This window comes from Sporomusa rhizae, from assembly GCF_041428845.1.
GTDB lineage: Bacteria > Bacillota > Negativicutes > Sporomusales > Sporomusaceae > Sporomusa > Sporomusa rhizae.
Genome location: NZ_CP156925.1, coordinates 5341959 through 5399448, shown reverse-complemented (window position 1 = coordinate 5399448; position 57490 = coordinate 5341959). Strand labels below are relative to the sequence as shown.

The window sequence follows — 57490 nt, the reverse complement described above, 5'->3', positions numbered from 1 at the left end:
AAGAAACAGGCGAAACTCCGCTGCAATAGGGGGATTAATAAATGGAAAAACGACGTTTAGGCCGCTCTGAACTTATGGTAACACCCATCAGCTTTGGTGCTTTACCCATGCAACGGTGTACCATGGAAGAGGCGGGTGAGGTACTTATTGCCGCATTAGATGCAGGAATTAACTTTTTTGATACCGCGCGCGCCTATACCGACAGTGAAGAAAAGATTGGCAGATATATATCCGGCCGTCGTCAGGAATATCATTTGGCGACTAAAAGTATGGCCAGAACGAAAGCGGCTATGTTTGCTGATATAGACGGCAGTTTAGCCACAATGAAAACAAACTATATTGATTTGTATCAGATTCATAATGTCAAAACAGAAACTGAGTACGAGGCCGTAATGGCGCCGGATGGAGCACTGGCAGCGCTCAAAGCCGCTAAGGCCGCCGGCAAAATCCGGCATATAGGGATAACCGGACATAATATTGATATACTGGTTAGCGCTGTAAAAACCGGGGAATTCAGTACGGTTCAAGTACCGTTCAACTGTGTTGAACAGGGGGCGGATAAAGAACTTTTCCCGTTGGCGAAATCACTGGATGTTGGTATTATTGTCATGAAACCGTTGGGCGGCGGTCTGATTCCTAATGTTGATTTGGCGCTTAGGTTTGTTTTGCAGCATGATGGTTTAGTGGCCATTCCCGGCATGGATAGAGTTGAGCATATTCGGGAGAATTTGGCGCCAACAAAAGACTTTAAGCCGCTTAGTCCTGAAGAAACAACCAAACTGAAGGCTGAAGCCGAAGTACTAGGAGCTAACTTCTGCCGCCGGTGCGGTTATTGTTTGCCTTGTGCCGCTGGAATTGAAATTCCGACGATGTTTATTTTTCACTTACAATATACAAGATATAATATGAAAATTGCCATTCCAGGGCGGTACCAAGGTCTAAAAGCCAAAGCGTCTGATTGCATTGAATGTGGCGAGTGCGAGGCTCGCTGTCCTTACAACTTGCCCATTCGCGAACGCATGAAGCAGGTGGCCAAAGACCTCGGTTAAAAGGAGGAAAACACATGGCCGAAGATACTAAGTTTGATATTGCCGTTATCGGCGGTGGTCCGGCGGGGCTGTCGGCAGCTTTGACCGGGCGTATCCGTAACAAATCCATTGCATTGTTTGAGCATCTTGATTTTAGCCAGAAGCTGCAAAAGGCGCATTTGGTGGATAATTACTTGGGGATGCCGGAAATTACCGGCAAGGGTATGATGCAGCATTTTTCCAGCCATGCGCTGGCGCATGGTCCTAAGCTTATCAAGGAAAAGGTAGTCAACGTGTTTCCCGGCGACAAAATGTTCACTTTGCTTACACCTGGTAACACCTATGAAGCCAAAGCTGTAATTTTTGCTACCGGTGTTGTAAGTACACTGCTGTTTCAAGGCGAACGTGATCTACTTGGACGCGGGGTTAGCTACTGTGCGACCTGCGACGGACGCATGTTTCAAGGACGGGATGTTGCCGTAATTTCGTATACCGAAGAAAGCGAAAATGAAATCGAGTTTTTAGCAGAACTGTGCCGAAATGTATACTTCTTGCCACAATATAAAGGCGATTTCGGTAACATGCGCTCTCCGGTTAAGGTAGTGTCCACTAAGCCGAAAGCTATTGTTGGTGATGGCCAAGTCGAAAAACTGGTCACTGATAAGGAAGAGCTAAAGGTGCACGGCGTATTTATCATGCGGCAGTCCGACCCGGTCGAGAATCTTCTGCCTGGACTTGAACTGGAAGGTGAAGTTATCAAAGTCAACCGGGATATGTCAACAAATATTCCCGGTGTATTTGCCGCCGGCGATTGCACCGGCAAACCATGGCAAATTGCCAAAGCAACCGGTGAAGGGCTTGTTGCCGTATTGAGTGCCATTACCTATATTGACCATCTGGAGTAAATTTAAAAGCGGGCTTGCTTCCTCGGAAGTTAAGCTCGCTTTTGGTTTGTTATATATTTATTTGTTCTGGCTGCGCTGCGCGCGCCGTTCGCTGTATAAGGCCAGTAAATCAGGTGGTTCTGTGGATTTAAAGTTATATTCAGGAGCCAGCTGCTGGCATTTTTCAATAGCGGCTTTCAGATCGTAGTAGACTTCCCATTTGGCCTTAACCAATTCTTTGCCGGTAAGGCGCAGGAGGTAGGCCGGGTGATAAGTGGCAATGGCCGGAATGTCATATTTAGTAGTAAACCACTGGCCGCGATCTTTGGTGATGCGGGCGGTAGGGGCAAATAAATATTTTAGAGCAACACTACCGAGGGCAACGATTACTTTCGGCTGAACCAACGCCAACTCGTGGTCAAGCCAAGCCGCAGCACAGAACTGTCCTTCCTCAATGGTAGGTGTGCGGTTATTTTTAGGGCGGCACTTAATTACATTTGTGGTGTATACACAATCACGTGTAATCCCGACACTGGCGAGTGCTTTATCAAGTAATTGCCCCGAGGGGCCGACCAAAGGTACTCCGTATTCATCCTCGACGCCGCCGGGGCCTTCGCCGACAAGTGCCAACGGGCTTGCTAATGTGCCGTTGTAGGATGTAGGACCAATAGCATCTTTTCTGAGCGGACAGGAACTGCAGACCAAGAGATCCTGTTCTAGCTGTTCAAGTGAAGTATATGTCATTATTTCACCTCGTTATTTTAGTTCGCTTAGTAGGCAAGAACTCCTTTTTGTAAACAGTCTAAAAATATTTTGCCGTTACTATTAAGTGACAAAAAATACGGCAGTAATGGTATAAAAAGGATACAAATAAAAAAGAAATACTTTTGTGATACAAATAAATTAATTGAATTTAATAAAATTGCTGTAAATATAGCTTGACGCTTTTTATCAGGGCATTTTAGAATATAAATGCAGCATACAAATTTTACATAGAAGATCTAATTGGCGCGAGAATCAGACTGGCTCATTCCCAAGAAAGGAATTACAATTATGAGCATTGTTCAAATGTTTTGCCGGGTAATTGGAGATCGGGATAGTTATACAGCGAAACACAGTAAAAATGTGGCTCGTCTTATGGCTGATTTCGCCCAATATTCGGATTTGACTGTTGAAGATGTGTCGATGGCGTATGTTGTTGGGATAGTTCACGATGTGGGTAAAGTAAGTGTACCTGATCATATTCTAAATAAGCCTGGACGTTTAACGGAAGAAGAGTTTGCTGTGATAAAACAGCATCCTGATATTGGTGCCAATATTTTGGAAGAAGTGGTCGGCCTGGAACAGGTAGCTGAAATTGTGCGTCACCACCATGAACGGTATGATGGAGAAGGGTATGTGCAGGGATTGAGCGGGGAATCAATACCGCTGTTTAGCAGGATGCTGGCATTGTGTGACACTTTTGATGCAATGACGACTGCCCGCTGTTACCGGGAGAAACCGCTAAGTACTAATGAAGCCCTGGCGGAAATATCCAGATGTGCCGGAACACAGTTTGATCCGCAAATATGCCGGAGTTTTATTGAATTTATTAATTACCAGGGAGGCTGTAACTATTTAGCGACAGCCAATGTTTGAACAGATTGTCAACACTTTACAATTAATGTTGAATAATGTATAATTTTATAATACATAATATATGGTAACATGATATCGTTAGATGCAATGATAGGACAGTGCATAACTGTATGTTTTCAGAGAGCTGGTGGATTGGTGCGAGCCGGTAACAGCATTATGCTATCCAACCTTGAGCAGGCGGCGATGAGCCGCACGGTTCACGTCCGTTATGCGTGCCGAGCGGACTAGCAATAGTCAATCAGGGTGGCAACGCGGGAGAAAGATAACTCTCGTCCCTATAATATAGTGGGACGGGAGTTTTTTGCATTGCCAGAATAAATATCCATCTTTTGGCATTCAATAAGAGAAGGTAGGTTTCTGCCCTCGTCCGCACAGAACAGTCGATTCGTATCGTTAAGGAGGTATATATAAATGCTAGACATTAAATTTGTACGTGATAACCCGGAAAAAGTTGAGCAAGCTCTGAACAACCGGGGCGCCGCGATGAGTCTGGATGAATTCATCAACTATGAGAAAGAACGGCGCGAACTGCTGGCCGAAGTAGAAACGTTGAAAAACCAACGGAATACAGTTTCACAGGAGATCAGCAGGAAGAAGAAAGCCGGCGAAAATGCCGACGATATGATTGTGGAGATGCGCGAAGTAGGTGATCGCATCTCGGCCATTGATGCTAAGCTTAAAGAAACGGAAGCTTCTCTTAACGGTATTATTATGAGCATTCCTAATGTCCCGCACGAATCTGTGCCTGTGGGTAAAGATGAGCATGATAATAAAGAAATTCGCCGCTGGGGCACTCCGCGTGAATTTTCTTTTGAACCCAAGCCGCACTGGGAAATTGGTGAGAAGCTGGGCATCCTGGATTTTGAACGTGGTGGCAAGGTAACCGGAGCCAGATTTACTTTTTATAAAGGCCTGGGTTCCCGTTTGGAACGTTCGCTTATTAACTTCATGCTTGATTTGCATACCAAAGAGCATGGCTTTACCGAGTTTTTCCCACCGTTTATTGTCAATGAAGCGAGTATGACTGGCACCGGTCAACTGCCTAAGTTTGCTCAGGATATGTTCAAACTGGAAGGTCTTGACTACTACCTCATTCCTACTGCCGAAGTGCCTATTACTAATTTTCATCGCCAGGAAATCCTAGACGCTAAGGATTTACCTTTGTACTATACTGCCTACAGTGCTTGCTTCAGAGCGGAAGCCGGTGCAGCCGGCCGGGATACCCGCGGTCTTATCCGTCAGCATCAGTTTAACAAAGTGGAACTTGTTAAATTCAGTCTGCCGGAAGAATCTTATAATGAGTTAGAAAAGTTAACTCTTAATGCCGAAAAAGTGTTGCAACTGCTAGGTCTGCCTCACCGGACAATGCTGTTATGCTCCGGCGATATGGGTTTTTCCTCAGCCAAAACATATGACCTTGAAGTTTGGCTGCCAAGCTTCAATACGTATCGTGAGATTTCCTCCTGCTCTAACTTTGAAGACTTCCAGGCACGCCGGGCTGAAATTAAGTTCCGCCGTGAACCGAAAGCCAAACCGGAGTTTGTCCATACGCTGAACGGATCTGGTGTAGCGATTGGCAGGACAGTAGCCGCTATTCTGGAAAACTACCAGCAGGCCGACGGATCGGTTATCATACCTGAACTGTTACGGCCATACATGGGCGTAGATGTAATAAAATAGCCAACGGAATAATGCAAGACAAGGCAAAGAGAAGTATTCCTTTGCCTTGTCTTTTTTTTTCTGGATTTTTCTTGCTAATTAAATAATTTCGACTATTGACAATTTTTCTGTTCCTTTGCTAAAATTAATGTACAACCAAATAATACCAGGATGATGGTTATAGGAGAGAACGTTTTGGTACGGCGCCGAAGGAGTAAGCACTTTGTCAAACTCTCAGGCAAAAGGACTGTAACCGGACTATACTCTGGAGAGCACACTTTGCGGTAACGCGGGTGTCACCGATGGGGAGCCCTGACGGGCAAATCTCTCAGGTACAATGGACAGAGGCAAAGGGATTATTCCACTTTGCCTCTGTTTTTATTTGTCCACTTTTAACTGCTGGATAACTAAGTGGTAGTGGGATAATTGGGAAATGGGTATCCTATAGAAAAAAAGAGGAGATGATTTGCATGACAGTACGGCAGACGCCGCTCTACGAGACTCATGTCAAGTACGGCGGCAAAATCGTCGAGTTTGGCGGCTGGCTGCTTCCGGTCCAGTATGCGGGAATTCTGGAAGAGCATAAAGCCGTCAGGGAAAAGGCTGGATTATTTGATGTATCTCATATGGGTGAGGTACTTGTTAAAGGGCCGGAAGCGTTAGCTTTTTTGCAAAAACTGGTGACAAATGACGTTTCCCGGATAGCTGATACGCAAGTGCAGTACACCCCAATGTGCTATCCTGATGGCGGTACAGTGGATGACCTCTTGATTTATAAACGTAGTAACGAGGAATATTTTTTAGTTATAAACGCCGCCAATATCGAAAAAGACTGGAATTGGATGCAAGAAAATAGTGCCGGCTTTAACGTGGAATTGACCAATTTATCCGATCAGACTGCCGAACTGGCGCTGCAAGGGCCGCAGGCTGAAACCATAATAAGCAAACTGACCGATGCCCCGCTGGCTAAGCTCGGTTACTACTGGTTTATCCCGCAAACTACAGTTGCCGGAAAATCTGTCATGGTTTCACGCACCGGCTACACCGGCGAAGATGGTTTTGAAATTTACTGCCGGCCGGAAGATGCAGCTTTTCTTTGGGAAAAACTAATGGAAGCCGGCAAACCGTACGGGCTGATGCCTACCGGACTTGGTTGCCGTGATACGCTGAGGTTTGAAGCGACCCTTCCGTTATATGGGCATGAATTGTCGGCAACAATTACGCCGATTGAAGCTGGTATTGGTAAATTTGTTTCTTTGGATAAAGGCGAGTTTAACGGACGTGCCACCCTTGCCGCGCAGAAACAAAATGGGCCGCACCGTAAAATTGCCGGGTTTGTTTTAACCGGACGGGGAATTGCCCGGGCCGACTACCCGGTTGTTTTTGAGGGACGCCGGATAGGGACGGTGACAACCGGTTCCTACGCACCTACTCTGGATAAAAATATCGGGTTGGCATTAGTGGAAGCCGAATATGCCAAAGTGGGCGGCAAGTTTGACATTGAGATCCGCGGGAAAAACGTTCCTGCTGAAGTTATCGCCAAACCATTTTATATTAGGGGGAAATAACAATGAATATTCCAAAAGAGCTTAAGTATTCTAAAGATCACGAGTGGATAAAAGTGGAAGGTAATGTGGCTACTATCGGAATTACCGATTTTGCTCAATCTCAATTAGGTGATGTAGTATTTGTAGAATTGCCGGAAGTCGGAACCGAAGTTGCCGCTGAAGCAGGTTTTTCTGTAGTTGAGTCGGTAAAGGCAGTATCTGATATTTATGCACCTATTTCCGGTAAAGTAATTGAAGTAAACGAGGCCCTGTCCGATGCTCCTGAGACTGTCAACCAAGATGCATATGGACAAGGCTGGATTGCCAAGTTTGAAATTACTGATACCTCTGAACTAGGTAAGCTTCTAGACAGTGAGGCCTATGAGAAACTGGTAGCCGAGGGAGGCCATTAAAATGCCGTGGAGTTATTTGCCGCATACCGACGAAGACCGCAAGGCTATGCTTCAGGCTATCGGTGTGAATGAAGTCAGGGATTTGTTTGTAGATATCCCTGCTGAATTGCGAATGAACCGGCCGCTTGATTTACCTCAAGCCATGTCTGAACCTGAATTGGCAGAACACTTGTCGGCGATGGCCGCTAAGAGCGCTGCGGTTACTGAATATGCTTGTTTCCTTGGTGCCGGGGCGTATGACCACTACATACCCAGTGTGGTTGACCATGTACTGAGACGTTCGGAATTCTATACAGCATACACGCAGTATCAGCCGGAAATTTCGCAAGGGTATCTGCAAGTACTGTGGGAATACCAGAGCCTTATTTGTGAACTAACCGGCATGGCAGTAGCCAATGCTTCCTTATATGACGGCGGCACTGGTCTGGCTGAAGCAGCTATGATGGCAGCCAGCGCCACCAACCGCAGCGAATTACTGGTAGCCAAGAGTGTTCATCCTCACTACCGGACTATCTTAAATACCTATGCTATTGACAAGGGTTACACAATTACGGAGATTGGCTATAAAAATGGACAGCTGGACGCTGATGAACTGCAGGCTAAACTGAGTAAATCCGTCGCCGGTGTTATTCTTGAGACTCCAAATTTCTTCGGTGCTATCGAAAACGTCAAGGCCTTGGCCGATTTAGCTCACGCTCAAGGCGCGCTGCTGATTACCGCCGTTGATCCGATTTCGCTTGGTTTACTTGAGGCTCCCGGCAAGCTGGGTGCCGATATTGTGTTGGGAGAAGGCCAAAGCCTTGGTATTCCGATGTCCTTTGGCGGCCCGTACCTTGGTTTCTTTGCTACTACCGAGAAACTGATGCGTAAGATGCCCGGCAGAATTGTCGGCCAAACTACCGACAACGAAGGCACCCGCGGTTTTGTTCTGACGCTGCAAGCCCGCGAACAGCACATCCGCCGCGAGAAAGCAACTTCTAACATCTGCTCCAATGAAGCATTATGCGCATTAGCAGCAGCTGTATACTTAAATACTGTTGGTAAGGAAGGCTTTAAACAGATTGCCGCTTTGACCCTTAACAAAGCGCATTACGCTTATAAACAATTGACAGGCACAGGATGCAAAGAAGTATTCAGCGCACCGTTCTTTAAAGAATTTGTTGTACGCTTAACTAAGCCGGTTGAGGAAGTTAATAAAGAACTGTTTAACGACAAAATTATCGGCGGGCTGGACTTAGGCAAATACTATCCGGAATTAGCCGACTGCATGCTTGTTGCGGTTACAGAGAAACGTTCTAAAGAGGAAATTGACCGGCTTTCGGCCAGACTGGGGGCAATGCTATGAGTGCCAGAAAAAGTAAATCACTTATTTTTGAAATAAGCAAACCCGGACGCCGGGCCATAGATCTGCCTGCCTGTGATGTGCCTGAGACCGAAGCGCAGAGTTTGATTCCAGCCGGATTCTTACGGCAAGAAGCCGCCGATTTGCCGGAGGTCAGTCAGCTCGACTTGATGCGGCATTACACAGGTTTGTCCAATCGGAACTTTGGTGTTGATTCCGGTTTTTACCCGTTGGGTTCCTGCACCATGAAATATAATCCTAAGATTAACGAAGATGTCTGCCGCCTGCCGGGATTTGCACAAATCCATCCGCTGCAGGAGGGTGAAACCGTGCAGGGCGCAATGGAACTTCTTTATAACATGGAACAGTATTTGGCCGAGATTGCCGGCATGGATGCTGTTACCATGCAGCCCGTAGCAGGCGCTCATGGTGAGCTTACCGGTCTTAAGCTTATCCGTGCTTATCATCGTCATCGCGGCCAAAATCGCACAAAAGTAATTGTGCCTGATTCTGCTCATGGCACAAATCCGGCCAGTGCCGCGGTCTGCGGTCTGGATATTGTTGAAATAAAATCACATGACGACGGCGCAGTTGACTTAGAAGCGCTACAAGCGGCTGTAGGCGAAGATACCGCCGCACTGATGCTGACAAATCCCAGTACCTTAGGGTTGTTTGAAAAAAATATTAAAGAAATAGCCAAGATCGTCCATGACGCCGGCGGCCTGTTATATTATGACGGAGCTAACGCCAATGCCATTATGGGTATCACCCGTCCTGGCGATATGGGCTTTGACGTTGTCCACTTTAACCTGCATAAAACCTTTAGTACCCCACACGGCGGCGGCGGCCCGGGTTCAGGCCCGATTGGCGTAAAGAAAGACCTAGTTCCTTTTTTGCCCACTCCGGTTATTGTAAAAGAAGCCGACAAATTCCGTTTTGAAGAAAACCGCCCGCTTTCCATTGGTAAAGTGCATGCTTTCTACGGCAACTTTGGCGTTATTGTCAGAGCCTATGCCTACATTAGAGCCATGGGGCCTGACGGTCTTAAGACCTCCAGCGAAGATGCCGTACTGAATGCCAACTATTGCCTGAGCCAACTGAAAAAGGACTTCTATGCACCGTTCTCCCGCTACTGCATGCATGAGTGCATTATTACACCTAAGCATCAAAAAGCCCAGGGTGTCCATACTCTGGATATTGCTAAACGCCTCCTTGACTATGGCTATCATCCGCCGACAATTTACTTCCCGCTTATCGTGGAAGAAGCTATGATGATTGAACCGACCGAGAGCGAAAGCAAAGAAACTCTTGACGGGTTCATTGCGGCTATGCATCGTATTGCCGAAGAAGTCAACGAGGACGTCACCCTGGTTACCGAAGCGCCGCGAAATACTGTTGTGGGGCGGCTTGACGAAGCATCTGCCGCTCGGAAACCGATTGTAAAATGGCGCAGGTAGCACGCTTGCCAATACCGGAAGCCATCCGGTTTGTCTATCCGATGAAAACCAAATCGGTAAGTGTTACCGGCTCCAAATGCGAATTAAATTGTGCCCACTGCGGTGGGCACTATCTAAAGCACATGAAACCGCTGGAAACCATGCTTACAGCTGGCGCTGACACTAGTGCCAGCTGGCTGGTTAGTGGCGGCTGCAAGGCGGACGGTACCGTGCCGATTGCAGATCATATGGATAAACTTGCTGAGATAAAGCAAAGCAAACGCTTTAATATGCATGTCGGCCTTATTGGGCAAGCCACAATTGACAAACTGGCGGCTGTGGCCGACTGTGTTTCCTTTGATTTTGTGGCTGATAACGCCACGATCAAAGAAGTGTTTGGGCTTAGCAGTACCGCTGAGGATTATGTGGCTTGCTACCAGGCTCTCCAGCGTAAAGTGAAAGTAATGCCCCATATTTGTATTGGACTTAAAGGCGGCGAAATCTGCGGTGAGTACCGGGCTTTGGAACTTCTTAAGGAACTTGGCGCACCAGCTTTGACTTTTATTATTTTTATACCGACACGAGGCACCCGGTTTGCTGACAGACAACCGCCGGCGTTGGCGGATACGGCTAAGCTGTTAAGTTATGCCCGGTTGACTTTTCCCGATATTCCGCTGCATCTTGGCTGTATGCGCCCTGGTGGACGCTATCGCGAGGAACTTGATAAATGGGCGGTTCGCAGCGGGTTTGATGTCATTGTTAATCCAGCACCTGCTGCCGTTAGTTTAGCCGAAAACTTAGGTCTTGCCATAACCAGGGGAGAGGAGTGTTGTGTACTGTGAGTCTATGGAAACTATCAGCAGGCACAGCCTCGGCGGTCGGGAAAAAACAACTTAAAATTGATGTACTTCCCACAACTGCCTATATTATGCTGGGAGAAAAGTGCCGGAACAATTGCCGGTTCTGTGCACAGTCCCGGGAGAGCTCAGCCCGTGCCGATATGTTATCCCGGGTTACCTGGCCGGAATTTCCCGAACAGGAAGCGGCTCAGGCAGTTGGTACGGCTTATCGGGAAGGAAAACTTCAGCGGGCTTGCCTGCAAATCGTTAAAGGCAGACAAAGCTGGCAGACAAGCCTTGACGCGCTATCGGCCTTAACCCGGGAAAGCAGCGTTCCTGTCTGCATTTCTACCGATGTTGAAACCGTGGTACAAGCTAAAGAACTGCTTGCACAGGGTGCGGACCGGATTTCTCTGGCACTTGATGCGGCAACACCGGAACTATACCGGGAAGTAAAAGGCGGGGACTGGGCTAAACGCTGGCAGCTTCTGACCGAATGTGCAGCGGCACTGCCTGGCAGGATAGGCACCCATCTAATTGTTGGTTTGGGGGAAACCGAACAGCAAATGATTACAACTATAGCAACCTGCCGGGATAAAGGGATCAACGTAGGCTTGTTTGCCTTTACTCCCGTACGGGGAACGGCCTGGAGTGAAAAAATGCCTCCTGCTGTCGGCCATTATCGCCGGGTGCAGATTGCGCACTTTTTATTGAAGGAAGGCTTTAGCCAGGAGATTTTTCGTTATCAGGAGGGCCGACTCGCCGGAATCGATTTGCCCGCAGAGGAACTACAAGCCATTTTAAATAATGGCAAAGCTTTTGAAACAAGCGGCTGCAGCGGCTGTAACCGCCCCTACTATAACGAGCGTCCGGGTGGAGTCATGTACAACTATCCCAGGCCGCTTACTCCGTCAGAAACCAGACAGGCTATAGCTGAGAGTCAATTGTTGTGTCAGGGGAACGAATCTTTGATACAAAATGCGGGGTAAATGGAGGAAATGGCTTATGAAGTGGCGTGCGATTAAGAGTGGTATCAATTGTGCCGCTTATAATATGGCAGTTGATGAAGCCATACTCAAAGCTCATGCCGCAGGACAGGTGCCGCCAACCCTCAGGCTTTACGGCTGGCAGCCTGCGGCTGTAAGTATTGGCTATTTTCAAAAAGCAGCCGGCGAAGTCGACCTTGCCGAATGCCGGCGACAGGGTATTGACGTTGTGCGCAGGCTCACCGGCGGCCGGGCGGTACTGCATGCTGCTGAACTCACTTACAGTCTGGTTGTCAGTGAAGATCATCCGCTTGTACCGGCTACCATTACGGCATCCTATCGCTTTTTTAGTCAGGGCTTGCTGGACGGTCTAAACCGGCTGGGGATTAGCGCTCAGATGAGCATGCCGAAAGCTGCCTACGGACAGACTAAACGCCGGCACGCATCGGCTGCCTGCTTTGACGCGCCTTCCCATTATGAGGTTACCTTTGCCGGACGCAAGTTAGTAGGCAGCGCCCAGGTTCGCAAAGAGGGCGTTATTTTACAGCATGGTTCCATATTATTAAGCTTCGACTCCCACAAGGTAGCTTCGCTGCTCAACTTGCCCACAGCAGAAGATAAGGAAAGGGTAGCAGCCATGCTGGCGATGCGGGCCATGTCTATTTCAGAGGCCGGTCAGCGGAATATAAGCTGGGAAGAAGCCTGTGACGCAATGCTCACGGCTTTTGGTCCGGCCTTGGGCATTGAACTGGACCCAGGCAGTCTCACTGATAAGGAAGAAGCGGCTGCAAGCCAACTGAGGATTGAAAAATACACACAAGACAGCTGGAATTTGTTGCGCTAATGCAGATTATAAAAATTCAGTTCCATTGCTTTCAAGTTTAATTAACGAATGTGTGAAGAAATATAAGAGAAGTAAGGGGCTTTGCCTTTACTTCTATCAGGGGGATAGACTATGAGCTATGACGTAGCGGTCATTGGCGGCGGTCCCGGCGGCTATGTTGCTGCCATTCGGGCCGCACAACTGGGCGGCAAGGTACTCTTAGTAGAAAAAGAGAATATGGGTGGGGTCTGTCTGAACCGTGGCTGTATTCCCACCAAAACATTATTAAAAAGCGCGGAAAAGTGGGAAGACCTAAAACGTTGCGCGGAATTTGGCCTGAAAGCCGAGAATATCAGCTTTGACTTTGCTGCAATCATGGAGCGCAAAAATAAAGTGGTTGCCGGTCTGCGGGGCGGTATCGAGCAATTAGTCAAAAGCAATGATATTACCGTTATGCGCGGTGCTGCCGCATTTACCGGTGCTAATAATCTGGCAGTTACTACCGAATCCGGCCGGGAAACGGTTGAAGCTGCCAAAATAATAATTGCTACCGGGTCAGTACCTAGCGGCATCCCTGTGCCTGGACGCGATCTGCCGGCTGTTGTGACAAGCGACGACTTGCTGGAATTGGCCGAAGTGCCCAAAAGCATGGTTGTCATTGGAGCCGGTGTCGTCGGGGTGGAATTTAGCGCAGTTATGAGAGCTTTTGGCTGTGAGGTTACCATCGTTGAAATGCTGCCAACCATCCTGCCAATGGTAGACGGCGAGCTTGTAAAACGCATGGGACTCAGCCTGCGTAAACAAGGAATCAAAACTATTGCCGGGGCGAAAGTAATGGCAATCGAAGAAGCGGCCGAAGGCGTAGTTGTAAAAGTGGATACAGGCAAAGGTGTCCAGGAATTCCCGGCAGAAAAGGTGCTGATTGCCGCCGGTCGCCGTCCGGTAACAGAAGGTTTGGGATTAGAGGCGGCAGGTGTGGCTTATGACCGTAAAGGCATACCTGTTAATGAGCGGATGGAAACCAACATACCTGGAATCTATGCCATCGGTGATGTTACCGGCCAAAGCATGTTAGCCCACACGGCATCAACCGCAGGCATGGTGGCAGCCGAAAACGCTATGGGTCAAAGGTCTATCATGGATTACGGCGCTATTCCAAGCTGCATTTTCACTGCTCCGGAAATTGCCATGGTTGGACTGACGGAAGAAGAAGCGACAGCCAGACAGCTAACCTTTAAGACCAGCAAATTCAACTTTGCCGCTAATGGCAAAGCAGTAACCATGGGAGAAACTGACGGCTTAGTGAAGATTATCGCAGAAGCTGATACCGGCAAACTACTCGGAATGCATATCCTAGGGCCGCATGCCAGTGATCTGATTATGGAAGGTGCCCTGGCAATCAAAAACAGTCTAACCGCTAAAGATATTGCCCATACCGTTCATCCGCATCCCACACTGTCCGAAACAGTAATGGAGAGCGCTCACGGTATTTTCGGTGATATTATTCACCAGGCGAAAATGAAGCCGAGAAGGTAAAAAAACAACCCATAACTTTTATTAGTTATGGGTTGAATTATTCAAATTGTACCGCCTAACAATCGAATTCTACTTTTTGCAATGTCTATTATATCCGCTTGTTGAGGATCGGTATTAGCAATGAGGTTGCGATATGTTTCAATTGCTTCACTATACATCAGCTTTTTTTCTAAGGCAGTGCCTTTATTTAAATATGCTTTAGCATATTTGGGGTTGAGCTCTATTGCCTTATTGCAATCGGAAATTGCTAGGTCGTATTCGGCTTTCTGAAGATATAGATAAGCCCGGTTAGTGTACGCGTGAGTGTAGCGAGGATCTATCTCTATTGCTTTATTATAGTCGTTAAATGCAAGATCAATTTGCTTCAATTTTGAATACGCAAAACCTCGATCCAAATAAGCAGCAGCATATCTATGATTTATTTCAATAGCTTTATCAAAGTCCTTAATTGCAAGATCAAATTCTTGCCTTTTAATATATAGATTGCCTCGTTTAAAGTAAAGAACTGATTCGTTCGGATGAGATTCAATATTATTTGTTAATTCCGCTATTTGGGAGTCGAGACTAGGTGAGGTTTCGACAGCAAAGACAGGGGAAAACAAAGTGCTGGCACAACACAAAATTAGGCTTAGGGAAATAATAAGAACACTTTTTCTCATTTCGCACCTCCATTATCTTAGTATATATTTCAATAATGTTTCAATAAATCCCTTTTCCGAGCATTTGACGAAGTTATAATGCCACGACTTAAATAATGATATTACTGTAGTGTGGGTGTTAAATCAATGCCGGTGCGTGGAAGCCAGTACTACTTTGCGATAAAAGTTAAAAAAGTTTAAATATTGACAAGTTTTTCAAAAATAACTATAATTATGTTATAAGTAAGCAAAGACATGTACGAATATGATATTTTTTTATGCAAGGTGTGGTATACCGGTATTCCGTGTTTATGAGTTTGCTTAAAAAAATAGAATCTTTATTGGAGAAACGGATGAATAATTTTTTTGTAGAAAAGCCATTGAAAAAATTTGATGAAGAATCCTCTGATGCGCTCTATATGCAAATTGTAAGCCGTATTCAGCAACTTATGCGCGAAGGTCATTTAAAAGAAGGGGATAAACTGCCTTCAGAGCGAGACTTAGCGGAAATGTTTGCTGTTAGTCGTGTACCGGTAAGAGAAGCTTTAAAAGTATTAGAATTTCTCGGCGCTATTCAGCATGTACGCGGGGAAGGCGTGTTTGTAAAAAAAATTGAAATGAAACGTATTTTGCATACGATTGGTTTCCTTATGGCCAATCCCGCAGACCAGCTAATAAATCTATTTGAAGCGCGCGAGGCTTTTGAAATTAAGGCAGTCCGCCTGGCAGCAGAGAGAAGAACTGAGGCTGACATTGAAGCTATGCAACAAACCGTACTGGAAATGGAATTTTTAATTTCCCAGGGCAAACCGGTTTCTGATGTCTCTACCAAGTTTCATTCCGCTGTTATTGCGGCTGCTCATAATGATATTATAATCAAAATCAATGAATTTTTGTCTGATATGCTAACATATTCACGCCAAAAATCATTGCGTGATTCTAATAGACACTCAGTATCGCTAACATACCATAAATTAATTTTACAGCATATTATCGAGAAAAATCCTCAAGCTGCAGTTGATACTATGCAAGAGCATTTAAGTACTGCTAAAATTGTTATTCAAAATCAATCTTAGACTTGTTAAGAATTGCAGAGTCTAATCCATTTATATTCTGCCAAGGAAATTTAAATGGATTATTATTGGTATACCAGTATACCTAAAGCATAAAGATTATTTGGTGGATTCAAACACCAATGAAAATAGATGAATTTTAGGGATTTTATAGTATTTGAAAGGAGAAGCATTTCAAGGTTCAGCAAATTAAAATTTAAAATGGAGGAGAAATTATGGGTATTTTAATTACAATTTTGGTAGTTGTTTGGGTTATTTACATGATTGTCAAAAAACATTATCCACAAGCTGTTCTATTGGCTGCCGGCTCGATTTTACTATTTGCTACATATTGTATCGGCAGTAATCCGATACTTGCTGCTAAAGAATCTTCTGGTTCCGCTGTGCTCGATATTTTCCACACCATTAAGGTATTACTTAGTTCCCGCGTTGCCGGCCTTGGTCTGACTATCATGTCAATAGCGGGCTTTGCGAGATATATGGAATATATCGGGGCGAGTAAGGCTCTATTTGCTGTGGTTGCTTCTCCACTTAAACATATAAAATCGCCATATATTCTTCTTGTCCTGAGTTTTTATATGAGCCAGTTTCTGGTCTTGTTCATTCCAAGTCATGCTGGCTTAGCCTTATTGCTTATGGTGACTGTCTATCCGATTCTAATAAGAGCAGGTGTCAGTAAATTATCTGCTCTTGGCGTAATTGGGTGTGCACAATATATGGATGTTGGTCCCGGTTCAGGCAATGCCATTCTTGCCGCCAATATGTGTAAAATTGACCCGGCAGTATATTTTGTGCAGTACCAATTACCGATTTTTGCTACAACAACTTTGATACTGGGGATTGTACATTATTTTGTGCAAAAATGGTGGGATAAAAAAGAAGGTTTTACCGGTTATGATGAATCGGTTGGTCTTATTAAAGAAGATGAAAGCCGTCCACCTTTAATCTATGCAATCCTTCCGATTATTCCGATGATATTTATTTTAGGTTTTAGCCCTATTTTCAAAAGTCCAATAAAAATGGATGTTGTTACTGCAATGTTTATTAGCACTTTCATAAGTATGGTTTTTGAGTATGCAAGAACAAAAGATTTTCGAGTCACCTTGCAAAGTCTGAAATATTTATATGAAGGAATGGGTAATAGTTTTGCAACTGTAGTAAGTTTGATAGTGGCAGGTGAGGTATTTGCTGCCGGATTAATGAAGATCGGTGCTGTAGACGTTATGATTAACGGCGCTCAAAACCTTGGGGTTGGCGCTCACGCGTTAATAATTCTTTTCTGTTTGGTGATTTCGGGATGCGCTTTCTTAATGGGTTCCGGGAACGCTGCGTTTTTCTCGTTTGCTGCCCTCACTCCTAAGATTGCCGCTTCACTAAAAATCGATATTGTTACACTGTTGCTGCCGATGCAAATAATGACAAGCTTTGGGCGCGTTGTTTCACCAATTACTGCAGCCATTGTAGCAATCGCCAGCGTTGCAGAAGTCTCCCCTGTTCAAGTGGTAAAAAGAACTGCGATTCCTATGGCAGTGGCTGCGTTTGTAAATATAGCATTTGTATTAGTTAAATAAGGAGATGTTGTTCTAGATGAAATGTGCTAAATGCAAGCATAGAAAATGTTACTTGGAAGGCCAAAATTGTACCAAGAATTCTTTGGAAGATGTTAAAGAAGCTTATACGGGTGAGCAACTAGCTATTATGAAGGCTGCTGCTTGTACAGAGGCACGTTTTTATAATAATCTTACTCGTCTTGAGGAAACCGTTGAATTTTGCAAACTAATGGGATACAAAAAAATCGGAATCGCGTTTTGTATTGGTCTTAACCAAGAGGCCAAATTGATTGAAGAGTATTTCTCTAAATCCTTTGAAGTCTATTCGGTTTGCTGCAAAGTTTGCGGTATTGCCAAGAGTAATCTTGAGTTGGAACAAATTAAACCAGATGCTGCGGAAACAATGTGCAATCCAATAATGCAGGCACGAATACTTAAGGATAAAGAGGTTGAATTTTGTGTTACCGTTGGCCTGTGTGTAGGACATGATGCGTTGTTTACAGGTGCTTGCACCGCGCCTACCTCTTGTCTGGTTGCTAAAGACCGGGTGCTTGCTCATAATCCGCTAGGGGCGGTATATTCCCGCTATTGGCGCAGAAAGTTAGGCATTAATCCCAGTGATCAAGTCTAGCAATAATTTAAAATTATATAACTTTAGAGGAGGAAATTTACGATGGTAAAGCATAATTTTGATGAACTAGTTAACCGCAAGGGCACCGAATGCAAAAAGTGGGATACTTACGCCGATGACGTTATCCCTATGTGGATTGCTGATACCGACTTTAAATGTCCGCAGCCTGTTATTGATGCTTTGGTAAAAAGGGCTGAACACGGCGTTTACGGATATCCCGTAAATTGCAAAAAGTTTGAGCAATCCATTGCTAACTGGCAGAAAAAAAGATTTGGGTGGGATGTTGACATTGATTGGGTCGAATATACACCGGCAGTTATTCCTGCTGTCGTATATGCCATGCGTGCTTTTACCAATCCTGGTGACAATATTGTAATTCAAATGCCGGCATACCACCCATTCCACGATATCATTCCTAACAACGGCAGGCACATTCTGGGAAATAACCTGGTTTTACAGGAAGATGGCAGCTATGCCGTAGATTTTGAAAACCTAGAGGAATTACTCAGTAAAAAAAGAACAACCATGTTTTTGTTATGCAGTCCGCATAACCCTGTTGGTAAATGCTTTACCCGGGAAGAATTAACAAGAATGTCAGAACTTTGTTTGAAACATAATGTATTTGTTGTTTCTGATGAAATTCACTCTGATATTGTTTATAAAGGCAACAAGCATATTCCTTTTGGCAGTCTTTCCCAAGAAGCTGCTGATAATTGCGTGGTTTGCGTTAATCCTAGTAAAACCTTTAATATCGCCGGCGTAAGAACAGGTGCTGCCATTATTCCTAATCGCCATAACCATGATCTTTTCTATGCTCCGCTCGAAGATAACAAAGCATATGGCAGAACTGTATTTGGTACCTTGCCGATTGAGGTGTGCTATAACGAATGTGACTATTATGCTGATCAGTTAGTAGAGTATTTGGAGGGTAATCTTGCGTATCTTAGCAATTTTGTTGCAACTAAAATTCCTAAACTTAAAGTCACCCCAACACAAGCGACTTATCTTATCTGGCTTAACTGCAAGGAAATGAATATGGCGCCGAAGGAGCTTAGCGCCTTTTTCTTAAATGAAGCAAGAGTCGCTATGAATGAAGGATCAACCTTTGGACCTGGCGGCACCGGCTATATGAGAATGAATATTGCTTGTCCACGCTCCCAGTTGGTAGCTGCGCTGGAAAGAATGGAAGCTGCAATAAATAAATTATAAGAGGAGTAGCTATGAAACAGGTTATAAATACGGATAAGGCCCCAAAGGCCATTGGACCTTATTCTCAAGCAATTAAAGCAAATGGATTTCTATTTGTATCTGGCCAATTACCTGTAGTACCTGCTACTGGTGAGTTTGCCGAAGGCGGTGTCGCTGCGCAGACCAAACAATCTCTAGAAAATATAAAGTCTATTTTATTACAAGCCGGAGCGACGTTAGATGATGTAGTTAAAACTACCGTGTTTATCAAAGACATGAATGATTTTAGCGTTGTGAATAATGTGTACGGTGAATATTTTTCTAAAAATTTCCCCGCTCGTGCCTGCTTTGAAGTTGCACGGCTGCCTAAAGACGCGTTAGTTGAAATTGAAGTAATTGCAGTTTGCAGATAGTTAATTGAAATATAATTCGTAGCTTATGGCTTTTCAGACTGTAATCACTGGTGCTGTTTTCCCGCAGTACCAGTGATTACATGTTTTTTAAGCGGTAATTCAGTCATCAAGTTTTGTGCAATATAAGTTGTTGTGCAAGTCACATAATATGTGAATACTTGAGGAATATTTTAGTTCTACAATTTGAGACCAGTTGCGAATGAAATAAATAGAGGGGGCGTTGAACATGAAAAGAGATACACTAAAGATGCGCTTGATTATTTTGCTGGTTTTATTTTCTTCTTTATCGGCAGCGCTAATCGGCGGTGTCAGTTCGTACATAAATGTTAATACATCCAGGGAAGAAATAACGAGAAATAACCGAACGATAGCGAATCAAACGGCCTATGAAATTGAACGGTTTTTGCAAGATGATACATATTTATTAGAAATACTGGCCTTATCACCTACCGCCTATTCCATGGACGCGGCTAAGTTTAGGGAAATGATTATTATTGCTAAACAAAAGCATCCGGAATTTGAAACAATCTATGTTATGAATGCATCTGGTATGCAGATTGCTAAGACAACCAATTCAGCACTCAACAATAAAGCAGATAAAGACTACTTTAAGAGTGCCTTGCAAGGAAGCACTTTTATTACGGATTCCTATATCTCGCAGTTGACTAAGGCGCCAACCATTACTATTTCAACGCCGATAAAAGATCCAAGTGGGGCAATTGTTGGCGTGCTGGCTGGAGATGTAAGTTTAAAAACAATTGGCGAAATTGCTTCGCGTACTTCGGTTGGTAACTCGGGCTATGTGGATGTTGTAGATAATAAAGGTACATTGTTGGCCAGTATAAATTCAGACAAGGTAACAAATCAGGAAAATATCGGACAAGAAAAGTATGTTCAAGCTGTTATTGCCGGTCAGGATGGCAATATGGAAGCAGTATCGTCAACTGGAGTACAATCTTTGATTGTATTTGCGCCTGTTAAAAGTTATAGCTGGGGTATAATTACCTACTTGCCTAAAAAAGAAATCGATGATCAAACACGGCAAAGTTTGCTGGTGATGTTGGGATTGATTGCATTGGCTGTGTTCATTGCGGCAGGGACAGCGAGTTATGCCGCCAAAGGAATCACTAAGCCGATTAATGGACTGGTATGGGCAGCTGCTGAAATAGCCGGCGGAAATTTGAGTCAAAGGGTTCAAGTGAAGGGTGTGGCGGAAGTTAATGAATTGGCAGTATCGCTAGATAAAATGCGGGAGGATTTGCAAAATATTATTTCTGATATTATGTCTTCGGCTGAACAAGTTTCGGCCGCTTCTGAACAGCTTACAGCAAGTGCCGGTCAGTCGGCACAGGCCACTCAATTAGTGGCTGATACCGTTTGCCACTTGGCACAAGGGGCTAATCAACAAGCTGCTGCTAGTGACTCCGCTTTATCAGGGGTGCAAAAGATGTCCGCTGGTATTCAGGAAGTATCAGCAAATGCCAGTTCTGTGAATACCATATCCGAGCAGGCGGCAAATGCAGCGCAGCGTGGCGGAAAATCGGTTAAAGCCGTCATGCAACAAATGGATATAATAGAACGGACCGTTGTCAACTCGGCCGAGGTGGTAACCAGGTTAGGAGAACGATCACTGAAAATTGGACAGATTATCGAAACAATATCCGGTATTGCCGGACAAACTAATCTGTTAGCGCTTAATGCGGCTGTTGAAGCAGCTCGTGCCGGCGAACAAGGTCGTGGGTTTGCCGTTGTTGCAGATGAAGTACGAAAATTGGCCGAACAGTCCCAGGAGGCCACAAAGCAAATTGCCGAATTGATTATCGAAGTTCAGACGGAGACGGATAAAGCCATGGTAGCTATGAATGATGGTACACGGGAAGTTAAAGTAGGCGGGGAAGTAGTTGAGACTGCCGGTCAAGCCTTTCAAGAAATTGTGGGATTGGTTGAAGGGGTTTCCGGGCAATTTAATTGTATTTCATCAGCCATGCAGCAGATGGCGAATGAAAGCCAACAGATTGTAGGTGCGGTCAACGATATTGATAAAATAAGCAGTGAAGCAGCCGAGCATGCGCAAACGGTGTCGGCTACGACGGAAGAACATGCAGCATCGATGGAACAGATTGCGGCCGCCAGCCAATCCTTGGGTAAGATGGCTGAAAAATTGCGAAATACTGTTGGTAAATTCAAGTTGTAAAATTAAGGTGAAGTACGTCTTAAGAGGATTTACACGGTCACGGTCATCAATCGCCCGGAATGACGAAGAACCCGCGGATTTCGCGGGTTCTTTGTATTATAACATCCACTGGTACTTGTTTAAACCTGCTTTTCTTTTTGCAGTGCTTGGCGGAGTATTACCTCAAACTCATGGGACTGTCCTTCTATATAATCTGTGGGAACATCCATGATCAGCATTTGCGGGAATCGCTCGGCGAGTTCGGGCAGGAGCAGGCGAAACAAGTGGCCGTTTCTGTCAGTGAGCGAGCAAGTGGGGCTTCGGCGGATGCCTAAAAGCAGATGGACATCACAACCGGCTTGACGAAAGGTGTCCAGGTCTTTTAGGACCCGTTCAGTTGTCTCGTGGCAAACTATCGCAAATTCCGGGGTATCATATTGCTCATAAGTCTGGGGTTTACGCTCCAGTCCGGCAAAAATTAGCTCCGGGCAAGGTAGCTGGTAGATGCCTAACCCTGCTTCGCCCAATATGGATACAAGTTTTGAAAAGTTGCCGCTTGCTCTGGCTAGATTGCGGACTACACTGTTTTGATTTAAAATACAATGACTGACTATCGCCAGTTTATTTTGACGGAGCATGGTTTGTCCTTGCTGTCCTAAGTAAAGGGTTGGTGGCTTTGCCTAATATATTTGCAGGGAAATAACGTACCAATGAGGCTACCAACAGGGCGCAGGCAACTTTATCGACTATATTACCGGTTATACGTGGGATAAAGGCGGCAGTAAAAATTTTCTGTCCACTTTTCAACAGCCAGAGGAATAGCAAATCCGTCCCACCGCCGGTTAGACCGCCATATACCCATATGGCAATGGGCGTGCCTATAAGCGGGGCTACTACGGACACCAGCAGACCGGTTAACAGCGCGGTCTTCCAAGTAAAGGTGTAACGCCGGGCTATGTAACCGACAATAATACCTATAGCCAAATTTACAACAGCGAACGGGATGTTCTTGGGATTTGTGAGTATGCCCTGAATAATGTTTGTAATCAGACCGATAGCACCACCCCAAAATGGCCCGAACATGACTGCTCCTAGGATAGTTCCCAGAGTGTCCAGAAATAATAGGGGGATTTTCAGGGTTTGCACAATAGTTCCCAGTACCAGATTGACAGCAATACAAATGCCACTGAATACCAGGGGGAAGGTATTTGTTTGCACATACATCACCTCGTACATAATACTAATTTCCATAATAATTATGGGGTATAATAAAATATATATAGGAATAATAAAAATATTCTATATCTAATTCCATTCTCCTGCCTACAACCTGGCTACCCATAATATGCTTGACTTTTACTGCTTTTAATCATACAATTTAAGTAATTGTATAGGAACAGGTGCCCGATTGGGCTTAATAGGGAAGACGGTTAAAATCCGGCACGGTCCCGCCGCTGTGATGGGGAGCCTACTGCAATAAGCCACTGAAATAGTAAGACATTTTGGGAAGGCGCAGTTTGGCTATGAACCTAAGTCAGAAGAACTGCCTGTTTGACAATCACCGTTTTACCCACGAGAGATGGGGAGGGGATATGCGCAACTGTGCAATTTCTCTGTCATGCATTTGGGTGACAGGGCTTTATTTATTTTAAGGAGTTGTTTTATATATGTCAGGGATTTTTTACGGCGTTGGAGTAGGGCCTGGCGACCCCGAATTATTAACTTTAAAGGCTATTAATGCCATTAAGTCATCAGATGTGGTGATTGCTCCCCGTACCGAAAAGAAAGATGAAAGTACGGCTTTGTCAATTGCCCGGCCATATATTCAAGAAGGAACCGAGATACTGGAACTGGTATTTCCGATGAACTACAATTCTCAGGCTTTGTCTGATGCCTGGATTAGTAATAAGAATGCTATCCTGGAGCTTTTGGATAGCGGCAAAAAGGTCGCTTTTCTGACGCTGGGTGATCCCATGTTATATAGCACATATATGTATGTTTACCGGTTGCTTGAAGATTCCCATCATGAAATTATCAATATTCCCGGTGTAAACTCATTCTCAGCTATCGGCAATCGTCTAGGAGTGCCACTGGCAGAGGGGGGCGACATTTTAAGCATAGTACCTGCTACTATTGATGAAGACCGCCTGGAAAAGATATTAGCTCTTTCCGATAATGTTGTGCTTATGAAAGTATACAAAAATTACACTGATATTGTTGAAAAGCTGAATAAACACGGCATGGTTGAAAATGCTGTCATGGTATCAAAATGCGGCCTGGAGGGCGAAGAAATCGTTCATGATTTGGCCGCTGCTGCGGGAACACAAAAAGTAAATTACCTTTCAACCATTCTGACCAAACGCTCAAAAGTGAGTAAACACGCATTGGCATGAGCGGTACGTTAACAGCGCTTCTGAACCGCCAGCGAGCCAAAACCCGCTTGGCGGGTTTTGCGCTCTTGGCGGTTTTGGTGTTGTTTACTTTACTGGCAGTCGGTTTTGGCCGGGCTGATATCGGCATGGGGGATGTGACTGCCGTTATTTACGGCAAAGTCAGTGGTAATACGGAGGCTTATAGTTACCTTAATGCTGCCAAAACAGCGATAATCTGGGATATTCGCTTGCCGCGTATTCTGGCAGCAATTGCCGTCGGCGGCGGTTTAGCCGTAGCCGGTGTCGTTTTTCAGGCCTTATTAATGAACCCGCTGGCTGATTCCTATACCATGGGAGTATCAACAGGAGCTGCCTTTGGCGCCAGTGTGGCTATTTATTTCAACATCTTTGCTCAGGGCGGCCTGCCTGTTACGGTATTTGCTTTTGGCGGTGCGGTAGCAACCCTGCTTGTCGTAATGTCCATGGCTCGCGTGGGTGGCTATGTATCTTCGGCCAATTTGGTTATCGCCGGGATTATTGTCAGCAGCATTTTATCTGCTGCTATCAGTATGGTTAAGAGTTTGGCCGGAGAACAGGTTTCGGCCATTGTGGCTTGGCTAATTGGCAGTCTGGCGGCTAAGACCTGGGAACATGTGCTGTATGGCTGGCCATTAATTCTGGCTGCCTGCGTATTGTGCTATTACTATGCTGAAGACCTTAACATTGTCTCTTTGGGAGACCGCGAAGCCCGCAGCTTGGGTATAAACGCTTCCCGTCTCCGGACAACCTTGCTAGCTGCCGGGGCTTTGATTACGGCAGTATGTGTGGCAATTGGCGGTATTATCGGCTTTGTCGGCCTCATTGTACCGCACATGGTTAGAATGCTGACAGGCTCAGATAATAAGGCACTTATTCCGCTGTGCGGGTTAACAGGCGGGATACTGCTCTTAACAGCCGATACCTTCGGGCGTTCCGTCGGCAATATTGAAATTCCTGTCGGGGTATTAACAACACTTCTGGGCGGTCCCTTCTTTGTTTATATTTTTCGTATGCGCAATAAAACGCTTGGGTAGGAGCGTTAATGATGATAAAAATAGCAAACGTACAATTTGGCTATGCAGCTAAACAAGTGTTAAACGATATTAGTTTGTCAATTGAGCGTGGTAGTTTTTGCGGTATCGTCGGCCCCAATGGCTCAGGCAAGACTACCTTGCTAAATGCCATAACCGGGCAACTTAAGTTTGCGTCAGGCAGTATCAAGATCAAAGGGCGGGATATCAGTTCTTACCGTATCGAAGAACTGGCCCGCCATATTGCTATTGTGCCGCAAAACATGGATATCAGGTTTCCGTATACCTGTCTGGAAATTGTCAGCATGGGTCGCACTCCGTTTAAATCGCGGCTGCAAGGTCTGACAAGTGAGGATTTGGATGTTGTTGAAAATGCTATGAAGCTTACCGATACACTGGACTTTGCCGGACGCTTGGTTACTGAACTAAGTGGCGGAGAACGCCAGCGGGTAATTTTTGCTAAGGCTTTGGCACAACAACCGGAGCTGCTGTTTCTGGACGAGTCGTTTTCCAACATGGATATTTACTATAGCATTAAATGTTTAAACTTGCTTAAAAAACTATGCGCCAGTCAGGGTCTGACCGTTGTATCTATTATCCATGATCTTAACCTGGCAAGCACTTTCTGTTCAGAGGTTGCCGTCCTTAAACAAGGAAAGCTCGTTAAATATGGTCAGGCGCCGGCTGTACTAGCGCCGGAGCTTATTCAGGAAGTATTTAATATCAAAGTTGTTCGTGCCGGTGAAACGGGTCTTGCAGTATTGTCGGAGCTGTAGAATTGGCGGGGTTTCAAGCTGATAAAGGAAAGGTGAGTTATGAAAACCAGATTACTAAGCCTGCTTATTATTATGATCCTGATGGTATTTGCAACCGGCTGCGGCACTTCCAAACCTACTGCCGCTACTGGTGAAGGCGATATAAAAATTATCGATGATTTAAAGCAAACCATTGTGCTTAAACAACCGGCGAAGCGGATAATTTCATTATATTCCGCTCATACTGAAAATCTTTTGGCACTTGGTCTTGATGCGGAAATAATCGGAGTTAGTACCACCGAGACTGAGCCTGCGGCTAAAAATAAGCAAGTATTTGATTACCGCGCCGACCCGGAAAAGGTATTGGCTGCCCAACCTGACTTAGTCATTATCCGGCCGTTTATCAAACAAAGCCATCCCGATTTTGTTAAAACCTTGGAACAAGCGAACATCAAGGTGGTTTGTCTCTATCCGGAAAAGTTCGAGGAGTTTGGTGATTATATTAAGAAGTTAGCTATATTAACAGGAAGGGAACAACAAGCGGCCGAGAAACTGGCGGCTTTTGATGCCAAGCTTAAGGCGGTAGCCGAACGCACGGCAAAAGCTCCGGTTAAAAAGCGGGTTTACTTTGAGGCTACTGCCACCGAATACCGGACTATTACCGCGGAAAGTATGCCGGGAAAGGTGCTTACACTGGCAGGGGGAATCAATGCTGCCGCCGATGCGCAGCCGTTAAAAGCAGCCAGCAGTATTGCCGCTTATGGCAGTGAACGCCTATTGATGAAGGCTGGAGAAATTGATGTATTTCTGGCCCAACGTGGGCCTATGAATCCCGGTGTGACACCGGAGGCTATCAAACAACGGCCCGGATTTGATAAAATAAAAGCTATCCGCGAAGGCCAAGTATATATTGTTGATGAGAAACTGGTATCCAGTCCGACCTTTAGCTTAAGCGAAGGTGTAGAAAAGTTGGCAAAAACTATTTATCCGGAAGTTTTTGAGGGGCAGTAAAAAAATAAGTGTCTCGATTTAATTCCTACTTGACAGGTCGTATTTAAATAAATATAATGTAAGTGAGAATAAATTTCATTTAAGCCGCCAATTGAATTTGGCGAAATTTTTTACTTAGCCGTTGATAATGATTATCATTACAGGAGGAAATATCATGACACTTTCACAAGCTAAACGTGGTCAGAGGCTATTAATTGCATCCATTCCTAATCCTACAATTCGGGCTCAAGCTATTCGCTTTGGGATTGCTGAAGGCGCGGAAGTTGAATGTTTTGAAAAGCTGCCTGCCGGTCCGGTTGTTGTCGGCAGAGGTAAACAGGAAATTGCTATCGGACGCCGTTTGGCCGAGAATATAGAAGTTCAACCAGCCTAGAAAAATAGTAGATAAAAGCTGTAAGTCATTTGGAGGAGAAAATGAGTCATTGTCATAACAATAATTTAACTCATATAGATATTCCTGAGGGTGCTAAGAAAATAGTACTTGTCGGTAATCCCAATGTCGGCAAGTCGGTATTCTTTAACACGTTAACAGGTATGTATGTGGATGTGTCTAACTTCCCGGGAACAACCGTTGATATATCCCATGGACGTTATAATAAAGATGTAGTCATTGATACGCCGGGCGTATATGGCATATCCTCATTTAATGATGAGGAAACCGTTGCCAGAGATGTCATTTTATCGGCAGACCTTATATTAAATGTAGTCGATGCCGTGCACCTGGAGCGGGATTTGTTTTTGACACTGCAGGTGATTGACACAGGCATCCCTACTATTGTTGCCATTAATATGATGGATGAGGCGAAAGACCAAGGACTTAAGGTAGATGTTGATTTACTGGAACATCTCTTGGGTGTGCCGGTTATTCCGACGGTAGCCGTAAAGGGAATAGGAATCGAAGAAGTCAAGAGCCGGCTATACGAAGCCCGTACCGGTATAATACCGCATGACTTAAAAGGTCAACTGCAAGGTATGCTTAACCGAATTGGTTCTTGGGGTGAAGCGCTCCTGGTACTTGAAGGTGATCCCCACGTAGCCGAACGACATGGCGTACCGGCCGGCGATAAGCGCGAGGAAATTTATCACCAGCGCCGCCACCGGGTCAATGATATTGTTAACCACGTTGTATCTCAGACACAAGAAGGAGCAAATTTCAGCACTAAATTAGGCCGGTATATGTTGCGGCCCTGGACTGGTATTCCGATTTTCGCGCTGGTATTATATGCGATGTATTATTTGATAGGGGTTCTTGTTGCACAAGATATTGTCGGTTTTACCGAAGAAACGGTAATGCAAGGAATGTATGAGCCAACGGTGAGGGCGTTTGTCGGTCAGTTTATCAGTGAAGGGTCTGTGCTTGGCACAATATTAATTGGGGAATTCGGACTCCTGACTATGACCGTAACTTATATTTTAGGTTTGCTGCTGCCGCTGGTTGTTGGTTTTTACTTCGCACTTTCCATCATGGAAGACTCGGGTTATCTGCCCCGATTGGCTACTCTTGTTGACAGGGTTATGACCAGCATTGGTTTAAACGGCAGAGCTATTATCCCACTTATTTTAGGTTTTGGATGTGTAACTATGGCGACCATTACGACCCGGATTCTCGGAACAAAACGGGAACGGACAATTGCCACTGCCGTATTAGGTCTGGCCATTCCCTGCTCGGCTCAGCTTGGTGTAATTGCCGGTATGCTGGCGGGTATTGGCACCAAATTCATCGCTATATATATTGTAGTTATCTTATTAGTATTAGGAGTAACCGGGAAAATCCTTAATAAAATATTACCAGGCCAATCTTCCGACCTGTTAATCGATTTACCGCCTATCCGGCTGCCGCGCGGCCAAAACGTGTTGAAAAAAACAATTACCAAATCCTATGCGTTTCTGTTGGAAGCCACGCCACTGTTTATGTTGGGGGCACTGATTATCTCCGTCTTACAAGTAAGCGGATTGCTTGAGAATATTCAGATAGCGCTGGCGCCTATAACCGAAGGTATGCTAAAACTGCCGAGAGAATCAGCTACTGCCTTTATTATGGGACTTATCCGCCGCGACTTTGGTGCAGCCGGTTTAAGTGATATGGATCTAACTCCGGCTCAGACACTAGTGTCGCTGGTAACCATTACGCTGTTTGTTCCCTGTGTTGCTTCGGTCATAGTAATGTTTAAGGAACGGGGCAATAAAGAAGGTGCCTTGATTTGGTTTAGTTCATGGTTCTTTGCCTTTGTAATCGGTGCCATTGTTGCCGCTTTTGTAATGTAATATTGAATTGAGGTGATTGTCATGCACCAGCGAATTTGTCCACAGTGTAAAATGACCTGCGAACCGGAAGAAATACGCTGCCCCCGTTGCCATAAGCTGCTGTTAACCCAGTGCAATGGCAACTGCAGCAAGTGTAAAGAAAAGAATAAATGTTCTTGAATAAAAATGAAGCTAGCGATTATCCGCTAGCTTCTCTTTTATTTGTCAGTGCTCCATATCAGCCGGGTCAATAATGGCAATATCGCCTTCTTCGCCGGTGCGAATTCGCACCGCATTACTTACAGGATAAACAAAGATTTTACCATCACCAATTTTACCTGTGCGGCAAGCACTCTTGGCGGCTTCTAATACTCTGTCTACCGGGACTTCGCAAACAACGATTTCGATTTTAACTTTAGGGACTAAATTAATGCTGTATTCCTGGCCGCGGTATACTTCGGTGTGGCCCTTGGTTAGGCCACACCCATATACTTGAGTCACCGTCATACCAGTAACACCGATTTTTCTCATAGCTTCTTTAAGCTCTTCCAGCTTTTCCGGACGGGTAATAATGTCAATTTTCGTTATTGGTCTCATGGCTTATTCCTCCCTGTCTCAAAATAGGCTGTAACAGTTTACGCCAGTGTTGTTTTTTTAACGACTATTTCCTGAGGGGCAACATTTACTGAAGAGGCAAACCCGATGGGTGAACCGGTCATGAAGTCTTGATAAGCGTAGCCGCGTTCCCCGTGTTCGGTAATATCCAGGCCTTGTATTTCTTGGTCAGTAGTTGCCCGTACTTTCATAAATACGCCAATCGCTTTGATGATAATAAAGGTCATTACAGCAGCAACGATCCAACTGGTGCCAACACCAAGAAGCTGGGTGGTAAGCTGGCTGGCATTGCCGTAGAACAACCCGTCGGCGCCTGCGGGGTTAACGGCTTTGGAAGCAAAAAGGCCGGTCGCAATAGCACCCCAGGTGCCGCCAATACCATGTACACCAAAAGCGTCAAGAGAATCATCATAGCCGAGCTTGGGTTTGAGCACAGCAACTGCCAGGAAGCAGATAATGCCGGCACAGAGGCCAATAATAACTGCAGGGATTACACTTACAAATCCGGCAGCCGGGGTAATAGCAACCAGGCCGGCAACACAACCAGACGCAGCACCCAAAATGGTAGGTTTGCCATGATGCAACCATTCAGTTAATACCCAGGATATAGTAGCGGCAGCAGCGGCTACATGAGTAACAATAAAGGCACTGGCAGCAAGGCCATTGGCGGATAGTGCACTGCCGGCATTAAAGCCAAACCAGCCGAACCAGAGCAACGAAGCACCAATTACCGTCATAGGCAGATGATGCGGCATTATAACTTCTGAGCCATAGCCTTTGCGTTTGCCGATCATTAAGGCGATAACCAAACCGGAAACACCTGAAATAATATGAACAACAGTACCGCCGGCGAAATCAAGTACACCAAGTTCACGCATCCAGCCGCCTACACCCCATACCCAGTGAGCAACCGGGTCATAGACTAGTGTGGTCCAAAGTAAGGCAAAGACTACAAAAGCACTAAATTTCATACGCTCCGCAAATGCGCCGGTAATTAAACCTACAGTGATGACCGCAAACATGGCTTGGAAGATCATGAATGCCTGATGGGGGATGGTAGGGGCATAATCGGCATTAGGTAACTGCCCGACATCGTTTAAACTAATCCAATCCAGAGAACCGATGAAATGGTTGACGTCAGGTCCAAATGCTAATGAGTACCCAAACAAAACCCATTGTACGGAAATTAAACCAATCACAAAAAAACTTTGCATAATAGTGCTTAAGGCGTTCTTAGTTCTTACCATACCACCATAGAATAAAGCCAAACCGGGAGTCATAAACATTACAAGTGCGGCACTTATTAAAACGAAAGTTGTGTCACCTGAATCAATTTTAGCAGGTGTGGCGGCAGTTTCACCATCGGCGAAGGCTGCTGGTGCTAAAGTGAACATTACTAATAGGCACAGGGTAAAAATAATAAACAGTTTCCTCATCTTACATACCTTCCTTCAAATTTAATTTTTAGTTAAAAGCAACCATGGGATATTACATCCCAATTCTGCTAATCCGGAAAAACACAAGGCGCCCTAAAGGTATAAACCTTCAGGACGCCTTTGTCCGGAAAAGTAGACATAAAAAGCCTTCGCACAATATGCGAAGGCTTCATTGCCTAAAAGCTATTTAATTGATGTAGTCAATATACCAAATAGATGTGTAAATAGTCAAGTAAAATTTTTTACTTCGAGTTAAAATTTAAAAATTGTTTTGATTGTAAAAAGAATTGATTAGGCCATAGGAGGAATAAAAGCGAGTAGATCAAAATTTACAAAAGAGAAATACAATAAAAGTTTTATTTTTTACAAAATTTTCCTTGCATTCCAGAGAAAAATTTGTTATATTAATAATAGTTATTAACGACAAGTAATTATTATAATAAAAAGGGAGAGATTCTAATGAAAAAATTTGTATGTATGATTTGCGGTTATATCCATGAAGGCGACTCTGCACCGGATGCATGTCCAGTATGTAGTGCTCCGGCTTCCAAGTTTGTTGAGCAAGAAACCGGATTAGCTTGGGCCGATGAGCATCGGATCGGTGTTGCAGCAGGAATTGATGCTGAAATTTATGAGGGCTTGAAAATGAATTTTACCGGCGAATGTACTGAAGTAGGCATGTACTTAGCTATGAGCCGTCAAGCCGATAGAGAAGGATATCCGGAAATAGCGGAAGCCTATAAACGTATTGCGTTTGAGGAAGCTGAACATGCTGCAAAATTTGCTGAATTACTTGGAGAAGTTGTATTTCCATCAACCAAAAAGAACCTGGAGTTGCGCGTAGCTGCCGAACATGGTGCTTGCCAAGGTAAACTTGACATTGCGAAAAAGGCCAAACAACTCAATTTAGATGCCATCCATGACACTGTTCATGAAATGTGCAAGGATGAAGCCCGCCATGGCGCTGCATTTAAAGGCCTTCTCGAAAGATATTTCGGTAAATAAAAACTGGTAAATTTCGCGGACAACCGCTGTTATACCTGGTCTATACAATAACTGTAAAAGAATAGGTGTTTTGAGAACCCCCGGCATTTTAAAATTAGTTAAATGCACGGGGGTTCTTGTGTCTCAAGCATAGTTTTTTCCTAATCATACTTTGTTGACAAACATCGGAGTAACCCTCCTATAAACAAGGAATATATTATACCAGAAGAATTTGAATGAGGGATTATTATGAGAAGTGAAGACACCAGTAAAGTAGTTATTTTAGTGTTATTGGTAAGCATAGTTACAAGTATTGTGGCTCTTGATGTCGAATTAACGAACCAAAGGTGCGAGAAGAAGGATGAGCGGGAAAAAAGGAAAAAGGAAAGAGAACTACATGCTGAACTTGATGAGTTGCGTAGGCGGGTCAAATTACTGGAAAAACGTTTAATCCAAGCCTGAGCTTCCGTATTTTTGAAACTGATTGCGAAACGGGAATAAAGTGTCACTCCACTTCCAGCTCGGCAAAATGCCAGGCAGTGTGGCAGTAATTATATATGCATGAGTAATATTTGCCAGCGGCACCGATTATAAGGAAAAGCCATAGAATCACAAAAAAATGAAAAATAATAAGTAAAAGCAAAGTCGCTCATTATGAGCGGCTTTTGCATTGACGGTTAGAATTTAATAAAAAGGGAATAGTCCCAACTAACCAAAGTGACCCTGATCTGACGTGGTTTTAATACCATTCTTGACGACAAATTAATGTATCCTTTAAGTTATAGATCGGGACTGTTTTCTGTATCGTGATTTCTATTCCGTTTCGTGAGGTGATCCCAAGTAGTCACATCTGGTGAGCTGCTTCTTGTAGGGTTTTCCTTGCCTAGAACGAACTTCTATTTCTCGGCAGTTTCATGAACGTAGTCATTTTATTAGTCATACTAGTATAGAACCACCGTCCACGACAATTATCTGTCCGGTGGAATATTTTTCACGCATTAAATATAGAAATGCTTCAGCCGCGTCTTCCGGTTCTCCTACTCGGCCAACCGGAAGGGCTTTCCCGGCAGCTTCATACATAGCGATTCGGTCATTTTCGGGAATACTGTTCCACAGCTCGGTACGCATTAGCCCAAAACAAACGGTGTTCACGCGAAGCGGACTGAGTTCGACGGCTAACGATCTGGTCAGAGCCTCAATAGCACCGCATATGCTGGCTGCTACCGTCAAGCCTTTCTGTGGTCGAACTCCTGCAACGCCGGAAGTCAAAATAATTGAACCACCTTGTCGAATGTTTTCACTTCCGAATCTAGCAGCCATAAACGCCCCCCAGTATCGCAGGTTAAAGAATCGGCGTGCTATATCCATATCAATTGTGCTGAGGTTTTCGATAAGTAATGATTCGCCCGCCGTGAAAACCAAGTGATCAAATTCACCGAGATGGCTGAAAAATACACGAACCTGCTCCTCACATGAAAGATCAACCACATATCCTTCCGTGCTTTGGGGTAGGCGAGAGAGAGCATCGTCAACTTTCTCTTTTTGACTAGAAGCTACAACTACGGATGCCCCTTCCCAAGCGGCAGCTTCGGCTGTCGCAAATCCAACTCCAGACGTTCCTCCAAGTAGAACAATACGTTTGCCTCTTAAAGTACCCTTACGTTCGCTTTGTTTTGTATTTATCACAAAATTTCCTCCGTTTCGATTATTTGTGATGACATGGTAATACAACTTTTTCAACTGAAAGCCATAACCTAATGGCTATTTAAACGCCGACTCCTCCTTTACTACCGATGATAAGATAATTATAATTATTCTTATAAGTTACAAATAGGCCTGTATTTATAGTACTACTCCAAATAATACTCGTATGGATACTGGTATAAATTCTATCATGATACGGAGGTGTATTATCGGTATGAATGATGAAAGAAGACGAAAAGAATTATCTGATTTTCTTAGGACCCGCCGCTCGCGTTTATCGCCGCATGAGGTGGGATTATGTGTTGAAACCTCACGGCGTCGTACGCCTGGTCTAAGGCGAGAAGAGGTGGCAAGTCTATCAGGCATTTCCTTACCATGGTACACCGCATTGGAGCAAGGGCGAGATATTCAAGTGTCAGAACAAGTACTTGAGAGTTTGGTGCGAACACTCCGACTCAGTAACGATGAACAAAACCATCTATTCGTATTGGCAAACTCTTCTGTGCTTCCAAAGGCGACAGAGGATGAATCTATTTCTCCAACCCTTCAAAAGATTCTCGATAGGATGGGGACATACCCAGCCTATATCGTCGATAGGCGCTGGAATGTTACAGCATGGAACAAAATGACGAGTACTTTATGTGGAGACTTTAATCAAACGGCAGAGATCGAGAGAAATATTCTTTGGCGCGTTTTCATGAAAAAGAATAATATTGCTCACATCGTTAATTGGGAAAATGTAGCCACTGTACTGTTAGCCAATTTTAGAAGCCGATATGCCTTGTACGTCAATGATACGTGGTATCAGGAATTAGTTAATATGTTATACGATAGGAGCAAGGAGTTTCGGACGTTGTGGGAACGACACGATGTTTCTCGGAATTTGGAAGGCGAACAAGTGGTAAATCATCCACAAATAGGTCTGTTGACATTTCGTTACAATAATTTTACAGTCCCTGAAAGCGGTGACTTCATGATGAGGGTATATACGCCTATCCAAAACACTGGAACTGACGAACTCTTAGAAGATTTATTGAGGCGTAATTAATAATACAAAGTGGTAGCATAAAAACGGATCGTCAAAAAAAGCTGTCGACATATGCCGACAGCTTAAAGGTATTGTTCTTAGCCGGGAACTTAATTAAATTTATTCTCCTAAGTCTTGTTTTATTTTATCAAGTCCCAAGCGATCAATCATGTTACCTAATCGCTCATAACTTTTTGCATTGTTTTTGTAGTAGCTGATAATTTTATCTACCCAGGGAATTACTTCTTCCTGCGGAACATTTTCAGCTAATATGTCGGCAAGTCGCGGTTTAATGCCGGCGTTACCGCCGATCATGATGGTGTACCCTTTCGGAGTACCCATAATTCCTATATCCCGTACCGCCGGTTCACTGCACGAATTAGCACAGCCGGCAACACTCATTTTAAATTTAGATGGTAAATCCATACCATGATATTTTTTGTCCAGTTCAAGTCCTAAGGTTACAGCATCTTGCTGCCCGCGTTTACAAAAATGAGTGGCCGGGCATATCTTTATACTTCGTACGCACAAACCAATGGCGTGCCCCTTTTCCATACCAAGCTCGTCCCATACCTGATCAATTTTGTCTTCTTCAATACCAACAATGGCAATTCGTTGAGCACTTGTCAATTTTAGTGCCTTAGCACCGTATTTTTCTGCGGTATCTACTATCTTCCGCAGAAAATTAAAATCCAGAATAATACCACCGGGAATGTGCGGTGCTATAGCGTAGGTTTGTTTATCCCGCTGCAGTACAGCGCCTTTATTCAGTATATCGCGCTTTGTTTCCTGTTTTGTCTCCATTATGTAGCCTCCTTAGCAAAGTTACTCGCATTATCCTATTCATATCCGCTTCTAGCTTTTTAATATGATACAAGCCGGCTCTAATTATGCTAATGACTTTCTAAATATGTATTATCCAGGTTAATGATGAGTAATCAATTTTAATATTGTAAGGAATGGCTCTTCTAGATAACAACCATGGGAAATATAAACGCACGAAGTCACCCACCAGGTAAACAATCGTGCTAATTAAGAATGCTAAAGCAGAACATAACTTATCAATTCGACAAATATAGTTAACGTGGTAAAACCATTAGCATCCAATTGTATGTAATCGGTTCTTCGGGTTTAGGAAAAAAGAGAGGTGCAAATCGGCTGCAACCTCATCTTTCTTAACTACGGATTCAAATTTATACCTATGGAAAATAGTTGCCTCACATAGATATTGTCAAAAACCCCGATTAGCCTCTAAAAAACAATCAAAACAAAGTTCACTGTCTCCAACTGGCTGGTACAAATTTCCGCATTTTTTACATTGGGGTAAGGTACGGGTTGCAATGTGTGTCATTTCTAAGCTTTCTGCCAGCGTTACAATTATTGCCTGACGGGGACAATTAATGGCACATACACCGCAGCTGGTACATTTATACGCAAGCTGATAAAATTCAAGCACACTCTGCTGTTTTTTAACCACAATTGCCTGATTCGGACAAAGCTGTCCGCACAGACCGCAGGCATGACAGCTGTCGCTAATAGTAATAGCAGAAAACAACCTTGTTGGTGCCATTCCGGTAAACGCAGAGTTCTCTACATAATTTGCAAAAATTTGGCGGCGTGGCAGTGGCATAAGGTGCTCATTGCTCTGGACGGCTTCCGCGATCACTTTCTTTGCTTCACCAAACAAACATTTTATAAGATCACGTCGGGAAATAACCTGTTCTTTACGCTTATACTCACCAGCAGCTTTTCCCTTAAGTAGCGGCTTTTTTTCCACATACTTGAGGACTGGTTCCAAGGAGTTGCAAAGTTCCTGCAAATATCTGGCCACTTTCGGCTTGCATGTAAAACAGTGGCGATTATCCACGATAACTTGCCGATTACTGTTGCTCCCACTATAGACAAAAGCCAGCAGCAAGTAGGTATCAATGAACCCTAAACAGGGCCAGTCGCTTTGTCTATCCTGCCGCGTGCAGGTTAAATAAAGCATGGAATCTGTTGAAGATAACGAAGCATTAATAGATAGGGGAGAATAACTAACTCCTGCAATGGCTTCTGCAGGACAAACCGCCAGACACAATCCGCATTCATCACACTTAGCTAAATCTAATCCCTGTATCTGGTCGCTGCACCCCTGCGGACAAATTTGACGGCACCGGTGGCAATCCATTTTTTTGTAACGATTATTTAGGCAAACTGCTTCATTTCGTACTATCATCCCAGTCATAAATTCATCAACTCTCTTGTTTCATTACATGTATGCAGCGTATACCTAAAACCACGGTTGCTGACTCATCACAGCATAGTAGAACAGTGCTCGTCCACTCATTTCCCCCAAAACGGCGAAGATCATTATTGTCATCATAAATCGACTGGAGAGATTAAGCGGACGACTAATAAGGGACAGAGCAACTACCGCCGGCAGAAGCATACTCGCGAACAGATGAAACCCAAATAGGCTAGAAGTAATAGTATTTGCAATTGCGCGAGTTTGTTCAAATGTGTTGCCATATCCCTTAACAAAAGCGATCAGAGTAATAGCTATAACTCCCAAGGCTAGCAACAACCAAAATCCAAAATTTTTATTTAATTTTCTCCATTCCTTCAACTCCCGGCTGCTATAGCTAAGAGCGGTTATAATGGTCAGCGGGCCTAGAAGGGCCGCGCTGGTTACAAATGCAGATATGGTTTGCCATGAATTCCAAGTCTGATGCGCCGGCAAAAGATATACACTGGCAGAGGCCAAAATGGCGCCAAACCCAATAATTGTGGCAACTATACCAATAAGTTTCCGGGCAGCAAGCTGCTCGGGCATTTTCCACCAGAGACCGCTATAAATCAAGCTTAAGCCGGAAAACATTCCAAATGATAATATTTCCAAACTTAAACTTGATGTACCGATATTAAGCATTGCATTGTAAGCCCCGAGGGGATTGCCTAGATGAAATAAGGATACTATCTGGGCCAGTGCCATCAGTGGAAATACTGAGCAACCAGCGATTCTTAAGCCTTTTATGCTATCTCCTTGCAGCAAATACGGGCAACTATATTCTAAAACAGCAATGGTAACCACGATGCCAACAGCCCACTGGCCAAATACTGTAAATAATACTAATGGAAACTCCCAATAATTCATATCGATCCTCCTCGTATAATAACAATATACATTCTTATAAATTACATAGAAAAAGAGCTCTTTAATTCTATAGTTTTAATTAACGGATTCATCATTTTACCGCTTTCGTCGGAATAATAACGATGGATGGGTTACTAATATGTGGTGTTGGTGCGCCGGCGATTGTCTGAGCGTTACCTTGCTTACGCAGCGCCTCCAAGTCCCCCGCTTCCATGGCGTTTCCCGGACAGGCTTCCACACAACGAGGTTTAAGCCCTTTGTCTATCCGACTAGCACAATAATTACATTTGCTGACTTTCCCTTCTTTTTCATCGTAACTTGGAGCGCTATAAGGACAGGCTATAATACACATTCTGCAGCCAAGACAGCGCGCGTGATCTTGAACAACAACCCCGTCAGGCCTTTTTGAGTAAGCTTTTGCTGGGCAAACCCTCATGCATTCTGGTTTTTCGCAATGATTGCAGGACATTGATAGCGTACTGATTGATGAGGGATTCTCAATCTCTAGTTTTCGCACTCGCCGCCAACGCACACCTCGGGCGAGGTTATTTTCTGATTTGCACGCAATCTCGCAGGTCTGACAGCCATAGCATGTCTGCATATTCATTAAAAAGCCTTTTTGATTGGACATTTTACCCCTCCTTTTTGACCTCAATAAGCGTACTGTTGCAACTTTGACCGTGTCCCAATGGCTCGGGCTTATCATTGGTAACATGACTACTACTGCCGCCTTGCTGTTCCCACCAGCCATTCTCCAGGGACACAACTCCTTTTTTTATTTTAGAAGTTACATCCGCAACCGCTTTATGTTGGCCCCGCTCGTTGAAAGCAATTACCACATCGCCGCTATGAATACCGCGATTGGCGGCATCATCCGGATGAAGCATTAAATGTGGACGGTTTGTTGTCGCCTCGTTAAGATATGGTAGGGTAGAAAAACTGGAATGTATAGAGCGGTGCTGCTTGCGCTGAACTGCCATAAGGGGATACTTTTTAAATAGTTCCGGCGAACCCAACGGACTTTCAACCGGACGATAATAAGTAGCAATGGGACTGAGATTTTTCTTGGTTTTCCAATCCTGAACAAATAGCATCGCTTTCCCGGATGGTGTCCGAAATTTACCTCCGGCAAAAGGAATATAAGGTGTTGCAACAGGTTTTACAGGAGCCTTCTTGATTTGATCAAGAGTAATCCCTGTACCATCCAATACTGCCTCAATATACTTTTCGATAGGTTTATCGAATGTTTCGCCAAATCCAAGACGTTTTGCCAATTCTGTCATAATCCAGATATCTGACTTAGCCTCACCGGGTGGTTCTACTGCCTTTTCCATCAATTGAACGTAATGACTGCGGATACCGGCCATTAGGTTGGTTTCTTCAAAAACCGTACATACCGGCAACAACATGTCGGCGTACAAGGCGGTAGAAGTCATCAAATTATCAGCAACCACCACAAAGGGAACTCGCTTTAAAGCGGCTTTAACCGCGTTGGTATTCGGATTTTGGGTAACCGGACTAGACGTCATAAACCAGGCAAAACCTATGGGATTAGGTTTGTCATTGGCTATCCATTCGCCAACTTTTGATATAGGGATAGTCGGTAAACCCGGAGTAGGGGCTTTAGGTTTTACTGGAGGCTTCACGGAAAAAAATTGTGTGACTCCGCCTGCATCGAGGACGCCGCCACCTTTAATGCCGTAACTGCCAGTAAACAAAGCCAAGTAGAATTGGCTCATGGCCACGTATGCACCATACTCCGTACGCTGAGCTCCCGACATGTTCTGAACAATCATGGCAGGTTTAGCTACCGCATATTCCCTGGCCAATCGTAAAACCGTCTGAGCTGGTACGTCAGTTTCCTTTTCGACTTTGGCTGTTGGCCACTGAGCACACTCTGAAGCAATTAAATCAAAGACTGTTTTATAGTCTGTTACATTTGATCCAGCTAATGTCAACATAGGTTTAACCCCGGGATGATCATGAGGTACGACCTGCCCAGTGATGCCATCGTAGACCAGGAATGCTTCCTTCTTACCTTCGTAAAGCGCCAAATCGCCAGATGCATCCACCAAGAAAGGAGCGCTGGTGTGTTCAAGCAGATATTTTTCATCGTATAACTTCTCTTGAATGATAACGTTTAACATGCCCAGGGCTAGTGCCGTATCCGTACCAGGATTGATGGGCACCCATTCATCGGCCTTGGCTGCTGTTTCGCTAAACCGGGGATCGATCACCACCATACGGGCACCTTGTTTCAACGCCTTGGCAAATTCCTTAAAATAAGCCTGCATCGTTACGGCAGGATTGTTACCCCAGCACAGTAAATACTTGCTGTCGGCAATGGTATCACGAGTATCTACATAACGGATACCAAGCATCGGCACCATTGCCGCGGTAACAGCTGAGCAACATAGACTTCCCGACGTTCTAACGGCACCGCCAAAATAATCAAAAAAGGCACTCGCGGTCGAATTAGTAAGCGCGCTCATATTGCCTGACGCCGTCATCAGAAATATTCCTTTATTGCCTAGTTCTGCTTTCGTCTGCCTGAGTTTAGTAGCAATTGTATCCAGAGCCTCGTCCCAAGAAATTCGTTGAAACTTACCCTCACCCTTTTCCCCCACCCGCTTCATAGGGTACTTTAAGCGGTCCGGATGATTAACCCATTGAATCCTGCTCAATCCTCGCAGGCACCCTTTTACATGAAAATCTTGACTAGCCTCGACCTTAACTAATTTTCCGCCCGTCACGTGTGCCGTTAAATTACAGTGCAAGCACTCCATGTTACAAGTGGAACGGTAAGTCTCAGTTTCAGCCTCGATCAGTGGTGCTGTAACTGCCAAGCTTGACCTAAACATGGGCACTCCGAAAGACATACCTGCCCCAATGGATCCGGCAGTTTTGATAAAGGTGCGACGGCTAAATTTCAACGATTTTCCAAATAATTTTGTTTCTCCATTCATTTATCTTGCCTCCTTGTCAGAACTATATAAAATATAACGAAATTACTTTCAATTTCTTCCGCTCTTTTGACAAATAATTTGCTAATCTGTTTCGTAAATACAGTTCAGATAAGGTACAATAGTTTTCGTAAATTGAATTAAGGAAAAAAAGAAGGACAAGTTTCAGTCCAAAAGGTAAAAGGAAGTCATCATAATACCATTTACCGAAGACAGAACTGAAACATGTCCAAGGAATTTATACGGTTGAATGAGGAAATCAGCAAGGAAACTAAGAGAACTGGTACTCAGCAGCGTAGAAAAAAACGCTAGACAATCTGTTGGACCAGGAAGCGAAAGAACTGATCCAGTGCGAAATACGAGCGCACCTGAAGCACGGCAAGGTTTTATTGTCAAGATATCCTGCTTCTATATTTTTAAATTTTAAAGAAGCAAAAAAAGGGATTTTCAAGCCATAACGGCTTTGAAAATCCCTTTCGTCTACGTGCACATTGGGGTCGAAATTTCCCTTTAGTCATGCTTTACTCGCTCCAGCCATGATTAGAGGAATAGGATCTTTGTGTCCATCAGAATCACAAAATGAAAAACACAAATCGTCATGCTCTTTCACCCAAATATGGTTTAATCCCGCTTCCTTAAGCCAGCGGGTTAATTGCTGCGGGTGGAAGCCAAGCCAAACATCACTACGCGAGTAATTAAAACAATCCTGGTGATGACGGCCAAAATCCGCGATAATTAATACTCCGTTAGGTTTCAGACTTCTAGCCATAACTTGTATGGCTTTTCCAGGGTCGAGAATATGATGAAGAACACACACGCAGGTCGCCAAATCTGCTTGGTTAATTGATAATACCGTACTCAAATCTCCTATTGCCAATTTAATATTCCAGCACTTCAACTGATTCAGCCGGGCTTTTGCCAGATTTAGCATATTAGCCGAAATATCGAATGCATATACCCTGTCTAATCTGGAACTCATCTTCTCGGCAGTATGTCCCAAACCGGTTCCAAAGTCAACTCCAATAACTTTCGAGTTCCAGTCAACCCGGGCAAGCAAGGCTTGATCAATTGACTGAGGGTAGCTCAAATGACGATCTTTTTCATAGAGGTAGGCATAATTATCGAAATACATCTTACTGCGCTGAGTAATATCGATGTCTGGATTTTCCGGCCAATCCAGACCAAAATATTTTAATAGGAAAAAACACTCTTTATGACCCAATCGCTTTTTTGCAGTTTTAGGCGACAATTGGCTGACTATTGCCTGGAAAAATTTGGAACGGGCCCTGTTTAGCAACGAAGTAAACGCCGGTACTGTTATCCCTAACTGCCGGGCAGATTGTTCATAAGAACAATCCTCAAAATGCCGCAGAATTATCGCCTTCTTGTGCTCCAACTTTAAAGTGGACAACGCCTCAATAACAATCTGCCAACCTTGTTGCTCCAGCATATTTTCTAGAAGATCCTTTTGCGTGCCAACCAGGTGCGGAGACAATTCGTCGTAAATGGGAGTCTCTCTTAATCGCCGTCCGTTTTTTCGCCAATAATCAAGACATAGGTTTCGGGCGATAGTGAAAAGCCAAGCTGACACATTATCGGTAACAGCCTTATTGTTCAATTGAGTGCAAGCGCGGACAAACGTTTCCTGAGTAATATCTTCAGCGACATTACCATCTTGAAGTTTCCAGTAAAGGAATCGATAAAGCTTAGGATACATCTTACGGAAGAGATCCTCTAACAACTCTATTCTTCTATCTCTATCCATTGTTTCCATTTCAGCACCTACAAATATTTAATCATGTATTAATTATATAGCACGAATTCTGCAGTTGACCCAAACACAATAAAGAGATGATATACTTTGATTATGATGGTACTACATGGAGAAATAAATAATCAAGAATTTTTGTATGTTTGTATTTAACGATTGGATCACTAGGAGGGGGTAGGCTAGAGTAGAAACATAACTTATCGATTCAATATATTGAAAGACTTACGGGAATTAATTGAGGTACAATCGGTTGCGTTATCCTATGATGCCGATTTTTGATGACGCTGCTATTGCAGTGACCACTGACGCCGTTCAAACATAAAAATTAGACAGAGATACTCAGTTAATCCCTGCCTTTTTTCGTCTACGGTTTTAGATTATGATTGAGTTTTATTGTATCCTTTGCATTTTAATTCATGGCAAGTTAATATAACTATTTAAGAAGCCAACGAAAAATCCCAGAGTGTTAAGCCCTGGGCCGTTGATTTTTCTATGGCGGGAGCGTGTAGGAATCGAACCCACCCAGGACAGGTTAGTGCCCCGCGAACGGTTTTGAAGACCGCAGGAGCCACCAGGCCCCATCCGCCCCCGTATGATCTTTACGTATATAATATATCATGTAGTATTCTTTTTAACAAGGCATGTTATCCATATCACGAAGTAGCAAAAGTTTGATAAATTACATAAATTAGTAAGGCTAAGGTTAATCTTATATCAAGAAAAATATGGTTTTTATCCAGAAGGTAGCAGGAAATTTTTCTGACTTTGCCGAATATTCTATAAAATTGGTAAAAGGAGATGATTCACATGCTAGTAGTCGGTTCGGGAATAGCTAGTTACTGGTTTAGTGACAATATGGAAGAGCAGGTAGTAGCTTCAAATGGTGAATTTATCTTATTAAATGCCAATACTCGGAAAGCAGAACGCTTGGGAACAACTCTGGAAGAAGCTGTTGAAGCTTTAAAGGTTTTAGGAAAATTTGGCGATTTTCCTGATTTTTAATGAAGTTGACAAAAAAATTGCCTAAGTCCAAGCACATATGTCAGGTCAAACAATTAGAGATAAAGGGTTATTTTGTAAAAAATAGGAATTAGCTACCATAAAATTAGGACTATAGTCCATGGAATTATTTGTCATACTGCGTTATGCTTTAAATAAGAACTAAAGCATAAGGAGGTTATGTCAAATGATTGATCGGCTATTTTTATGGTTTGCGTTTGGTGTGTTAAGTTTATGCTTTAGTGGAATTATAATGGTGCTTGTTGGTAAATTGTTTAGGACAGATAGGTGGTAATTGGGGATATACTACAAGAATGAACTGTGTCCGCTGTTATTGCTTTAATGATTTCGTTCCGGGCTTGGCAGCAAGCAGCTACATCTCGGAATGATAAAATGGAAATCAGTAGCCAGATCGAAGGAAATTAGAAATTATAAAGGCTTGTAGCGAATAGCTACAAGCCTTTGCTAATTTTGGTGTCTTTAGGGCTAAGGTGTTTTTGGACAATCCAACCATGGTTTCCCTTATGTTCTACTTCCCAGAATTGGCCATCTGGTGATTTTGTATATACTTTAACTACATCGCCTAGGCGCAGAACTTCGACAACAGCAGCTGATTCGTTCGGCTCCGAATAGATTTTGGCTTTATTAGTATTGGCAAACGCCGTAAAGACAGCTTGTGCAGGTGTTGCCAAACAAAGGAAGAAAACTATGCCAATTAGAAATGTCGTGATGATTGCCGGTTTTTTCATCGGTATTCCCCCAATTTTAATTCTGGTAAATAATTCAACAAGATGCTGTGAAATTCCTACTTCTCGCCATATTTTTGTTATAGTAATGCTTAGAAAGGATTATAGTGTGAATTCTAGCGGCTAGATCATTTTTCAAGATTTCATCCTTTATTATGTAGGGATTTTGCGGTTTAGTTGCGAATAATGTAGGGAATAGAAGGCAGGAGGAGCTATTGATGAACCCGATTGAGGAATATAAGTATTTGTTTGCGTTGCATTTGCGGGATGTTAGCAAGCGGTATGGAGTGCTTTATTATGATGTGCTAAAGGGCAAAATACCTGCTGAAGCGCAAAGTATATATGCTGAAGGATTAGCGAGAATGTTTCAATATATGAATCTTCGGCATGGCTTGGAAGTAGCGGAGATTGTTGCTGTCCATGAGACCATTATCGAAACCGTGCTTGCTGAGTTTATCGTTAGTACCTTAGATACTTCTGCACCGCACAATTCTCAAATACTGCATTAATTTAGAAAGAACTTAGGGGGCACAAGTGATTGCAGACTAAAATGACCTATATAACGCGAATTGCTGTTTTGGCAGGTGCTGCAGCGATTTTGATGGTAATGGAATTACCAATAGTTTTTATGCCGGTATTTTTAAAACTGGATTTTAGTGAAATTCCTGCGGTTATCGGCGCTTTTGCGCTGGGGCCGATGGCCGGCTGTCTAATTGTACTTGTCAAGAATTTAATTCATCTGAGTAGTACTCAGACTGCCGGAGTTGGTGAAATGGCTAATTTTTTGGTTGGTTCCCTTTTTGTTATTCCGGCTGCATGGATTTACAAGTGTAAAAAGAATAAGACAGGGGCTGTGTTGGCTTTATTGTCTGGAACGGTATGTATGACTTTGACAGCTGCTGTGTTAAATTACTGGGTACTTTTGCCTTTATACCAAGCGGCACTGAATTTTCCGCCTGAGGCTTTAATAAATATGGGGCGGGCGGCTAATCCGCATGTTGTTGATTTAAAAACGTTTGTCGTTTTTGCGATTGTGCCATTTAACTTGTTTAAGGGTATTGTAGTTTCCGTAATTACCCTAGTGGTCTACAAAAAGATTTCGCCGATTTTGCACTAGTAAAGGAGTGTACTATGACTGAAGCTGGATTAGATCGAATACAGCCGGGAATTTATCGCCACTATAAGGGGAAGCAATACCACGTTATGGGACAGGCAACTCATAGTGAAACAATGGAATCGATGGTTATTTACCGGGCGCTATATGGAGAATATCAATTATGGATTCGGCCTTCAGTTATGTTTAGTGAAACTGTCCGGTTTGAAGGCAGAGAAGTTCCGAGATTTGCTCTAGAAGTTAAACTTAATTGCTAAAGTACTAAGACCGCCAATTTTTGGCGGTTTTATTGTTATGTGCGCCCGGCATGGGCGCAACCTAGTGGGTGAAAGTCCCGAGCGCGGGTAGATAGTGCCGAGCGCATAGCCTAAGACAAGGGTGTCCACCGTGAGGTGGAATCTGAAGGAAGTCAGCGGCAAATCTCTGGTCTACGAACAGAAATCACATATAAGGCAGTGTAAATTGGGTAAGGTTGTATAACAGACCAAAGCCCGAAACTATTCCGAAAGTTTACGCTGTAAATGTGACAGATAGATGGAGAGAAAGATTGCGTTCTTACCCGGGGAGGTCTCACAGACGTGAAGATAATTCTTTCGAAGCATGGTTGAAACAAGATTTACCGTGAGAAGTCAGGCGAGGTCATAGTACCGAAAAAAAATTTTGGGAAGGACTGAACAATAATCGAGTTCTTGCGCAAAGGAAGGTGAAGTCATGCTAAGAGAGCAGAAAACCAGTAAAAAGGGCTGCCTTTGCCAAGATATGCTGAAAGCAGAGAATAACAAGGGAGCGTGGAGAATTTGAAGCAAACTTGAAGAACATCTTCTACCAAGATATGGAACAGAATGTCATCCGGCAGTTATTTTCCCCGCCTGTAAAAGCAGTAGAAATTCCAAAGAAAAGCGGGGGTAAACGTGTGCTGGGCATTCCAACTGTAGCCGATAGGGGAGCACAGATGGTCGTCAAGATTTATTTCGAGTCGAAAGTGGAGCCGTATTTTCATCCGAATTTCTATGGATATCGGCCAGGCAAATCAGCCATTGAAGCATAGCTATCACTCGACAGCGGCAAATGGGGATTTATCCTGTAGTTGTATGATGGGAGCCGGATGAGCTGAGAGGTTCAAGTCCGGTTCTGAGAGAGCTTTGTGGTGAAACTCCCCAGGCTACTCACCGCAATATCTATGTCAGAACAGAACGTGCAGCCAAGCGGGTGATGATGGGAACTACGCCTTGGGGAATTGCTTGGATAATGCTCTTTCATTCGGCAAATTCTATTTACATTAAAGGTGTCGTTAAGCGATGGCTCGCCTGATTGAATGGAAGCTGACCATCCGATAACAGCCCATTATGTTAAGTGTAAACGAGAGGGGACGCTCGTTGTCCTTGACGCTAAGAAAATTGTCATTCAGATTGCAACAAATCAAGGCAATCTAAACGCCAATTTTTCAGCTTTAACATAATAGATGTTATCCGACGGACTGGGATGCTAAGGTAGCAACGGACTGCGTTGCCGTAGGGATTTGGTTTCTGCCAAATCCTAACTTAGTATATTTAGGCTGTGGAGGCGTTAAATGCTGACTTTACTAATATTTAGGCTCGTATTATTATCTTCATTTATAATTTCCGCTGTAGCTTTAGGTGATTGGAAAAGCGCTGGCAAATATTATCCCACAGTATTATTTATAATGGTTGTAAATTTAACGGCCAGCTTTTTAACATATCATCACGTTTTGTGGAATTTTAATCCAGATGCTTTAGTAAAAACACATACCGTTCTGGAAATCCTTAATTCCTATATTGCCTTACCATGTACCGTATTTGTTTTTCTGTCTAAGCTTCCATCCAATAAATTTTACCAGTATGCATTTATTGGGCTGTGGGTTTCAATTTTCGGCACTATAGAATTTATAGATAAGATAATTGGAGGAATTACCTATCAACACAGTTGGTCTTGGCAGGTTTCAATTATGTTTAATTTTGCTATTTTTTCTATTTTACGCATTCATTATTCAAAACCCGTTTGGGCGTGGATAATTACATTTATCGTTGGATTTATCATATTAATTGTATTTAATTTTAGTTCAGCAGAAATGAAATGATGTTAAGGAGAAATATATAATGGGATTTATGAATATTCCCATCAAACCAGAGTTCTTTCAAACAACCTATTCGGAATACTTGCTTATGGCTCAACATTGGACATGCTGGAAAACATATGTATTTAGTCTTCCATGGTATATTTTAGTATTATCTTTTATTATTCCATGGATAGTATGGTGGAAGTTAGTAGATAAAGAGCGGTTTATTTCAATCGTCATTGTAGGTTTAGTTGTAAGTTTCATATCTTCTGCTATAGATGAAATAGGCTGTATGCTTGTTTTGTGGGAGTACCCTTACAAAATTGTTCCGCTTTTCCCAAGAATAATTCCAGCAGATTATGCTTTTCTACCTGTATCTTATATGTTGATTTATCAATACTTCAGAGACTGGAAATCGTTCTTTTGGGTTTCATTTGCACAGGCTATTATTTTTGGTTTGATTTTTGAGCCATTGTTAGTAAAAATGAACCTATATGTGATGATTAATTGGTATCATTCTTATTCAGTTCCGCTTTACCTTCTTATGGCTATTTTTACAAAATGGTTTGTCACCATTGTTTTCAATATACAACACCAAAAATGACATTCCCTATAGTAGCAGCACAGGAATAGCGGAAAAAAGTTATTTTGAGTAGTACATTTTTACCTCATCTTCCTGGGGGGGCTCCTTCTATGGTCATTGGTAGTAGCTTAGGGGTAAATACTGATGAAGTCGGCATTGTTTTACAAGGGCCAACCGTATATATCGAGCCAGTTGTTGGACTAAGGTATCGGAAAAAAATTCCCGCGAAGCGATTATCAGATCTTTTTAATTTGGATTTGGTACAGAGACTGATATTAGAGACTATGGAGGAAAAATAATTATTTCGCACGATATTCCACGCGGTAGCGAGTTGGATTTTGCTGAGTTCATACTGCTGTATAATACTTTTGCCCCAGGGTTGCCGCTGGCTTTAAATATAAAGGCGGATGGTTTGCAAACCGAGTTAGCAAGATATTTGAGAGAATATAACGTTACGAACTACTTCGTGTTTGATATGTCTATACCGGATACGATCGGTTACTTAAACAACAAATTTCGCTATTGTGTGCGGCAAAGTGAATTTGAAACAATAGATTATCATTCAGTGCTATATATGAACGCATTTGGCGTTTGGCTAGATGAGTTTCATCATCACTGGATTAACACAAATACTTTGTTAAACCATTTAGATAACGGCAAAACAGTATGTATTGTCTCACCAGAGCTCCATGGGCGGGATTATCTTAACGAATGGAACCACTACAAAGAGGCCGGCAAAAATATAAAAACGGACAAGTTAATACTTTGTACTGATCTGCCCGAATACGCCAGGGAATTTTTTGCTAACGGAAAAGGGGCGAGATTGTGATTAAAGCCGTCTTATTTGATATGGATGGAGTGTTGATTGATGCCAGAGAATGGCACTATATTGCGTTAAACAGAGCACTTCAGCTTTTCGGCTTTGAAATAAACAGATATGACCATTTAGTGACATTTGACGGTTTGCCTACTAAGAAGAAACTGGAGATGCTCAGTATAGAAAGAAAATTGCCACGAAAACTGCACTCATTTATCAATTTAATAAAACAGCAGTATACGATGGAGTTGATTCATGTTCAATTGTAGTGGATTTGTCAGACATCATCTTCCAGGGTGACTTTAACCCTGTAGAAATATTCAGGGAAGATCCGTGTATTGGCGGAATTATTCCCTATTTTATTTCCAGAAATCCGCAATATAGCTACTTGGAGTTGTCTGGTCAGTGGGTAAGGCAAACGGCCGAGAAAAAAGTAATAACAGAGGCGGCATCTGCCGGAGTCTATTTTTTTAGAGATGCGCCTTTGTTTTTAGAGGCTGTGGCAGATAGCTTACGCTTTGATAAGTTGTATAGTTATAATAATAATATGTTCTTATGCCCGGCCATGAATGGAATTATCCGCAGTAATAAATTGGTTCAGGCGGTTCAGGTACGGGGGGGGGTGTTGAACTAAGCGCATTATTTCATGCATAAAAAATGCTTTATAATTCCTTAGAGTAACCGGATTGGGGGAGGCAGGATGAATATCGATTTTAATCGGTTGCTTTATATCGAAATGGGCAGTTATCAACGGCCTGTTCCGTTAATAAACTCTTTTGGCGTTGTTTATCCAGTCTAGCAGATGATATTCTGGCAGGTATGTTTTGCCTGAAAGACAATGATCAGATATCGGATATCGGTGGTGGATCAAATCCTTTTTCCAAGGCAACGGTTGTAACAGAACCTTATCTTGAAATGAATACACACAGATCGGGGTTAGATATAAAACCTGGAATGGACTATGTTACCTGTTTTGCCGAAAAGCTTCTTTTGCGGATAAGCAGTTTGACTTTGCAATGGCGAGGCAAGTGTTTGAGCATGTGAAATCTCCCCAAGCGGGTTGCGTTCTATCTTTGGCAGCGTGAGAGTGATGCATGAGCGGCGGTTCGTTTGCGCCCCGGCTGGGCGTTGGCCCATAATACACTGAGAATTATATTATGGAAGCAGGGCAAAAACCAGGAGGCATTATCTGAATTTACTTTTGCGGCACAATTGGAAAAACGCGACGAATACGAGTACAATGCCGGTCTTAAAGAGAGCAGGCTTAACCGATGCTTGTGGATTTTGAGTATGCGCTTTAAATGGATGAAAAGTTTTTTAGCAACTATAGCACCTGCTGTGCGTTTAATATACCAGATTATTTACGGAAACCGCATAGGAATAATGATTAGGAGAAATCGCCTCTACCTTTCAAACAGGTGAGGCGATCTAGTTTGTTATAGCTTATATTGTTGTTCGACCTTGAATACAAATACTTAGAGTTGTATCTTGCTGCGGGTTTTGCGAGCAAAAAGCCACTCGGGCGTAATGAGTGATAGTATCCGGTGCTAGGGCTTCGCTTGTTGAGGGTAAAATGATATGTTCGGCCGATTGCTGCAGCCAATGATGACCATCGGCGCTGACACTCAGAAAAACTATAGCGGGATTGTTACCGGTATTGCTAATGGTATACGCATAATTGTAGCGAAGTACATCAAACGGTGTGGTGTATGACCAATTGTTGGTTGTGTGAACAAGTTTGGTTACATTAATTGTATCTGGTTTGTAAACACAAGGTACTTCGCCCGGGGGCTTATAGTTTATTTCTATAAATGGCCAGTAATTGGAATCACAATAATCTCCACTAAGTAATGAAACAAAATTATCAGGGGAGAACGGGTCACGCATTTTAAACAAGAGCCCCAAATTGGGATTTTTGCAGCTTTGCCATTCCTTTATTAATGCCGTAATTCCAAAGGATAGATGTTCGGTCGTATTAGAGATAGCCGCTGTAGCAATTGGAGTAGGGCTGGTTAAGGGAGGATGCCGCAAGGATGTAGATACTGGTTTCCAACGTGATAGGATGGGATAGGCTTCGATTACTTTGGAACATCCTGGACTGTTATAAATAATAAAGAAATTAGCGGTAGCTGATATAATATCCAGATCAGTAGAAAGAGAAGACAAATCCCATAATGCGATTGATTCATGGCAGGCGTTTGAATGTCCGCCTACTAATAAACAACTACACTTCATGGTTTTGGCTGCTGTTTGGTGGCGGGTAATATACGCGTCAATAAGAGGCGGTCTAATGTACCTTTTTAGCATTCAGCTTCACCTACACTTCACAGAAAAAGTTACTCATAATATGGATATAATACATTTCCCTCATCGGTTCGATGAGGGAAATGTGCTTTACAGACTAAGAATACCGGTAGGATCTCAGCTTTATTCAACCGTATTGCCTTGGAAGAAGATATTTAGGGTTACAGGACTTCCGCTGCCGGTTGCAGAGTAATAATATACACGAGCGTATTTCAGGAAGACAGAAGAAACAAGCGCTGCCGTACCGCCGTTGGCGGCTAGTGTTACCGTCGGGGTTTCAGTTATCCAATTAATAGCATCCGGGCTCAGTTGGAGGTAAGTTGCTGCTACATTGCTTGCGGTATTAACTACGCCATAGGTCCATTGGCCAAGACTCAGAATTTCTCTTTGGGCGCCAGGACCACCTTCGTCAATGGAGCCGGCAGTGAAGGAGACATCTGTTGTAGAAAGTGCAACCGTAACAGGAATTGTAGCAGTCGGGCAAACAGGCAGAGCAGTAGCAGTTGTTATCGGAACATCGGAAGTAGTACAGATAGGCAGGGCGGTAGCGGTGGAAATAGGAGTGGTGCCGGTAGCGCTGATAGGCAGAGCAGTAGTAGTAGTTATCGGGACATCGGAAGTAGTGCAGATAGGCAAAGCAGTGGCGGTGGATATAGGAGTGGTGCCGGTAGCGCTGATAGGCAGAGCAGTAGCAGTGGTTATCGGAACGTCGGAAGTAGTGCAGATAGGCAGGGCGGTAGTGGTGGAAATAGGAGTGGTGCCGGTAGCACTGATAGGCAGAGCGATAGCAGTGGTTATCGGAACATCGGAAGTAGTACAGATAGGCAGGGCAGTAGCAGTGGAGATAGGAGTGGTACCGGTAGCACTGATAGGCAGAGCGGTAGCAGTGGTTATCGGAACATCGGAAGTAGTACAGATAGGCAGGGCAGTAGCAGTGGAGATAGGAGTGGTACCGGTAGCGCTGATAGGCAAGGCGGTAGCGGCGGAAATAGGAGTGGTGCCGGTAGCGCTGATAGGCAGAGCAGTAGCAGTGGTTATCGGAACATCGGAAGTAGTACAGATAGGCAGGGCGGTAGCGGCGGAAATAGGAGTAGTGCCGGTAGCACTAATAGGCAGAGCAGTAGTAGTGGTTATCGGAACATCGGAAGTAGTACAGATTGGCAGGGCAGTAGCGGCAGAAATAGGAGTAGTACCGGTAGAACTGATAGGCAAGGCAGCAGAAGCAGTTACATCTAAACTGCCGGAAGCGTTGGTTTTTAGCGCCGAACTAAGATCACTACCATAGATTTGTACTTTCGCCTTTTGGGGTTGATCTTGAAAGATCTTAAAGTTAGGCATTGTCTTATTTTTCCCCCTGTAATTAAACTTTTTGTAAAAGAGCCATAAAAAGCTGGTAACCATAAAAATGACAATTGGCTCGTTAATATAATCTATGAATTATGAAAAATAAAGGTTCTGCTTTCTATACATAAAGTTCATATGTTTTATGAATCGGCCTATTGCGATTAAGCACCACGCATGTTGCCCTCACATATTATAAATTGATAGTGGGGGTGGGAAAATGCCGACAATTAGCCTATGTATGATTGTTCGTGATGAAGAGAACAGTATTGCCCAATGCCTGGCCAGTGTCCAAGGTGTAGTAGATGAAATAATTGTTGTGGACACAGGTTCTAAAGATGAAACCAAAAGAGTTGCTGCCGGCTTTGGAGCTAAAATTATTGACTTTATTTGGACCGGCAGCTTTGCTGACGCCCGTAACGCATCCCTGGAAGCGGCAAATTGTGATTGGGTGCTTTTCCTTGATGCTGATGAATATCTCGACCCAAATTGCCATGGTGCACTGCGTACGGCGATAGCTTACGATAATGTGGAAGGGTATTATATACCCTTCATTAATATTTATGGTAGTGAAGAGCACCCGGAGCAATGCAAAGATATCTTGTTCCGCTTGTTTCGGAACCGAAGTGAATACCGGTTTCGTGGTATTATTCACGAACAAGTGCTAAACTCTATCCTGGGAAAAAACAACAACGCAAGTATTTGTATTGCTCATAATGTTGCTATTTTCCATTATGGATACTTGCACAGTAAGGTCCAGGAAAAAGATAAGATAAAGCGTAATCTGGAATTGCTCGCGCAACAAATCCAAGCTTCACCTGATGACAAGTATGTACTTTATCAATATGGATTAGAACTCTATCGGGCAGAGCGCTATGGCGAATCGATAGAAATGCTGAAAAAATCCCTGGCAGGTCTTGTGCCAGGGGGGCCTGAAAGTATGTATTTCCCTAAACTAGTGCGTTTACTGGCTATGGCTTATTATCAGGCCGGAAAATATGAAGAAGCGGTTGAGCGTGTTGAATATGGGTTATCTATATTTCCGGACTATGCCGATTTGTATTATTACGGTGGATTATGTCTCTATGAACTTCGGGCTTATGGTACTAGCTTTGAATATTTCAGTAAGGCTGCCAACCAAGGGGAACAAGCTTATGTATATGGCTCATATCCAGGTGTGAGAGGTTGTAAAAGTTATTTTTATATGGGAAAAATTTGTGAAGAATTTGGTAATGAGGAAGAAGCCCTGAGCTATTATTTGGCGGGGTTTCGGGATAATTCTGCTTTTACCATGATATTAGAACAGATGGTGCGAATTTTAGTAAAGGGTGAGGAAAGTGATGATGTAAAAATTGCTCTTGCTAATATATGTGAATGCTGTACACCGGAGGCTAACTATATATTGGGACGGATATTATTCTCGGAGCGGTCTTTTAAACTGGCGGAGGAATATTTTGCGGCAGCAGCAACCGGTGGATTAAAAGCAGCCGACGCAGATATATGCAGGGCCATTTGTCTTGCACAGCAGGATCGCGTGATTGAAGCGTTAAAACTGCTTGATGAGTATGTAAATGATAGTGAGCATTCTGTGAGAGCAATGTATAATAAAGCCGTTGTTTTTTGGCTTCAGGATAATAGCTTCAAAGTACGCAGCGTTACTGATAGCTTGGTGAAATTAGGGTTGGATGAAGATTTTGCGACAATCGTTAAGTTATTAAGAATCCGATCCAGTGAGCATATGGAGCCGGTTAGCCTGCAGCCAAACTCCTCGGAATTACTCTTTGACATATTGTTGAGGGCCACTGATCATGGCTCGGTGGGAAAGGTCGAAGAGATTTTAGCCCGGATGCACCACGAATGGATTAAGATGCACGCGTGTAGACTGATGCAAATGTTTCTAAGACATAACAAACTAAATGAGGCGGAGCGTTATGGAAACATATATTTGGCTAGTAATCACGACTGTTTTGACGCGCTTGTCTACATGGGAGATATAAAATGTCAAAAGCAAGAATACTGGGAGGCAGCAGAATATTACCGGGCGGCTGTTGCCGAAGATCCCGGCAGGCCCAAGGCATATATCAACTTATTGAAGGTATATGACAAACTTTGCCTGGAGACGTTGAAAACTGCTGTTGAAAAACATCCTGATGTGGAACTGTTTAAAGTGATGCTGGAGCAGGAGGCAGCAAGATAATGGGTGGCCTAATCGGTGTTGTTATGATTGTAAAAGATGAAGAAGATAAGCTGAGAGCTTGCTTAGACAGTGTTAAAAATATCGTTGATGAGATTGTTATCGTGGATACAGGATCGGTTGATAAAACTGTGGATATAGCCAGAACTTACACGGACAAAATCTATAGCTATCCTTGGCAGGAGGATTTTAGTGCTGCGCGTAATTTTGCTATCGACAAGTGCAGTTGTAAGTGGATTTTGTCCCTTGATGCCGATGAGCATTTAGAGACTGGGGCGGGGGACCTGCGAGTGCTAATCACAGACACCGCCAGTGAGGCATTTTTTATACCCTTAAAAAATTGTATCAGCCCAAGCGGCAGTGATTTTAATGAAATCGGTGTGCTGCGCTTGTTCCGCAATTTGCCGCAGTACCGCTTTTTTGGCAAAATCCACGAACAAATAAGCATCACAGATCAAGAACTTGTCAGGTTTAGTAATTATCCGGTTATTATCCATGGTTATATAGAACCTGGCCGAAGGCAGAATAAACGCAGGCGAAATATAAGTATGATCACAGAACAATTAAAAAGGCAGCCGGAAAACCAAGAATTTCTAAAATACTATCTGGGCTGTGAATGGCTAGAACTAGGAAAATATCAGCAAGCGTATGAGTGTTTTTGGTCTGCTTATAACAAACTTGACAGCACTCACATCTTCTTTAGGTCAAGCGTTATCAGGAATCTGATTGCCTGCTTACGGCACATGGGGAAATTTGAGGAAGCGTTGACTTTGTGTATGAGGGAAACAGAGGTATATCCGGAATATACCGATTTGTTTTTTGATGGCGGGGTAGTTCTGGAACAGATGGGGGAATACGAAATAGCAAGAAGATGGTTTAAAATCGCTATTGATTTAGGCACACCGTGTATTTTATACCAGCATAGCAACGGGACGGAGGACTTTTTAGCCTACTATCACTTGGGTCATTGCTGTCAAACAATTGGAAAATCTGAAGAGGCTTCTCAATATTACCAAGCGGCGCTGCAGCATAATAAGAATTTTATTTATCCTTTATATGGTCTATATATGGTATTGGCTACCAGGGAAAGCTGCGAGAAAATAATAAGTTATTTCTCTAAGCAGGGTTATATTGAAAGCTATGAGTCTCGGCAGGCGTTGGGCCAGTTGCTCTTTGCCAGCGGGCGGCCTGACTTGGCAGTAAAAGTATGCATGCAAGCAGAAGGATTAACGATGCTTTCCTGTGAACTGGCTAAGTACTCTCTTTATAGTGGCAATTTCAAGCAGGCCCTTGATGTGCTGCAGAAGCTTAAAACCGGAAGCCAACAAAATAATGCAGAGATACTAAAAACGGAGATACTTGCCTATATATTTATGCGCGATATAAGCACCGCGCAAGTAAAGTGTCTGGAGATGTGGCGACACCAGACTATGCGGGCAGAGGCCCTGTCTTTGATGGCACTTATTAAAAGACTAGAAGGCAGGCAACAGACTCATATAACAAAATATGAACCTGGTTTTGTAGAGCATTTGCTGAACATAATGGCTGACTGTTTGCGGTCGTATAGTGAAGATTCGGGCGTATTTATTCATGTCGCAAAATGTTGTGAAGAGCTTATAAGTCAGTTTGAGGAAGGCAGCCGAACACTGTTTGCCTTTTGGCAGCGTGAGATAAAAGGCGTGGAGATGCTTCTTGATATAAGGTATCAAAATATGCGAGGTTTATATTCATGGAAAAAGCGCGGGCCCTGACGGTTTGTCTGATTGTAAAGAATGAGGAGCACTGTTTAGGGGAGTGTCTTGAAAGTATAAAGAAATGGGCAGACCAAATCGTCGTTGTAGATACCGGCTCAACAGATAACACGGTGCAAGTCGCCAGACAATCTGGTGCACAAATTGAGCATTTTCACTGGGAGAGCGATTTTGCAAAAGCGCGTAATTATAGTCTGCAGTTTGCAACAGGTGACTGGATATTGGTAGTAGATGCTGATGAGCAGTTAGCAGAAGGAATGGAATTTCTATCAGAATTGAAGAATACAAATTTTGAAGGCTTTTATATAACTATAAAAAGCCCCCTGGGTGTTGATGGGTGTGTGGCGGAAGACCATGTCGTAAGATTGTTTCGAAATGGCCGAGGGTATACATTCACCGGAGCTATCCATGAACAGATAGCAGGCAGTATAAAAGAACGACAAGGCCAGCAATCAATTGGCTTTTCAAAGATTGTTCTCAAGCACAGCGGTTATGTACCGGAAGAAATTGAACGCAAGCAAAAGACGGTCCGCAATAGCCAGATAATTAAAAACCAGTTAGCCAAGCGGCAAAATGATACATTTATGCTATACAGCCTGGGGACTGAACTTATCCAGCAGGGGCAGTATGGTGAAGCGTATGCAGCAGCCATGAAGGCTCTTAAAAGTATGACCGGGGG

57 protein-coding genes, 1 tRNA gene, 1 pseudogene and 2 riboswitches (2 of these 61 only partly in view) are annotated in these 57490 nt (G+C 43.7%); of the genes and pseudogenes, 42 read left to right on the top strand and 17 right to left on the bottom strand.

Annotation, left to right across the window (positions count from 1 at the left end):
* The 3 genes in view from SRRS_RS25250 to SRRS_RS25240 are tightly spaced (at most 14 nt apart) and all read left to right on the top strand, a layout consistent with a single transcriptional unit that may run on beyond the window.
* Positions 1-29 carry the 3' end of a tetratricopeptide repeat protein gene (locus tag SRRS_RS25250; RefSeq protein WP_371364302.1) on the top strand. Its footprint begins 1048 nt before the window's first position, so 29 of the gene's 1077 nt are visible here — the last part of the coding sequence; its start codon lies off the left edge, out of view; its stop codon occupies positions 27-29.
* A 12-nt stretch (positions 30-41) separates the two neighbouring features.
* Positions 42-1049 (top strand): aldo/keto reductase, encoded by a 1008-nt coding sequence (locus SRRS_RS25245; protein ID WP_371364300.1) that lies wholly within the window; start codon positions 42-44, stop codon positions 1047-1049.
* A gap of 14 nt (positions 1050-1063) precedes the next feature.
* Positions 1064-1933 (top strand): NAD(P)/FAD-dependent oxidoreductase, encoded by an 870-nt coding sequence (locus tag SRRS_RS25240; RefSeq protein WP_371364299.1) that lies wholly within the window; start codon positions 1064-1066, stop codon positions 1931-1933.
* 57 nt (positions 1934-1990) lie between these two features.
* Here the strand turns inward: SRRS_RS25240 and SRRS_RS25235 are convergent, their stop codons facing one another.
* The gene (locus SRRS_RS25235) at positions 1991-2656 is read right to left on the bottom strand and encodes a uracil-DNA glycosylase family protein (RefSeq protein ID WP_371364297.1); all 666 of its coding nucleotides are present in this window, start codon (positions 2654-2656) and stop codon (positions 1991-1993) included.
* 309 nt (positions 2657-2965) lie between these two features.
* Here SRRS_RS25235 and SRRS_RS25230 point away from each other — a divergent pair, with 309 nt between their 5' ends.
* The 10 genes from SRRS_RS25230 (at position 2966) to lpdA (ending at position 14131) form a co-directional block, all read left to right on the top strand.
* Positions 2966-3550, top strand: a complete 585-nt coding sequence (locus tag SRRS_RS25230) for an HD-GYP domain-containing protein (protein ID WP_371364296.1) — start codon at positions 2966-2968, stop codon at positions 3548-3550.
* Positions 3551-3961: 411 nt separating this feature from the next.
* Complete coding sequence (serS, locus tag SRRS_RS25225) at positions 3962-5230, top strand: serine--tRNA ligase (RefSeq protein ID WP_371364295.1); 1269 nt, start codon at positions 3962-3964, stop codon at positions 5228-5230.
* Between the two features lie 150 nt (positions 5231-5380).
* Positions 5381-5469, top strand: a riboswitch (glycine riboswitch).
* Positions 5470-5679: 210 nt separating this feature from the next.
* On the top strand, positions 5680-6777 hold the full coding sequence (gene gcvT, locus SRRS_RS25220; protein WP_371364293.1) for a glycine cleavage system aminomethyltransferase GcvT: 1098 nt from the start codon (positions 5680-5682) through the stop codon (positions 6775-6777).
* A 2-nt stretch (positions 6778-6779) separates the two neighbouring features.
* Complete coding sequence (gcvH, locus tag SRRS_RS25215) at positions 6780-7169, top strand: glycine cleavage system protein GcvH (RefSeq protein WP_371364291.1); 390 nt, start codon at positions 6780-6782, stop codon at positions 7167-7169.
* A 1-nt stretch (position 7170) separates the two neighbouring features.
* Positions 7171-8514 (top strand): aminomethyl-transferring glycine dehydrogenase subunit GcvPA, encoded by a 1344-nt coding sequence (gene gcvPA / locus SRRS_RS25210; RefSeq protein ID WP_371364289.1) that lies wholly within the window; start codon positions 7171-7173, stop codon positions 8512-8514.
* Positions 8511-9968 carry an aminomethyl-transferring glycine dehydrogenase subunit GcvPB gene (gene gcvPB, locus SRRS_RS25205; RefSeq protein ID WP_371364287.1) on the top strand — a complete coding sequence of 486 codons (1458 nt, stop codon included), beginning with the start codon at positions 8511-8513 and terminating at the stop codon, positions 9966-9968. The genes gcvPA and gcvPB overlap by 4 nt, the downstream gene beginning before the upstream one ends.
* Entirely contained in the window at positions 9956-10789 is an 834-nt protein-coding gene (locus SRRS_RS25200) for a radical SAM protein (protein ID WP_371364285.1), read from the top strand. The genes gcvPB and SRRS_RS25200 overlap by 13 nt, the downstream gene beginning before the upstream one ends.
* Entirely contained in the window at positions 10786-11775 is a 990-nt protein-coding gene (locus SRRS_RS25195; RefSeq protein WP_371364284.1) for a radical SAM protein, read from the top strand. The genes SRRS_RS25200 and SRRS_RS25195 overlap by 4 nt, the downstream gene beginning before the upstream one ends.
* A 16-nt stretch (positions 11776-11791) precedes the next feature.
* A complete protein-coding gene (locus SRRS_RS25190) occupies positions 11792-12616 on the top strand; it encodes a biotin/lipoate A/B protein ligase family protein (protein ID WP_371364282.1) in 825 nt (274 codons plus the stop codon).
* Positions 12617-12727: 111 nt separating this feature from the next.
* Positions 12728-14131 (top strand): dihydrolipoyl dehydrogenase, encoded by a 1404-nt coding sequence (gene lpdA / locus SRRS_RS25185; protein WP_371364281.1) that lies wholly within the window; start codon positions 12728-12730, stop codon positions 14129-14131.
* A gap of 41 nt (positions 14132-14172) precedes the next feature.
* Here lpdA and SRRS_RS25180 read toward each other — a convergent pair whose 3' ends face one another.
* On the bottom strand, positions 14173-14790 hold the full coding sequence (locus SRRS_RS25180) for a tetratricopeptide repeat protein (protein ID WP_371364279.1): 618 nt from the start codon (positions 14788-14790) through the stop codon (positions 14173-14175).
* A 332-nt stretch (positions 14791-15122) separates the two neighbouring features.
* Here SRRS_RS25180 and SRRS_RS25175 point away from each other — a divergent pair, with 332 nt between their 5' ends.
* From SRRS_RS25175 to SRRS_RS25150, 6 genes are all read left to right on the top strand, one after another.
* The gene (locus SRRS_RS25175; RefSeq protein WP_371364278.1) at positions 15123-15845 is read left to right on the top strand and encodes a FadR/GntR family transcriptional regulator; all 723 of its coding nucleotides are present in this window, start codon (positions 15123-15125) and stop codon (positions 15843-15845) included.
* A 212-nt stretch (positions 15846-16057) separates the two neighbouring features.
* Positions 16058-17413, top strand: coding sequence for a C4-dicarboxylate transporter DcuC (dcuC, locus tag SRRS_RS25170; protein WP_371364276.1), 1356 nt, complete (start codon positions 16058-16060; stop codon positions 17411-17413).
* Between the two features lie 16 nt (positions 17414-17429).
* Positions 17430-18023, top strand: a complete 594-nt coding sequence (locus tag SRRS_RS25165; RefSeq protein WP_371364275.1) for a DUF1847 domain-containing protein — start codon at positions 17430-17432, stop codon at positions 18021-18023.
* 42 nt (positions 18024-18065) lie between these two features.
* A complete protein-coding gene (locus SRRS_RS25160; RefSeq protein WP_371364273.1) occupies positions 18066-19232 on the top strand; it encodes a MalY/PatB family protein in 1167 nt (388 codons plus the stop codon).
* 11 nt (positions 19233-19243) lie between these two features.
* Positions 19244-19624 (top strand): RidA family protein, encoded by a 381-nt coding sequence (locus SRRS_RS25155; protein ID WP_371364271.1) that lies wholly within the window; start codon positions 19244-19246, stop codon positions 19622-19624.
* A 226-nt stretch (positions 19625-19850) separates the two neighbouring features.
* Entirely contained in the window at positions 19851-21818 is a 1968-nt protein-coding gene (locus SRRS_RS25150; RefSeq protein ID WP_371364269.1) for a methyl-accepting chemotaxis protein, read from the top strand.
* Between the two features lie 119 nt (positions 21819-21937).
* On the opposite strand, the gene SRRS_RS25145 is transcribed toward SRRS_RS25150, so the two are convergent.
* Positions 21938-22435 (bottom strand): hypothetical protein, encoded by a 498-nt coding sequence (locus tag SRRS_RS25145; RefSeq protein ID WP_371364267.1) that lies wholly within the window; start codon positions 22433-22435, stop codon positions 21938-21940.
* A complete protein-coding gene (locus SRRS_RS25140; protein ID WP_371364265.1) occupies positions 22419-23015 on the bottom strand; it encodes a CD3073 family putative ECF transporter S component in 597 nt (198 codons plus the stop codon). The genes SRRS_RS25145 and SRRS_RS25140 overlap by 17 nt, the downstream gene beginning before the upstream one ends.
* Before the next feature lie 163 nt (positions 23016-23178).
* Positions 23179-23363, top strand: a riboswitch (cobalamin riboswitch).
* Positions 23364-23464: 101 nt separating this feature from the next.
* Here SRRS_RS25140 and cobI point away from each other — a divergent pair.
* From cobI to feoB, 6 genes are all read left to right on the top strand, one after another.
* Positions 23465-24190 carry a precorrin-2 C(20)-methyltransferase gene (gene cobI, locus SRRS_RS25135; RefSeq protein WP_371364263.1) on the top strand — a complete coding sequence of 242 codons (726 nt, stop codon included), beginning with the start codon at positions 23465-23467 and terminating at the stop codon, positions 24188-24190.
* On the top strand, positions 24187-25242 hold the full coding sequence (locus SRRS_RS25130; RefSeq protein WP_371364262.1) for a FecCD family ABC transporter permease: 1056 nt from the start codon (positions 24187-24189) through the stop codon (positions 25240-25242). The genes cobI and SRRS_RS25130 overlap by 4 nt, the downstream gene beginning before the upstream one ends.
* An 8-nt stretch (positions 25243-25250) precedes the next feature.
* Complete coding sequence (locus SRRS_RS25125; RefSeq protein WP_371364260.1) at positions 25251-26015, top strand: ABC transporter ATP-binding protein; 765 nt, start codon at positions 25251-25253, stop codon at positions 26013-26015.
* Positions 26016-26054: 39 nt separating this feature from the next.
* Positions 26055-27005: an ABC transporter substrate-binding protein gene (locus SRRS_RS25120; protein WP_371364259.1), complete on the top strand. Its 951-nt coding sequence runs from the start codon at positions 26055-26057 to the stop codon at positions 27003-27005.
* Between the two features lie 154 nt (positions 27006-27159).
* Complete coding sequence (locus SRRS_RS25115; RefSeq protein ID WP_371364257.1) at positions 27160-27378, top strand: ferrous iron transport protein A; 219 nt, start codon at positions 27160-27162, stop codon at positions 27376-27378.
* 41 nt (positions 27379-27419) lie between these two features.
* Complete coding sequence (gene feoB / locus SRRS_RS25110; RefSeq protein ID WP_371364255.1) at positions 27420-29270, top strand: ferrous iron transport protein B; 1851 nt, start codon at positions 27420-27422, stop codon at positions 29268-29270.
* A 204-nt stretch (positions 29271-29474) separates the two neighbouring features.
* Here feoB and SRRS_RS25105 read toward each other — a convergent pair whose 3' ends face one another.
* Complete coding sequence (locus SRRS_RS25105; RefSeq protein WP_371364253.1) at positions 29475-29846, bottom strand: P-II family nitrogen regulator; 372 nt, start codon at positions 29844-29846, stop codon at positions 29475-29477.
* A gap of 38 nt (positions 29847-29884) precedes the next feature.
* Complete coding sequence (locus SRRS_RS25100) at positions 29885-31300, bottom strand: ammonium transporter (protein ID WP_371364251.1); 1416 nt, start codon at positions 31298-31300, stop codon at positions 29885-29887.
* Positions 31301-31759: 459 nt separating this feature from the next.
* Here SRRS_RS25100 and SRRS_RS25095 point away from each other — a divergent pair, with 459 nt between their 5' ends.
* Together SRRS_RS25095 and SRRS_RS25090 are read left to right on the top strand one after the other, a co-directional pair.
* Entirely contained in the window at positions 31760-32305 is a 546-nt protein-coding gene (locus SRRS_RS25095; protein WP_371364249.1) for an NADH peroxidase, read from the top strand.
* Positions 32306-32533: 228 nt separating this feature from the next.
* Complete coding sequence (locus SRRS_RS25090; RefSeq protein WP_371364247.1) at positions 32534-32746, top strand: hypothetical protein; 213 nt, start codon at positions 32534-32536, stop codon at positions 32744-32746.
* Between the two features lie 474 nt (positions 32747-33220).
* Here SRRS_RS25090 and SRRS_RS25085 read toward each other — a convergent pair whose 3' ends face one another.
* Positions 33221-33970, bottom strand: coding sequence for an SDR family oxidoreductase (locus SRRS_RS25085; protein ID WP_371364245.1), 750 nt, complete (start codon positions 33968-33970; stop codon positions 33221-33223).
* 232 nt (positions 33971-34202) lie between these two features.
* On the opposite strand from SRRS_RS25085, the gene SRRS_RS25080 reads away from it, so the two are divergent.
* The gene (locus SRRS_RS25080; RefSeq protein WP_371364243.1) at positions 34203-35036 is read left to right on the top strand and encodes a helix-turn-helix transcriptional regulator; all 834 of its coding nucleotides are present in this window, start codon (positions 34203-34205) and stop codon (positions 35034-35036) included.
* Positions 35037-35135: 99 nt separating this feature from the next.
* On the opposite strand, the gene SRRS_RS25075 is transcribed toward SRRS_RS25080, so the two are convergent.
* From SRRS_RS25075 to SRRS_RS25045, 7 genes are all read right to left on the bottom strand, one after another.
* Positions 35136-35819, bottom strand: a complete 684-nt coding sequence (locus SRRS_RS25075; RefSeq protein WP_371364241.1) for an NAD(P)/FAD-dependent oxidoreductase — start codon at positions 35817-35819, stop codon at positions 35136-35138.
* A 427-nt stretch (positions 35820-36246) separates the two neighbouring features.
* Positions 36247-37242, bottom strand: coding sequence for a 4Fe-4S binding protein (locus SRRS_RS25070; RefSeq protein WP_371364239.1), 996 nt, complete (start codon positions 37240-37242; stop codon positions 36247-36249).
* A 45-nt stretch (positions 37243-37287) separates the two neighbouring features.
* Positions 37288-38151 (bottom strand): dimethyl sulfoxide reductase anchor subunit family protein, encoded by an 864-nt coding sequence (locus SRRS_RS25065; protein ID WP_371364237.1) that lies wholly within the window; start codon positions 38149-38151, stop codon positions 37288-37290.
* A 91-nt stretch (positions 38152-38242) separates the two neighbouring features.
* On the bottom strand, positions 38243-38782 hold the full coding sequence (locus SRRS_RS25060; RefSeq protein ID WP_371364235.1) for a 4Fe-4S dicluster domain-containing protein: 540 nt from the start codon (positions 38780-38782) through the stop codon (positions 38243-38245).
* A gap of 1 nt (position 38783) precedes the next feature.
* A complete protein-coding gene (locus SRRS_RS25055) occupies positions 38784-41117 on the bottom strand; it encodes a molybdopterin-dependent oxidoreductase (protein WP_371364233.1) in 2334 nt (777 codons plus the stop codon).
* A gap of 511 nt (positions 41118-41628) precedes the next feature.
* The gene (locus SRRS_RS25050; RefSeq protein WP_371364231.1) at positions 41629-42888 is read right to left on the bottom strand and encodes a sigma-70 family RNA polymerase sigma factor; all 1260 of its coding nucleotides are present in this window, start codon (positions 42886-42888) and stop codon (positions 41629-41631) included.
* Between the two features lie 490 nt (positions 42889-43378).
* A tRNA-Sec gene (locus SRRS_RS25045) sits at positions 43379-43475 on the bottom strand.
* Positions 43476-43692: 217 nt separating this feature from the next.
* Between SRRS_RS25045 and SRRS_RS25040 the strand changes: the two genes are divergently transcribed.
* The gene (locus tag SRRS_RS25040) at positions 43693-43887 is read left to right on the top strand and encodes a hypothetical protein (protein WP_371364229.1); all 195 of its coding nucleotides are present in this window, start codon (positions 43693-43695) and stop codon (positions 43885-43887) included.
* A 449-nt stretch (positions 43888-44336) separates the two neighbouring features.
* On the opposite strand, the gene SRRS_RS25035 is transcribed toward SRRS_RS25040, so the two are convergent.
* Positions 44337-44633, bottom strand: a complete 297-nt coding sequence (locus tag SRRS_RS25035) for an SH3 domain-containing protein (RefSeq protein ID WP_371364227.1) — start codon at positions 44631-44633, stop codon at positions 44337-44339.
* A 215-nt stretch (positions 44634-44848) separates the two neighbouring features.
* Here SRRS_RS25035 and SRRS_RS25030 point away from each other — a divergent pair, with 215 nt between their 5' ends.
* The 10 genes and pseudogenes from SRRS_RS25030 to SRRS_RS24985 all read left to right on the top strand — a co-directional run bounded on the left by SRRS_RS25030 (position 44849) and on the right by SRRS_RS24985 (position 49855).
* A complete protein-coding gene (locus SRRS_RS25030; protein ID WP_371364225.1) occupies positions 44849-45139 on the top strand; it encodes a hypothetical protein in 291 nt (96 codons plus the stop codon).
* Positions 45140-45168: 29 nt separating this feature from the next.
* A complete protein-coding gene (locus tag SRRS_RS25025; protein WP_371364223.1) occupies positions 45169-45747 on the top strand; it encodes an ECF transporter S component in 579 nt (192 codons plus the stop codon).
* Between the two features lie 14 nt (positions 45748-45761).
* Complete coding sequence (locus tag SRRS_RS25020) at positions 45762-46001, top strand: DUF1653 domain-containing protein (RefSeq protein WP_371364221.1); 240 nt, start codon at positions 45762-45764, stop codon at positions 45999-46001.
* 570 nt (positions 46002-46571) lie between these two features.
* Positions 46572-46789 (top strand): annotated as a pseudogene (locus tag SRRS_RS25015) (group II intron reverse transcriptase/maturase); the annotation flags it as partial.
* A 525-nt stretch (positions 46790-47314) separates the two neighbouring features.
* Positions 47315-47842: a CBO0543 family protein gene (locus SRRS_RS25010; protein ID WP_371364219.1), complete on the top strand. Its 528-nt coding sequence runs from the start codon at positions 47315-47317 to the stop codon at positions 47840-47842.
* Positions 47843-47861: 19 nt separating this feature from the next.
* Positions 47862-48425 carry a CBO0543 family protein gene (locus SRRS_RS25005; RefSeq protein ID WP_371364217.1) on the top strand — a complete coding sequence of 188 codons (564 nt, stop codon included), beginning with the start codon at positions 47862-47864 and terminating at the stop codon, positions 48423-48425.
* 89 nt (positions 48426-48514) lie between these two features.
* A complete protein-coding gene (locus SRRS_RS25000; RefSeq protein ID WP_371364215.1) occupies positions 48515-48703 on the top strand; it encodes a hypothetical protein in 189 nt (62 codons plus the stop codon).
* Positions 48704-48735: 32 nt separating this feature from the next.
* Positions 48736-49233, top strand: coding sequence for a hypothetical protein (locus SRRS_RS24995; protein WP_371364214.1), 498 nt, complete (start codon positions 48736-48738; stop codon positions 49231-49233).
* Positions 49230-49490, top strand: coding sequence for an HAD hydrolase-like protein (locus SRRS_RS24990; RefSeq protein ID WP_371364212.1), 261 nt, complete (start codon positions 49230-49232; stop codon positions 49488-49490). Before SRRS_RS24995 ends, SRRS_RS24990 begins: the two co-directional genes overlap by 4 nt.
* Before the next feature lie 5 nt (positions 49491-49495).
* Positions 49496-49855 (top strand): hypothetical protein, encoded by a 360-nt coding sequence (locus SRRS_RS24985; protein ID WP_371364210.1) that lies wholly within the window; start codon positions 49496-49498, stop codon positions 49853-49855.
* An 809-nt stretch (positions 49856-50664) separates the two neighbouring features.
* Here the strand turns inward: SRRS_RS24985 and SRRS_RS24980 are convergent.
* A complete protein-coding gene (locus SRRS_RS24980; RefSeq protein ID WP_371364208.1) occupies positions 50665-51528 on the bottom strand; it encodes a DUF6385 domain-containing protein in 864 nt (287 codons plus the stop codon).
* Positions 51529-51648: 120 nt separating this feature from the next.
* The gene (locus SRRS_RS24975; protein WP_371364206.1) at positions 51649-52863 is read right to left on the bottom strand and encodes a DUF6385 domain-containing protein; all 1215 of its coding nucleotides are present in this window, start codon (positions 52861-52863) and stop codon (positions 51649-51651) included.
* A 223-nt stretch (positions 52864-53086) separates the two neighbouring features.
* Here SRRS_RS24975 and SRRS_RS24970 point away from each other — a divergent pair, with 223 nt between their 5' ends.
* The 3 genes in view from SRRS_RS24970 to SRRS_RS24960 are tightly spaced (each overlapping or abutting the next) and all read left to right on the top strand, a layout consistent with a single transcriptional unit that may run on beyond the window.
* On the top strand, positions 53087-55063 hold the full coding sequence (locus SRRS_RS24970; RefSeq protein WP_371364204.1) for a glycosyltransferase: 1977 nt from the start codon (positions 53087-53089) through the stop codon (positions 55061-55063).
* A complete protein-coding gene (locus SRRS_RS24965) occupies positions 55063-56811 on the top strand; it encodes a glycosyltransferase (protein WP_371364203.1) in 1749 nt (582 codons plus the stop codon). Before SRRS_RS24970 ends, SRRS_RS24965 begins: the two co-directional genes overlap by 1 nt.
* On the top strand, positions 56790-57490 hold the 5' end (the start) of the coding sequence (locus tag SRRS_RS24960) for a glycosyltransferase (protein ID WP_371364201.1). 754 nt of this gene lie beyond the right edge of the window; 701 of the gene's 1455 nt are visible here — the first part of the coding sequence; its start codon is at positions 56790-56792; its stop codon lies off the right edge, out of view. Before SRRS_RS24965 ends, SRRS_RS24960 begins: the two co-directional genes overlap by 22 nt.

What these genes read in the sequence shown, in the direction of transcription:
- SRRS_RS25245 (WP_371364300.1), top strand. Translation starts at nt 42, where the DNA reads ATGGAAAAACGACGTTTAGGCCGCTCTGAACTTATGGTAACACCCATC.
- SRRS_RS25240 (WP_371364299.1), top strand. Translation starts at nt 1,064, where the DNA reads ATGGCCGAAGATACTAAGTTTGATATTGCCGTTATCGGCGGTGGTCCG.
- SRRS_RS25235 (WP_371364297.1), bottom strand. Translation starts at nt 2,656, where the DNA reads ATGACATATACTTCACTTGAACAGCTAGAACAGGATCTCTTGGTCTGC.
- SRRS_RS25230 (WP_371364296.1), top strand. Translation starts at nt 2,966, where the DNA reads ATGAGCATTGTTCAAATGTTTTGCCGGGTAATTGGAGATCGGGATAGT.
- serS (WP_371364295.1), top strand. Translation starts at nt 3,962, where the DNA reads ATGCTAGACATTAAATTTGTACGTGATAACCCGGAAAAAGTTGAGCAA.
- gcvT (WP_371364293.1), top strand. Translation starts at nt 5,680, where the DNA reads ATGACAGTACGGCAGACGCCGCTCTACGAGACTCATGTCAAGTACGGC.
- gcvH (WP_371364291.1), top strand. Translation starts at nt 6,780, where the DNA reads ATGAATATTCCAAAAGAGCTTAAGTATTCTAAAGATCACGAGTGGATA.
- gcvPA (WP_371364289.1), top strand. Translation starts at nt 7,171, where the DNA reads ATGCCGTGGAGTTATTTGCCGCATACCGACGAAGACCGCAAGGCTATG.
- gcvPB (WP_371364287.1), top strand. Translation starts at nt 8,511, where the DNA reads ATGAGTGCCAGAAAAAGTAAATCACTTATTTTTGAAATAAGCAAACCC.
- SRRS_RS25200 (WP_371364285.1), top strand. Translation starts at nt 9,956, where the DNA reads ATGGCGCAGGTAGCACGCTTGCCAATACCGGAAGCCATCCGGTTTGTC.
- SRRS_RS25190 (WP_371364282.1), top strand. Translation starts at nt 11,792, where the DNA reads ATGAAGTGGCGTGCGATTAAGAGTGGTATCAATTGTGCCGCTTATAAT.
- lpdA (WP_371364281.1), top strand. Translation starts at nt 12,728, where the DNA reads ATGAGCTATGACGTAGCGGTCATTGGCGGCGGTCCCGGCGGCTATGTT.
- SRRS_RS25180 (WP_371364279.1), bottom strand. Translation starts at nt 14,790, where the DNA reads ATGAGAAAAAGTGTTCTTATTATTTCCCTAAGCCTAATTTTGTGTTGT.
- SRRS_RS25175 (WP_371364278.1), top strand. Translation starts at nt 15,123, where the DNA reads ATGAATAATTTTTTTGTAGAAAAGCCATTGAAAAAATTTGATGAAGAA.
- dcuC (WP_371364276.1), top strand. Translation starts at nt 16,058, where the DNA reads ATGGGTATTTTAATTACAATTTTGGTAGTTGTTTGGGTTATTTACATG.
- SRRS_RS25165 (WP_371364275.1), top strand. Translation starts at nt 17,430, where the DNA reads ATGAAATGTGCTAAATGCAAGCATAGAAAATGTTACTTGGAAGGCCAA.
- SRRS_RS25160 (WP_371364273.1), top strand. Translation starts at nt 18,066, where the DNA reads ATGGTAAAGCATAATTTTGATGAACTAGTTAACCGCAAGGGCACCGAA.
- SRRS_RS25155 (WP_371364271.1), top strand. Translation starts at nt 19,244, where the DNA reads ATGAAACAGGTTATAAATACGGATAAGGCCCCAAAGGCCATTGGACCT.
- SRRS_RS25150 (WP_371364269.1), top strand. Translation starts at nt 19,851, where the DNA reads ATGAAAAGAGATACACTAAAGATGCGCTTGATTATTTTGCTGGTTTTA.
- SRRS_RS25145 (WP_371364267.1), bottom strand. Translation starts at nt 22,435, where the DNA reads ATGCTCCGTCAAAATAAACTGGCGATAGTCAGTCATTGTATTTTAAAT.
- cobI (WP_371364263.1), top strand. Translation starts at nt 23,465, where the DNA reads ATGTCAGGGATTTTTTACGGCGTTGGAGTAGGGCCTGGCGACCCCGAA.
- SRRS_RS25130 (WP_371364262.1), top strand. Translation starts at nt 24,187, where the DNA reads ATGAGCGGTACGTTAACAGCGCTTCTGAACCGCCAGCGAGCCAAAACC.
- SRRS_RS25125 (WP_371364260.1), top strand. Translation starts at nt 25,251, where the DNA reads ATGATGATAAAAATAGCAAACGTACAATTTGGCTATGCAGCTAAACAA.
- SRRS_RS25120 (WP_371364259.1), top strand. Translation starts at nt 26,055, where the DNA reads ATGAAAACCAGATTACTAAGCCTGCTTATTATTATGATCCTGATGGTA.
- SRRS_RS25115 (WP_371364257.1), top strand. Translation starts at nt 27,160, where the DNA reads ATGACACTTTCACAAGCTAAACGTGGTCAGAGGCTATTAATTGCATCC.
- feoB (WP_371364255.1), top strand. Translation starts at nt 27,420, where the DNA reads ATGAGTCATTGTCATAACAATAATTTAACTCATATAGATATTCCTGAG.
- SRRS_RS25105 (WP_371364253.1), bottom strand. Translation starts at nt 29,846, where the DNA reads ATGAGACCAATAACGAAAATTGACATTATTACCCGTCCGGAAAAGCTG.
- SRRS_RS25100 (WP_371364251.1), bottom strand. Translation starts at nt 31,300, where the DNA reads ATGAGGAAACTGTTTATTATTTTTACCCTGTGCCTATTAGTAATGTTC.
- SRRS_RS25095 (WP_371364249.1), top strand. Translation starts at nt 31,760, where the DNA reads ATGAAAAAATTTGTATGTATGATTTGCGGTTATATCCATGAAGGCGAC.
- SRRS_RS25090 (WP_371364247.1), top strand. Translation starts at nt 32,534, where the DNA reads ATGAGAAGTGAAGACACCAGTAAAGTAGTTATTTTAGTGTTATTGGTA.
- SRRS_RS25080 (WP_371364243.1), top strand. Translation starts at nt 34,203, where the DNA reads ATGAATGATGAAAGAAGACGAAAAGAATTATCTGATTTTCTTAGGACC.
- SRRS_RS25075 (WP_371364241.1), bottom strand. Translation starts at nt 35,819, where the DNA reads ATGGAGACAAAACAGGAAACAAAGCGCGATATACTGAATAAAGGCGCT.
- SRRS_RS25070 (WP_371364239.1), bottom strand. Translation starts at nt 37,242, where the DNA reads ATGACTGGGATGATAGTACGAAATGAAGCAGTTTGCCTAAATAATCGT.
- SRRS_RS25065 (WP_371364237.1), bottom strand. Translation starts at nt 38,151, where the DNA reads ATGAATTATTGGGAGTTTCCATTAGTATTATTTACAGTATTTGGCCAG.
- SRRS_RS25060 (WP_371364235.1), bottom strand. Translation starts at nt 38,782, where the DNA reads ATGTCCAATCAAAAAGGCTTTTTAATGAATATGCAGACATGCTATGGC.
- SRRS_RS25055 (WP_371364233.1), bottom strand. Translation starts at nt 41,117, where the DNA reads ATGAATGGAGAAACAAAATTATTTGGAAAATCGTTGAAATTTAGCCGT.
- SRRS_RS25050 (WP_371364231.1), bottom strand. Translation starts at nt 42,888, where the DNA reads ATGGAAACAATGGATAGAGATAGAAGAATAGAGTTGTTAGAGGATCTC.
- SRRS_RS25040 (WP_371364229.1), top strand. Translation starts at nt 43,693, where the DNA reads ATGCTAGTAGTCGGTTCGGGAATAGCTAGTTACTGGTTTAGTGACAAT.
- SRRS_RS25035 (WP_371364227.1), bottom strand. Translation starts at nt 44,633, where the DNA reads ATGAAAAAACCGGCAATCATCACGACATTTCTAATTGGCATAGTTTTC.
- SRRS_RS25030 (WP_371364225.1), top strand. Translation starts at nt 44,849, where the DNA reads ATGAACCCGATTGAGGAATATAAGTATTTGTTTGCGTTGCATTTGCGG.
- SRRS_RS25020 (WP_371364221.1), top strand. Translation starts at nt 45,762, where the DNA reads ATGACTGAAGCTGGATTAGATCGAATACAGCCGGGAATTTATCGCCAC.
- SRRS_RS25010 (WP_371364219.1), top strand. Translation starts at nt 47,315, where the DNA reads ATGCTGACTTTACTAATATTTAGGCTCGTATTATTATCTTCATTTATA.
- SRRS_RS25005 (WP_371364217.1), top strand. Translation starts at nt 47,862, where the DNA reads ATGGGATTTATGAATATTCCCATCAAACCAGAGTTCTTTCAAACAACC.
- SRRS_RS25000 (WP_371364215.1), top strand. Translation starts at nt 48,515, where the DNA reads ATGGTCATTGGTAGTAGCTTAGGGGTAAATACTGATGAAGTCGGCATT.
- SRRS_RS24980 (WP_371364208.1), bottom strand. Translation starts at nt 51,528, where the DNA reads ATGCTAAAAAGGTACATTAGACCGCCTCTTATTGACGCGTATATTACC.
- SRRS_RS24975 (WP_371364206.1), bottom strand. Translation starts at nt 52,863, where the DNA reads ATGCCTAACTTTAAGATCTTTCAAGATCAACCCCAAAAGGCGAAAGTA.
- SRRS_RS24970 (WP_371364204.1), top strand. Translation starts at nt 53,087, where the DNA reads ATGCCGACAATTAGCCTATGTATGATTGTTCGTGATGAAGAGAACAGT.
- SRRS_RS24965 (WP_371364203.1), top strand. Translation starts at nt 55,063, where the DNA reads ATGGGTGGCCTAATCGGTGTTGTTATGATTGTAAAAGATGAAGAAGAT.